Raw genomic sequence first — 48,635 nt, forward strand, 5'->3', positions numbered from 1 at the left:
TTGGCAAAAGAACTTATTTAGACCAATCATCAAAGACTTCATTGATGACTTTATTCTCGATAAAAATCATCTGCTACCACAGAGAATCTATAAATGATAGTGCGTAAGTCCTATTATGTTGAATTATGGACATGCATTTTACTAAATATTTCAACTATTCAATAGTGAACTGAATTGGCGAAAAACATCAAACTTACCAATGTTTATCATCATTGCACTGACACTTAAATTGAGTACACTCGAAGCACAATGAATTTTAATTTAAGGCAATACAAGGAACAGCTATGAGCGAGGCCTATATTATTGATGCCATTCGCACACCACGCGGAAAAGGAAAAAAAGACGGCTCATTACATGAAGTAAAACCAATTACTTTACTCACAACATTATTAAATGAATTACAACAACGCCATCAACTCGATACCTCTAAAGTCGATGATATCGTTCTCGGTTGTGTGACACCGATTGGTGATCAAGGTGGGGATATTGCCAAAACTGCTGCGATTGCCGCAGGATGGAATGATGATGTTGCAGGCGTACAAATCAACCGTTTCTGTGCTTCTGGTTTAGAAGCAGTAAACTTGGCGGCACAAAAAGTTCGCTCAGGCTGGGAAGATGTTGTGGTTGCTGGCGGTGTAGAGTCCATGTCACGTATACCTATGGGTTCAGATGGTGGTCCATGGGCACTTGATCCTGAAACCAATTTGAAATCCTCTTTTGTTCCACAAGGTGTGGGCGCTGACTTAATCGCAACTTTAGATGGTTATAGCCGCGCTGATGTGGATGCATTTGCGGTCGGTTCGCAACAAAAAGCTGCTGCTGCTCAAGCAAATGGTTATTTCGATAAATCAGTTGTGCCTGTGAAAGATCATTCAGGTGTAACAATCCTAGAAAAAGACGAATTTATTCGAGGTGCTACCACCGTTGAAGGTTTGGCAAAACTGAATGCTAGCTTTGAAATGATGGGTCAAATGGGCTTCGATGCTGTTGCTTTACAGAAGTATCCTGAAGCGCAAAAAATTAATCACGTTCATCATGCAGGTAACTCATCAGGTATCGTCGATGGCGCTGCGGTGGTGTTATTGGCTTCTGAAAAAGCAGTCAAAGAGCAAGGTTTAAAACCTCGCGCCAAGGTGCTTGCAACTGCATTAGTCGGTACAGATCCAACCATTATGTTGACTGGTCCTGCTCCTGCTGCACGTAAAGCATTAGAAAAAGCAGGCTTAAGCATCGACGATATTGATTTATTTGAAGTGAATGAAGCTTTCGCAGCTGTGGTGATGCGTTTTATTACAGAACTGAAAGTTCCTGCTGAGAAAGTCAACGTCAATGGTGGTGCAATTGCGATGGGACATCCATTGGGTGCAACAGGTGCCATGATTCTAGGAACTTTGCTAGATGAATTAGAGCGTCAAGGTAAAAAACGCGGTCTAGCAACATTATGTGTCGGTGGTGGTATGGGTATCGCTACCATTATCGAGTTGGTGTAAGGAGAACAACATGAGCGCTATTAAATACGAAAAAAACGCTGACAATATTGTAATTCTTACACTAGATTCATCTGGTCAATCTGCAAACACCATGAATGCAGAGTTCCGTGATGCTTTAGATGAAGTCAGTCAAAAGCTTAAAGCTGAAACTGATCTGAAAGGTATTATTTTCCGTTCAGCTAAGAAAACCTTCTTTGCTGGTGGTGACCTAGATGAGCTGATTCAGGTACAACCTGAACACGCTACTGAATTTTTCAAGATGATTGAAAAACTCAAAGGTGACTTACGCACAATCGAAACTTTAGGTGTGCCTGTTGTTGCAGCTTTAAACGGCACTGCGCTTGGTGGTGGCTGGGAAATCGCTTTAGGTTGTCATTATCGTATTGCCATTAATGATCCAAAAACTAAATTTGGTTTACCTGAAGTGACTTTAGGACTACTTCCTGGTGGTGGTGGTATCGTCCGTATGGTACGTTTGCTAGGCTTACAAAATGCATTCCCGTTCCTCATGGAAGGTAAGCAATTTGGTGTCGATAAAGCAAAATCTCTTGGTTTGGTACATGACACGGCTGAGAATGAACAAGAGCTGTTAGAAAAAGCGATTGCTTGGGTGAAAGCTAATCCAAAATCACAGCAACCATTTGATGTGAAAGGCTACAAAATCCCTGGTGGTGATCCTAAAACGCCTGCGGTTGCACAAGTGCTTGCAATTGCCCCTGCCATGCTACGTGACAAAACCAAAGGTTGCTACCCTGCTCCTGAAGCGATCATGGCGGCTGCAGTTGAAGGTGCACAAGTCGATGTAGATACCGCGCTTCGTATTGAATCACGTTACTTTACGCAACTGACTGTCGGTCAAGTGTCGAAGAACATGATCGGTACGTTTTGGCATGGTCTAAATGCAATTAAATCAGGTGCGAGTCGTCCTGCTGAAGTTGCTAAATGGCAAGCGAAAAAAGTCGGTGTTTTAGGTGCAGGTATGATGGGTGCAGGGATTGCCTATTCAACCGCAATCAAAGGAATTCCTGTCGTACTCAAAGATGTGTCTGTAGAAAATGCAGAGAAAGGCAAAGCTTATTCACAAAAGCTACTTGATAAACGTGTTTCACAAGGTCGTATGACCGCAGAAAAACGTGATCAAGTGTTAGCGCTTATTACAGCTACTGCTGATGCAGCTGATCTACAAGACTGTGATTTAATCATTGAAGCAGTATTTGAAAATCAAGAACTCAAAGCCAAGGTGACTCAAGAAGCTGAACAGTATTTAGCTGAAGATGGAATCTTTGCATCTAACACGTCTACCTTACCGATCACAGGCCTAGCAACAGCAAGTAAAGATGCTAAAAACTTTATTGGCTTACATTTCTTCAGCCCAGTCGACAAAATGCAATTGGTCGAAATCATCAAAGGCAAAGAAACTTCAGCTGAAACATTAGCTAAAGCCTATGACTTTGTACAACAAATTGCTAAAACACCAATCGTGGTCAATGACAGTCGTGGTTTCTTTACCAGTCGTGTGTTTGGTACGTTCATTCAAGAAGGTATGCGTCTTCTTGCTGAGGGCGTACATCCAGCGAAAATCGAAATGGCAGCACTCAAAGCGGGTATGCCTGTTGGTCCTCTTGCGATTCAGGATGAAGTATCTTTGACTCTGACTGAGCATGTAGCAAGCGAAACGCGTAAAGCATTGCAAGCTGAAGGGAAAGACTTACCGAAAACCCCTGTAGATGAAGTGGTTCACACCATGATTCACGAGCTAAATCGTAAAGGTAAAGCAGCAGGTGCTGGCTTCTATGAATATCCAGAAAATGGCAAAAAACATTTGTGGGATGGGCTCAGCCGTTGGACGAAAGCGAATGATATTTCTGAACAAGATATGATTGATCGCTTCTTGTTTGTTCAAGCACTAGATACCTTACGCTGCTATGAAGAAGGTGTTCTAGAATCAGTAATTGACGCCAATGTCGGTTCAATTTTTGGAATCGGTTTTGCTCCATGGACGGGTGGTGCAATTCAATTCCTAAATCAAAACGGGATTGAAAAATCACTACAACGTTCAGAAGAATTGGCTGCTAAATATGGTGAACGTTTCAATCCACCACAATTGTTAAAAGACAAAGTGCAGAAGAAAGAAATTATTCAATAATTTTTTCATTCTCTTCACTTTAGACTCATATCAGTTTCTTTAACTGGTATGAGTTTTTTTGTATTTATTGATAGAAAATCGAATTACGTCTAATCCATCACAAATTGTGCTATAAATATACCAATTCTGCTTTACTTTTTGTCCTTTGGAAATTTGTCTTATGTCTGAGAAATTATGTCCTGAAACCTCGCCGTGGGGTTGGAAAGCACTGATCATCACTTGCATTTTAAGCTTTATCTTTATGGTGATTTTTTATTTAGCCATAAATAATGAGCCTGACTATATGCCAATGAATCAAAAAAAAGCAGCGGCAGCAGCTGAAATGTCACAATCTCCAGCAAATGGCGAAGCTCAACATAGCGAGCATCAGCAACACAATCACTAAAGTATTCTTGTCGAAGATGATAAATCCTTGTTAAACAGGGATTTATCATCCTATTCGAGATATTGAATGCTTCACCAAAATCGTCAAGCACTGGTCGTTGAAGGTGGTGGAATGCGCGGCGCATTTACCAGCGGTGTCTTAGATGCATTTTTACTGCAACAATTTAATCCATTTGATCTTTGTGTTGGTGTTTCATCTGGTTCTACCAATGTCGCTAATTACCTCGCAGCTCAACAAGGTCGCACCCTACAAATCTATCTAGATCATTCTCTTCGATCCGAATTCATTCATTATGGACGCTTCCTCAAAGGTGGCGACTTACTTGATTTGAAATGGATGTGGGACGTGGTTGAAAAAGAAAATCCACTCAATCAAACTCAATTATTTGCCAATCATCCTGAGTTCTACATGGTATTGACCCATGCTATTTCAGGAGATGCAACATATATCAAAGCCTCCAAAGACAACATTCTCGATGGATTACGTGCATCAAGTTCTATTCCAGTGCTTACTCGTCAAGCTGTAGAGGTTTTTGGTGAACCCTACTTTGATGGTGGAGTCGCAGATGCTCTTCCCGTACTTTGGACGGCGAAACAAAGCAATGTATCTAAACTCATGGTACTGAGAACTCGCCCCAAAAATTACTACAAAGCCAGTAGTAAAGGTGATCAACTCCTTGCAAAGTTCGCATTTAAGCAACGACATGGTTTTGCCAAAAGTTTATTAGCCCGAACCCAACGCTATAATGAATCTGTTCAATTTGTTAGAACAGCATCTGAACAAAAAATATTGGAGGTTTGCCCACCCGACTTAAAACATATGGCGGGTCGACTCACCAAGAATAAAGCCAAGATTCGTTATAGTTATGATATTGGTCTAGAAACAGGCTTCAAAGCCATTGAAGATTGGAAAGCCCTATAATCATCACGCTTACCCAAGTCTTTGAATACTAAAATATTGAAGACTTGGAACCTTATTAAAATCATATCTTATTCTAAATAATCTCCTAGATTTGGCCCTAAATATTAATTTCAGACTATTCTTTTTTGCGAATCAACTTTCTCGTTTTAATCAATAATACAAATCATCAGACAGTCCCAAACAAACTATAAAACCATATAATGTTTAGGCTTTTATCAAATTGATTAAATGATGTTGTTCTAGCAAGTTTTTTATTTATTTTATTTTTGGAATTTTCTATGAGTAATCGCTCAAACTCTCACAACGATTCAAGTGAAACCGTATTAGGTTGGAAATTTGTCATTATCGTTGGGGTACTTAGTACAATTTTTCTCAGTTTCTTCTACTTAGCTATGAGCAATGAACCAGATTATATGCCTGGAGCACAGCGAGCAGCAGAACAACAAAAAGCAATCGCTCAAGAAAATGCTCAAGCAAGCTCAGAGGTTGAAACCCAACATCAGCAACACCAATAAAGAAATATAACTTGCTCGATCTGAGCATCGATCGAGCAAGTTATGATCTAAATCTTCGTTTCAGTGTTTTTTAGTTTCAATCACCAACTGCATTTTTATATGAGGAATTCCACACTCATCGTATGCATCCCCTTGTATCGAAAATCCTAATTTTTCATAGAATGAAATGGCGTGAACTTGTGAGGATAACTGAAGAAATTTTCGATCTTGTTGATGTGCTTGCTGAATAATCTCTAACATAATCATACGTCCAATTCCTTGTCCGCGATAAGCTTTGAGTACAGCCACACGCCCTACACTATTGTTTTGTAATAAACGCGCAGTCGCAATTGGTTGATCTTGATCATAGACAACAAAATGATCTGAAATCATGTCTTGATCATCCCACTCCTCTTCTTCAGGAATGTTCTGCTCAATTATAAAAACTTGTTTTCGAATGAACTTTACGTCTTGCTCTAACTTATTCCAGTGACCACTTTGGACTCTAAACATCTCGATCTCAGCTTAATTAGCACTTACAACCTAAATTTTCGATCGGCATTTGATCTTGTAACAGCAATTCCAAGCTTTGTTTTTGGATACCATACATCTGTTTTAAGGCTTGAATTTGCTGCATAATTTTCGGATCAGGCTGCTGAACATCTTTACGCTTGGTCGCTAAAATCATCTTATTTTTACTGGTATGTTCCAGTGAAACGAATTCAAAAACTTTAGTTTCATAGCCGTAAGCCTTAAGCAACAAAGCACGCAATGTATCTGTCAGCATTTCTGCCTGCTGCCCTGCATGAATGCCAAACTGAAGCATCGGTTGTAAAACCTCTGGGCTTTTTAATTGAGGTCGCAACTCTTTATGGCAGCATGGCGCACACATGATCATTGAGGCATTCAGACGAATTCCTGTATGAATTGCAAAGTCGGTTGCTACATCACAAGCATGTAGTGCAATCATGACATCTAGCTTTTCTGGGGCATAGCTCCGCACGTCACCTTCAAAGAAATCAAGATGATTAAATCCAACATCATCTGCAACTTTTTGGCAAAACTGTACAAGATTCGAACGCAGTTCAACACCTGTGATTAACGGAGTTTTATTTTGCTCCAATAAATAATCATACAAAGCAAAAGTTAAATAACCTTTTCCTGAACCAAAATCAACAATATTAAGTTCTTGTTGAGAAGCATCAATTTGCTCATAAGCATTTGAAAAAATTTCAATAAACTTATTAATCTGTTTCCACTTGCGCGCCATACTTGGAATGAGTTGTGCCTTTTCATCGGTAATTCCAAGATGTTTAAGAAATGGACTTTGTTGCTGAACAAATCGATGTTTTTCACGATCATGATGCTGTTGAACTTGGTTTACACTGATTTGCTTTTTCTGTGCATTCAACATGGCTTTCTTTTTGTTTTTTTTCAGTTGAATATCTTGATGCATTGTAAATAGATTGGCTTGTTTCGACTGAGCCAACAGCTCGGCTATTTTCTCTAATCCCTCTTCAATCGGATAATTCTTAGTAATATCTTGCGTTTTATAATGATATAAACAGGACAGCATACTTTGATTTTGCAGTTCAATAATGCGAAAATTCATTTTCTCTAAATCTGTCATTTCGCCCTTGTATTGACTCAAGATCAATCGATCAAAACTATTGTTTTCAATAGATTGCTGAATCTCCAAGAAAAATTGCTGTTCTTGTTCAAAGGAAAATTTGGGCGCAAACATAGTGAAAACCTGACAAATAGAAACTAAATTTTATAGCGTCTTACTTTAAAAGGGAAATTGCATTACGATACAGTTGTATTTTTATACTATTAGAAGCTCAATGAACGCTAATTTTCTAACCAATTATGATCCCAAAGAAGAATTAATTAATGCCTATAGTCATGGGATTGGTGCGGCTCTAGCGCTAATTGCATCGGTGTTTCTAATTATCAAAGGATATGGACTACCTTTCGGACAATGGATGAGTTTATGGGTATATGGGTTCAGTCTTGTATTACTCCTCAGCAGTTCTATGCTTTACCATTTCTCTCAAGATGGAATGAAACGCTACTGGTATAAAAAACTTGACCATACTGCGATTTATTATCTGATTGCAGGAACATATACCCCCTTTCTAAGTATCGCAATCCCAACAGCGAAAGCACATTATTTATTAATTGCGCTATGGATCATTGCCTTGATTGGTACCGTATTTAAACTGATCCTGATTCATCGTTTTCAAAAAGTATCTTTGGCTGCCTATATCATCATGGGGTGGTTAGCCGTGTTGGTTATGGATGATATGCAACGTTATCTATCAAAAGAAGCAATCCAGTTATTGATTGCGGGTGGGCTTGCTTATACTGTCGGCACATTGTTTTATGCTTTAAAAAAGGTAAGATATACCCACGCAATTTGGCATGTATTTGTGCTAATCGGGGCAGGTTTACACTTTCTTGCAATCTACTGTTATGTACTTTAACTCCTGTCGACAGGCCAAAAGAAATGACACTAGTTTCATGAGTAGACTTTGCATTCAAGGAATTCTCAAGTCCATATTTCTGTGTCTTGATCAAATAAAATAAGGTCTCGTATGTCGTCTAGCACTACGACTGTCACCCCCGAAGTGGCAAGCAATTCAAAAACAAGGGTATTATTTGCCAGTCTCGTGGGTACCACGATTGAGTTTTTTGACTTCTATATCTACGCAACTGCAGCCGTTTTAATTTTTCCTCATTTATTTTTCCCAGAAAGTAGTGATGGTGCCGCTGTACTAAAATCCCTCGCAACTTTTGCAATTGCATTTATTGCTCGCCCGATCGGAGCCGCAATTTTTGGACATTTGGGAGATCGAATTGGACGTAAAGCAACTTTAGTCGCAGCTTTACTGACAATGGGAATATCAACCGTTTGTATCGGTTTGCTGCCAACCTATGCACAAATTGGCCTTGCAGCTCCTTTACTACTAGCTTTATGCCGTTTAGGTCAAGGTCTCGGTCTTGGTGGTGAATGGAGTGGTGCTGTTCTACTGGCGACTGAAAATGCACCTGAAGGAAAACGTGCATGGTATGGCATGTTCCCTCAACTAGGCGCCCCGATTGGTTTTATCCTCGCAACAGGTTCTTTCCTATTATTGAATGCTTTTATGTCAGAACAAGATTTCATGACTTGGGGCTGGCGTATTCCATTCGTCTCAAGTGCGGTGTTAGTTCTGGTTGGTCTCTATATCCGTCTGAAATTGCATGAGACTCCTGCATTCCAAAAAGTTTTAGACAAACAAAAAGAAGTTAATGTCCCATTCAAAGAGGTTATGACGAAACATTTCCCAATGTTGGTCTTGGGTACTGTTGCTGCGATTTGTACTTTTGTCGTGTTCTATCTCACAACTGTTTTTGCACTCAACTGGGGTACAACAAAACTGGGATATGCTCGCGGTGATTTCCTTGAATTACAATTGATCGCAACACTTTGCTTTGCAGCCTTCATTCCTGTTTCAGCGATTCTTGCTGAAAAGTTTGGACGTAAAAATACATCGGTTGCTATCTGTATTTTATCAGCCTTATTTGGACTTTGTTTTGCGCCGTTTTTAGGGTCTGGTAGCCCATTACTTGTGTTCCTATTTTTATGTATTGGTCTCTCAATCATGGGACTCACTTACGGACCAATTGGAACTGTACTTTCTGAGATTTTTCCAACATCAGTCCGCTATACAGGTTCGGCATTAACCTTCAACTTAGCAGGTATATTTGGTGCATCCTTTGCCCCTTACATTGCAACCAAACTTGCTGAAAGCTATGGTTTAGATGCTGTTGGAATGTATTTAAGTCTAGCGTCAATTCTTTCATTAATCGCGTTTTTGTTCATCCGTGAAACTAAACACGATGATGTAAATAACCAAGTCTAATCTATATGTTCTTATTGAGTGAACGTCATGAGAGGTTCACTCAAACCATTTATCGGGCAACTCTACTCACCTGTTTGCAATCGCTACAACATCTCTCCCGCTAAATATTTTTTGTGTTAAAATACGCGACTCCCTTTTTTTTAGATGATTGTGCTCATGTACGCAGTGATTATCGTTGCCGTATTTTTGGTCAGTTTTTTATACACTTATTATCGTGGCAAAGAACGATTAAAAGCATCTCGACAATTATTCGACCATTCGACATTTCTAGCACCAGTTAATATGTTTATGACTGGTTTCTCTAAATTACCGAACCAACCATTCTTTGATGTGGCGCAGTTTCCTGAGCTCAAACCATTACAGGACAATTGGCAAGTAATCCGTGAAGAAGCAATCCAGCTACAAAATCAAATTAAAGCAGCTGAAAAGCATAACGATGCAGGTTTTAATACCTTCTTCAAACGTGGTTGGAAACGTTTTTATTTAAAATGGTATCAAGCTAGCCATCCATCAGCTCAACAACTTTGCCCTAAGACAGTTGCCTTGTTAGAAAGTATTCCTTCAGTAAAAGCAGCAATGTTTACTGAACTTCCATCTGGAAGTTATTTAGGTAAACATCGTGATCCTTATGCGGGTTCAGTTCGTTATCATTTAGGTTTAGTAACACCAAATAGCGATGACTGTTTTATTGAAGTTGATCAAGAACGCTATAGCTGGCGCGATGGTGAAGCAACTGTTTTTGATGAGACTTTTGTACATTGGGCTGAAAATAAAACGGATCAGACCCGTATTATTTTATTCTGTGACATCGAGCGTCCAATGAAATGGGGCTGGGCTCAGAAGATCAATCATTGGTTTGGTCGGAATGTTATGTCAGCTGCAAGTTCACCGAATGATGATCAAGATAAAACAGGTTTTATCAATCGAATTTTCAAGTATGGCTATGCCGTACATCATTATGGTCGTGGTTTAAAACAACGTAATCGTAAAGTTTACTATCTTGCAAAATGGCTGATGTTTGCAATCATTATTGGTCTGATTTTATTACCTAGCTTTCTTTAATTAGCTGTAAAAAAAAGGAGATGCATCTGCATCTCCTTTTTTGTTGAAACTTTTATTGATTGGTAGCTTGTGGGGCTTGAGCACTTGCTGTTTGAGCAGCAGCAGCTGCATCAGCGGCTTGTACTGCGGCTTCACCGATGAGTGCGATCTTCGCCTTTTCCTGACTCTTTGCAGATAATGCTGGGTTAGCAGCTACGATACGATTGATATTGGCAGAGTTAGCGGGTGCGATAGCCGCTGTTTGCAAAACAATTGGGCGATTCCCTGTATCTCCAAGTGTATATCGAATCCCTGTACGAGGACTGATTACTGTAGTTACTTCACGTTTAACTTGAGCTTCAGCTGTCGTCGCGCCTTTTGCTGCAAGTACTTTGTCTACTGTGGTTGTGGTCGTTGCTTGTGGTGCTTCATTAGCAAAGCCTACACTTGATACCGCAACACTCGCTAAAATTAAAAGTTGTAATGGTTTTTTCATTGTCTTCCCGCGTTTCATGCGAATTCAGTCAAAGTCATTCTATTGAATAATGAAACTATAAAGCACTTAACGACTCAAGTTACTTCTCGTAAAAAAGCAGGGATTAACCCTGCTTTTTTTATCAAACGATATCGAAGTTTAGATTTTACCGTGACACTGTTTGTATTTTAATCCTGAACCACAAGGACACGGTGCATTGCGGCTTTCTGGAACTGGGAATGGAGCATTATTCGCTAAATATTCAGGCTCTTCAGATGCAGTCACTTCACCCGTTAAACCATCTACATCATCATGTTCAAATGATAAACGCATTGATTCAGCTTGACGTTGTTGTTGTGCTTCAAGCTCAGCCAATTCTTCTGCTGTTGGTACATGAACACGAGATAAATCAGTCACAACGTCTGATTTGATAATACCCAACATGTTCACAAACAAATTAAATGCTTCTTTCTTATATTCCTGCTCTGGATTTTTCTGAGCATAGCCACGCAAGTGGATACCCTGACGTAAATAATCCATCGCAGCTAAATGATCTTTCCAATGGCGATCTAAAGAGTTCAGCATAAAGTGACGCTCTAACATCGCAGCAGATTCATCACCCATTTGAGTACGGCGTTGACGATAACGTGAAATCACTTCATCAGAAATACGTGCAATCAGACCTTCTTCATCCAAGCGGCGATCTTGATCTAACCACTGCTGTACAGGAAGCTCGATACCTAGATCCGTACGTAAAGCAGTTTCTAGACCAGGAATATCCCATTGGTCATGGATTGATTCAGGTGGAATGAAATTCGCGATAACGCCTTTCATCACCTCTTTATGCATCTCTTCGATATAATCTTGTAATGTACTTTCTGCCAAAATCTCATCACGTTGTGAGTAAATAATTTTACGTTGTTCATTATTTACATCATCATACTTCAATAAGTTTTTACGAATATCAAAGTTACGTGCTTCAACTTTACGCTGTGCATTTTCAATAGAACGACTCACCATTTTATGTTCAATGGCTTCATTTTCCTGTAAGCCCATTGCACGCATCATGGCAACAACACGATCACCCGCAAAGATACGCATCAAATCATCTTCAAGCGATAAGTAGAAGCGAGAAACACCAGGGTCACCCTGACGACCCGCACGACCACGTAGCTGGTTATCAATACGACGTGATTCATGGCGCTCTGAACCAATGATATGCAAACCACCTGAGTTCAATACATCTTCGTGATCTTTTTCCCACTGCGCTTGTAAACGAGCTTCGTCTTCTGGCGTAGGATTTTCAATTTTTGCGAGTTTGGCTTTCCAGTTACCACCAAGCAAGATATCGGTACCACGACCTGCCATGTTTGTTGCAATCGTTACAGCGTTTGGACTACCTGCTTGAGCAATAATGTCCGCCTCACGCTCATGTTGTTTGGCGTTGAGAACTTCATGTTGGATACCTGCTTGTAATAATTTTGCAGATAAAATTTCACTCGCCTCAATCGTTGCGGTACCGATCAAAATCGGCGCAACACCTTGTTTACGAATATTGGTAATTTCTTCGATAATTGCGTTGTATTTACCGTTACGATTTAAATAAATTAAGTCGTTGTGATCCTTACGCACCATCGGACGGTGAGTTGGGATAATAACAACATCTAAACCATAGATTTCTTTCATTTCAGCAGCTTCAGTATCAGCTGTACCTGTCATACCTGAAAGCTTTTTATATAAACGGAAATAGTTCTGGAACGTTGTGGTTGCCAAAGTTTGGTTTTCAGGCTGAATTTCCATATTTTCTTTGGCTTCAACCGCTTGGTGTAAACCTTCAGACCAACGACGACCAGGCATCGTACGACCCGTACTTTCATCAACAATAATCACTTCTTCTTTTTGAGTCTGAGGATTAATGCCAATAATGTAGTGAACGTTCTTTTGATAGAGATAATGCGCACGAATCGCAGCAGTGACATGATGAACCAGATTTAGGTTCGCAGCAGAATAAAGACTCTCACCCTCAGCAAGTAATCCCATACGGATTAACTCTTGCTCAACAGTCTCGTAACCAACCTCAGTCATTTCAACTGAGCGTTGTTTCTCATCAACCCAGAAGTGTCCGCCATCAGCCACTTTTTCTTCTTTCTGAGGTTTTAATGTTGGAGGAATACTATTGATTAGCTGATATAAATGCGATGAATCTTCACTTTGACCTGAAATAATCAATGGTGTACGTGCTTCATCAATTAAGATCGAGTCTACTTCATCGATGATCGCATAACTTAAACCACGTTGTTTTTTCTCTTGTAGAGAAAACACCATGTTGTCACGAAGATAATCAAAGCCAAATTCGTTGTTCGTACCGTAAGTAATGTCTGCTAAATAAGCTTGTGCTTTCTCAGCAGGCATTTGCATCGAATAAATCACACCGATGCTTAAACCCAAAAACTCAAATAATGGGCGGTTGAGTTCAGCATCACGTTGTGCAAGATAGTCATTGACGGTGATGACATGCACACCCTGACCACTCAATGCATTGAGGTAACACGCTAAAGTACCCATCAGGGTTTTACCTTCACCTGTACGCATCTCAGCAATTTTGCCTTCGTGCAGTGTGATACCACCAATCAACTGAACATCATAGTGACGCATTCCCATCACGCGTTTTGCAGCTTCACGACAAACTGCAAATGCTTCAGGTAATAATTTATTTAGGCTTTCACCGTTTTTAAATCTTTCTTTGAATTCTTGAGTTTTTGCAGAAAGGTCTGCATCGTTAAGAGCAGATATCGTCGGTTCAAGCGCATTGATTTGTTCAACAATTTTACGCATGCGTTTGAGCTCACGCTCATTTTTAGTACCGAAGATACCTCCGATCAGACTTGCCAACATGAATAAACTCTCTAATCCTGTTTGTTTAAATAGGTAATTTTTTCTTAGCTGTTATTATGGAGTCAGAAATAAGAACTACAAGGGCTTTGCATCCAAACAGGTAAAAAAATCTGCGAGGCAATTCTGACCACAAGCAACCAAAGTCAGTTAATGTAGCAAATTTGACTATAAGTTACATCGACTAAAATGTGAATTTCCGATCAATTTTCTAACCAAACCCAGCTCTATATCTTTTAAACTCATAAAAACATCAAAAAACAATATTTTTACTTCTAAGCCTTCTGGCGCATATTAATCCAACACACATAAGATTAGAAATGTTCTGAGGACGAAGTATGACATTACGTTTAGGTGATATTGCTCCAAATTTCCAACAAGAATCGAGCGAAGGAAAAATTGATTTTTATGAGTTTCTAGGCAATCACTGGGGGATTTTATTTTCACATCCTGCTGATTTTACACCTGTTTGTACGACAGAACTGGGGTTCACCGCAAAGCTCAAAGATGAATTCACAAAACGAGGCGTGAAAGCAATCGCTTTATCTGTGGATGATGTGGAATCACATAAAAGCTGGATTCTGGATATCAATGAAACTCAAAACACAACGGTGAATTTCCCAATTATTGCAGACAAAGATCGTAAAGTTTCAGAGCTATATGATTTTATCCATCCTAATGCCAGTGAAACTCTAACCGTGCGCTCATTGATTATTATTGATCCCAATAAAAAGGTTCGTTTGATTATTACCTACCCTGCATCAACAGGTCGAAACTTTAATGAGGTATTACGTGTAATTGACTCATTACAGTTGACAGATCATCACAAAGTGGCGACTCCAGCAAACTGGCAGCACGGTGAAGATGTGGTTATCGTCCCATCACTAAAAGATGAGGAGGAAATTAAACAACGTTTTCCAAAGGGTTACACTGCTGTAAAACCTTATTTACGTCTCACGCCTCAGCCTGAGTAAGATTGAAGCTAATTCAAGGTTTTGAGCGAAGTGCAAGACTGATGAGATACATCGTATAGAAATACTCAACGTACCTTACCAAACCACTTATTAAAACAAAATTCTATTTTTCTAACTCCAGCGCCTATCATATCGATAGGCATTTTTTTTAAGCTTATAAAAATTCATTTTAGTTTTCTTATTTGATACGTTATAAGAGAAATCTTAAACTTTAATAAAATAAGAACGCTATGATTTATAACATTCATCATTTGCACTGTGGAAGTTTCTGTCCAGTTTGCGCCCCGCTGTTTGGTCAAAAAGGTTGGAAAGCACATCTAGTCTGTCATTGTCTCCTCATTGAAACTGATCGCGGTCTAGTCTTAATTGATACAGGCTTAGGACTTCAAGATTATCTGCATACTGAACAGCGATTAGGGAGTTTACTCAAACAATTTGGCTCAATTGTACCGAACCTAAAACTAACTGCCATTCAACAGATACAGCGACTTGGTTTTAACCCGAGTGATGTAAAACATATTTTTGTGACCCATCTAGATTTTGATCATGCTGGTGGAATTTCTGATTTTCCAAATGCAACAGTGCATCTCTTAGCGGCGGAGTTTAATGCCACTCAATCACTTACAACCAAAGGCAAACTTCGTTATAAGACTGAACAGTTTAAACAGCATCGCTATTGGAACTTTGCTGAACATAATGATGGCGAGCCATGGTTTAACTTGCAAAAAGTTAAAGGGCTTCCGTTATTTCACGATGAAATTTTAATGATTCCCTTGATTGGGCATACCGCTGGGCACTGTGGAATTGCGATTAAAAAGGCCGATGGCTGGATGTTGTTCTGTGGCGATGCCTATTACACCCATCTTGAGCTAAACCCAAAAAACAAACTCAGAGCTTTAGATTTCACTGAACGGTTATTGGCTGAAGATAACCAACTACGTTTGCAAAACCTTAAACAGTTACAATATCTCGCTCAACATGAACCCAGCATTGAGTTAATTTGTGCCCACGACCCTTATGAATTTAATCGCTATCAATAAAATGAAAAGAATATTTATTACTGTTTTTGTTGTTTCAACATTAAGTCTACATGGATGTATGACACATCCGAGTCTAGAGCAATCTCAACGCCCTCAAAATTGGGGGGCTTTAATCTCGGATACGCATAATTTTTATCAGATCAGTCAAGATGTTTATCGCAGTGAACAACCCAATTCCGAATTAATACCTTTACTAAAAAAATATCAGATTGAAACGGTGATAAATTTAAGAGCTCGAAATGAAGATGCAAAAGTACTCCAAAATCAATCGCTAAATTTAGTACATATACCAATTCAAACATGGGCAATTAATCGCCAAGACTTACTTCAAGCGATGCAAACTATTCAGATTGCAAAAAACAATAATCAAAAAGTCCTTGTTCATTGTTATCACGGATCAGATCGAACAGGTGCAACCATTGCGATGTATCGTATTATTTTTGAAAATTGGTCAATTGAAAATGCAGTCAAAGAAATGAAACAAGGAGGATATGGCTACCATATCATTTGGAAAAACATTGAAAATCTATTTACCTCAGAAAATGTACAATGGATTCAGCAGCAATTATCCAACCCTTCAAGTTAAAACTTAAACACTCACTTGAGAGGTGGATTTTCTTGGCAAAAACCTCTCACTGTTATTAGAATAATTAAGACTCTATAAATACATCTTTTTTCAGATTGTGAGATCACCAATAAAACCTAATCTCTAAGTATCTAGTTTGGTAAAAACCGAATTCTTGAGCAAAACCGTGATCACTTCGGAAAGACCGCCATCACTATCGGTGACTAATAAGAAGACCTCTCCATCAGCATTTGACTCAAGCCAAGTTATTCCTTCAACCTTAATGGCTAAAGTGTTTCCCTCAGCATCTTGGATCAAAAAGGAATTTAGGACCTCCCCTTTCGGTGAGAGCACTAAAATATAACTTCCTAACACTGCACCATCATCGTAGGTATTTAAGGTTTGCTCGACGGCAGCGGTTGCAACGATCACATTCTTATCTGCTAAAAAACAAGCATCTGAAATACCACTTACTGAACCATTAATCTCAGGTAATGTGAGATTAAATCAACGTATAAGAGCATTTTCTAAAGATTTATGTGCTTGAATTTTTTCTAGATCAAATACTAAAACACCATGAAAGTGATTAATGTTGCCACGTTGAAAGATATAAAGATGATGATTATCTGAGCATACTGCTTCTATATTTAAATCTGCTCCGCCTGTGAGTGCAACGCTGTTCTGCAAATAATCATAATCCAACTTATCGAGCAAAGTCTGAACTTGATGATTAGATGGATTATACAAGAGAGCTTGCTTTCTCTTTTCAGTCGAACCTGAGCCCATAACCAATAAATGAAGTTGTTCATTAAAAATGATACAACTTAATGCTTCAAAATCAGGCTTTTCTGCTTTGCTTAATACGGTGAGAGCTTCTTGCTCAGATGACTCCAATAAAGGGACTTTTTCAAAAGTTGTTGTTGCAGTAATTTTATTTTTTAGGCTAGTTTTTAATAAGTAACGAACATCATCCCCAACGAAATATAAGTAGTCGCCTAAGTAAGCAACGCCAGACAATGCTCCAATTGCTGAGTCTGGCGAAAAACTAAATTTTTCAAGTATCTTTAAATCCGTTTGTTCCATTACTTCATCTCCTATTCGATGAAAAACGCACAATCAGCTCAACTTCAAAGACACTTAGCTTACTTAAACAACTATTTATCTTTGATCTAGTGGAACCCAGTCAATTACCCAAGCTGATTTCATATTCAGACTTTCATCAGAAGAAATCTTTTTCCGAGTTGCATCAGCAACATCACGATCTTTGGCAGGTCCAACCATAATACGAATACCTTTCGAGGTAGAACTGGTTGTGACTTTATAGCCTTTAGCACGTAGCTTGGATACGACAGCATCTGCATTTGCTTGGTTTGCAGCCAATGCCACTTGAACCATCCACTTCTTATCGCCATTTTCCATAAGATCGCGTGCTTTTTCAGCCTCAGCTTTCTTTTTGGCGTCTTCTTCAGCTTTACGTTTTTTATCATCAGCCGCTTTTTTGTCAGCTTCAGCTTTTCGCTTGTCTTCTGCTGCCTTTTTCTCAGCTTCAGCTTTGCGTTTTTCTTCAGCAGCCTTTTTATCTGCTTCAGCCTTACGTTTATCTTCTGCTGCTTTTTTCTCAGCTTCAGCTTTACGTTTCTCTTCCGCTAACTTCTTTTCAGCATCTGACTTAAGTTGATCTTGCTTTTGTTGTTCAGCTTTCTTTTTTTCATCTAACTTTCGCTTTTCCTCAGCAAGACGCTGAGCTTTTGCTTTGTCATCTTCTGCAAGTTCAGGAGGAATATTATCTGAACTTTCTTGCTCTGAACTACGACGTGCATTTAAAGCTGCATATTCTTCAGCAGCTTTACGCGCAGCAGCAGCTTCAGCTTCTTGTTGCATTTTCAAGAACTCAGCGGCTCTGGCTTCTTGCTCTGCAACAGCTTTTTCACGAGCGAGGCGCTGCTCTTCAAGTAATCGCTTTTCAGTTTCAACATCCACAGCAAGTGGTTGGAGTGAAACGATTTCACCATCTTGTAAAGGTTGTGCGGTATTTGAGTTTGATTGAGTTTTGGGAATCGGATGAGAGATTGTTGCTTGTGCTTTGTCTTGCTCTATTTCTTCATTGCCCTTGAGAAGTAAGGCTGCCAATAAAACACCTCCTCCAAGTAGAACAACGCCGCCCATCCAACGTTGTTTGTTATTCATTGACATTCTTCTAAATACTCCCAGACCGCTTCTAAAGTATGAAACGAACCACAGACTAAAATCAGTTGATTGTTATTACATTGTTTCAACACGATTTCAAACGCTTGCTGGATACTGCTAAATTCGTGCACCTGTTGACCTGCCAATGCTTCATTTAATTGTTGCATTGGTGCAGCTCGAGGCACATCTAAAGTAGCAATAAACCAATTTTTTACTGTTGTTTTTAGTAAATCAGTTACAGATGCAATATCTTTATCTGCCAACATTGAGAATACAGCCACAACTTCTGTGTACTGTTTATTGTATTTTAAGAATTTTCGCAACTGGTTCAACAAAAATTCGACACCATGAGGGTTATGCCCAGCATCAAAAATGACGGTTTTGTTTTGAATTTGACGAATTTCAAATCGTCCTTGCAATGAAGCATGCTGAATACCTTGAGCAATTGTGGATTGAGAAATAGGCAAACCACTTACTAAGATTGCAGCTACAGCAGTTGAAATATTTTCAATTGCCAAATGTCCTGTCGGCAACTTTAATGTTGTACCTGAAGAAGCAAAACACCATGACAGACCGTCATCATTTAATTGATAAAAATAATCTCGGTTTAATGCGTATAGATTAGCGTTAGATTCAAGCGCTTTATCTTGTATCGCTTGCGGTAAAGGTTGATTACCACCAAAAATCACGGGAATATTCGGACGAATAATTCCAGCTTTTTCAAAAGCGATTTTTTCAATTGTATCGCCCAACCAATCCACATGATCCAAACCAATATTGGTAATCACGGCAATATCAGGATCGATCACATTGACCACGTCTAGGCGACCACCGAGTCCTACTTCGAGTACCCATACATCACATTGCTTTTGTTTAAAAATCAAAAAAGCAGCCAAAGTGGTTGCTTCAAAGAAAGATAAACTTAATCCACACTCACGACGTGCTTGATCTACGAGTACGAAAGCATCGATAAGACTTTGATCATCAACCTCTTGCCCCGCTAACTTTACCCGCTCATTAAAACGGTAAATATGCGGCGATTGATAAAGCCCCACGTTATAACCTTGCGCATTTAAAATCGCAGCAAGCGTTGTTGTAGTTGAGCCTTTGCCATTGGTCCCTGCAACCGTAAAAACTTTTGCATTGGGTTTCATTACTCCAAGCTTTTCAGCAACTGGAATAACGCGTTCCAATCCCAAATCAATGCCCGTAACGTGAACATGGCTCCAATAATCGAGCCATGTTGTTAATGTATCATCAGAATGTGGTGTTTGCTGTGTCAAGGTAAGTTCATCAATTTAGCAACAAGTCTATATACAGTATCACGTAATGCATGACGATGAACAATTTGATCGACCACACCATGATCAAGCAAATATTCAGCACGTTGGAATGGTTCTTCTAACTTTTCACGAACTGTTTGCTCAATTACGCGCTTTCCTGCAAATCCAATCATCGCTTTAGGTTCAGCAATATGTACATCGCCTAACATCGCGAGTGAAGCGGTTACACCACCATAGACAGGATGTGTCAACACAACCAGATACGGAAGACGTGCATCTTTCATTCGCTGAATCGCGGCTGAAGTACGTGCCATTTGCATCAAAGACAACATACCCTCTTGCATACGAGCACCACCCGATGCAGCAAAACAGATTAAAGGTTGACGTAATTCAATTGCTCGTTCAGCCGCTTGGACAAAACGATCACCTACGACTGTCCCCATTGAGCCACCCATGAAGTCAAACTCAAAAGCACAAGCGATTAGGTCTAAACCTTTGAGTGAACCTTGCATCACAACCAAAGCTTCTGTTTCACCTGTTTTATCTTGAGCTTCGCGCATACGCTCAGGATAAGGTTTACTGTCCACAAATTTTAATGGGTCTTTAGCCGCAAACTCTTGTCCCAACTCTGAATTAACTTGATCAAAAAACCAGTTTAAGCGATCACGAGCACGCATACGTAAGTGTTCGTCACACTGAGGACAAACATAAGCATTGAAAGACATTGCTGTACGTGTCACCAATGCATGACACTCTGGGCATTCAATCGTAGGCTCAGTAAAAGTTGCTTTGAATGTCTGCTGCTCAGTAGCAACTTGAATACCAGGGACTTGACGCTCAATCCAAGGCGTTGAAGGGCTAAGAACCTTCCCTGTTGTTAACTCTTGACTCATACTAACTCATCGAGCGCAGCTCGAAGCTCCTTCACTTTATTTACCGTCTCTTGCACAGCATCATCTGCTGGCAATGTCGCAAAAGATTTAACGAAAGCACTACCGACGATCACGGCATCAGCAACTTGACCCATTGCTTTTGCAGATGCAGCATCGCTAATACCAAATCCAACACCAACAGGTACGTTGGTCATGGTTTTGATTTTCGCAATACGAGCTGCAGCTTCTGAGGTATCTAATGTTGCTGCACCTGTCACACCTTTTAATGACACATAGTAAACAAAACCACTCGCATGATTCACCACATGCTGAATACGCTTATCAGTTGATGTTGGTGCTAACAAGAAAATTTGATCCATCTCATTTTGTTTTAAGACTTCACCAAACTGCTTAGATTCCTCAGGTGGAAGATCCACAAGAAGTACACCATCAACACCACAATCTTTTGCATATGCAACAAATTTTTCATAACCAATCACTTCAACAGGATTCAAATATCCCATTAAAACAACAGGTGTGGTTTGATCTTTTTCACGAAAGGCTTTGACCATATCCAACGCATCTAGTGTATTGGTTCCACCTGCCAATGCACGCTCAGCAGCTAGTGCAATGACTGGACCATCGGCCATCGGATCTGAGAATGGTAAACCTAACTCAATAACGTCGACGCCAGCTTCAACCATTTGGTGAAGTAATGGAACAGTTACCTGTGGATGCGGGTCACCTGCCATAACATAAGAAACAAGCGCTTTACGTTGCTGAGATTTAAGCTGTTCAAAACGAGTGGCAAGACGTGACATAGGATTATGCTTTCCTTGATTTATATAAATTGAGGAGTTGTTTGTAGACATACAAAAACACTGCATTGTAACGCTATTTTTTGCTCATTGAACAGGTTTTGACGTGATTGCAACGTGAATATTGCTACTTACAACAGCCCTGACACATTTATCTATATTTTGGCTGAATTCTCAATGATCAAAGATTCCTAATTTTCAAGAAAACCACCTGCATTTTAGAAATCACCCAAGCTCCTTTATACTAGGCGCAATTTTTAAATATTCTTTTATTTTTTATGTCTGCCTACTCTCAGGAAAAAGTGCAAAGCAATGCGCTTGCTTTGTTACCTTTATTGGTATTTTTGATCATCTTTCTCGGGAGTGGTCTCTATCATTCAATGATTGGGACAGAATTTGCCTTTTATCAAGTAAAAGCGCCAGTCGCAGCAATCCCTGCCATCATTTTAGCTTTACTGCTATACAAACAGAAACTCAACACAGCCATCGAAGAGTTTCTTCAAGGCGCAAGTCATCCGAACCTTATTTTAATGTTCATGGTATTCATGTTGGCTGGAGCTTTTGCAAGTGTATCAAGTGCCATTGGAAGCGTTGATGCCACAGTTCAATTAGGTTTGTCATTGATTTCAGCTGAATTTGTGTTACCCATGCTGTTTATCATTTCAGCCTTTATTGCTACTGCTATGGGTACTTCTATGGGTACCATTGCTGCTTGTGCACCGATTGCTTTTGGTTTTACTCAAGCGACTGACATTTTACCAATTTATGCGATTGGGGCTGTCGTTGGTGGTGCAATGTTTGGTGACAATCTGTCCATGATCTCTGATACAACGATTGCTGCCACAAGAAGTCAAAACGTCGAACTTCGAGATAAATTTAAAGTCAACGTTTGGATTGCTTTGCCTGCTGCCATCATGACCTTGATTGCTTATGTGCTACTCAGCCAACAAGCGGAATCAATTCAATCAAAAGTTTATGATTTATGGTTAATTTTGCCTTATCTAGCGGTCTTTTTTCTAGCATTCAGCCGATTACATGTACTTGCAGTTTTAATGATTGGAGTGGTGCTATCTGGAATCATCGGTCTGATTGAAAAGCCTGAATTTGATTTATTGAAATTAAATTCTTCTATTTATGATGGCTTCGTGGGAATGTTTGAAGTTGCACTACTATCAATGTTACTTGGCGGTCTGTCTGCTTTGATGCAAAAAGAAGGTGGTTTACAGTGGTTAATCGAAAAAATTTATCGTATCACCCGTCTATTTAAATTTGGTCGTCAGCGTGCTGGGGAATTGGGCATTAGTTTTCTTGTGGTCTTCTCCAATTTGTTTGTTGCGAATAATACAGTTGCGATCATTTTATCAGGCGATATGGCTCGTGAAGTGGCTAAAGAATATGGCGTTGATCCGAAACGTAGCGCCGCACTGTTAGATATTTTTTCTTGCGTGATTCAAGGCATTATTCCCTACGGTGCTCAATTGCTTTTGGCTTGCTCAATTGCAAAGCTCTCGCCAGTCGAGTTAATTGGACATATTTACTATTGTTGGATTCTTGCCGTATTTGCGATTTTAGCGATCTTGTTTAATTATCCACGATTAAAAACATCTTAAACATTTGCAAATGTCTCTTTAGTTTTGATTTTAAAATTAAAGAGACTTTAAAAACTGTTTTGGTGTCACGCCAGTCCACCGTTTAAAAGCACGTCCAAATGCACTTTGATCAGCATAATTTAGTCGTTCAGCAATTTCAGAAAGGGATTTTCCTTGCTGCAAATACAACTTACTTTGTTCTAAACGATATTGATCTAAAACATCCTGAAAGTTAAGTTGATAAGCTTTTAGTTGACGTTGCAAAGTTCGCTCAGAACAATGCAAACGTTTAGCTACATAGCTTTGCAAGACCTCTTCTTGTTGAGCCAATCCCTGCTCGATATAAGTTTGTATTTTTTGTCTAAATTGTTGTTGCTGTAACTCAGAAGAAGTCACACTATTTAAAGATTGTTGTGCCTGTGTGGATAGCACATTATTAAGCTGTTGATCTCCTGCAATACTTTTCGCTTTTAAAATTTGATTTGAAAATCGAATGGCATATTGCCCTGCTTGCACATGAATAGGACATCCATAAAACTTTTCATAATGATACAACGCCGTATGAGGAAGATAACCAAACTGTATTTTTTGAGGTGGAACAAGTGCATCTTGTACGATGGATTGCGCAATTTTAAAGATTAATGCCAAATTCAGTTCATACATCTCACGATAGTCACTATACGATGCTCCCCAAACAATTTGGATGTACTCGGCAAACTGTTGCACGCTCAATTGTTCTAGATTTGTTTGCTTAAAGACCAAAGAATAATATCGTTGTAAGAGTTGCAATGCTTGTTGTAAGTCTAAACTGGTTGAAGCCAAATATCCCATTAGCCCTAAATCTTGCAAGTTAGCATGTTCAGCCAAAACAAGTGTAATGGGCCGCGAAAAATAACTTTGTGCTGCTTGTAGAAGTACAACATATCGTTCTACATCAAAATCTTGCTCATCAGGATGTTCTAAACAATTTTGAAATGTTAACCATAATTCTTGTTCCACAACTTTAGACAAATCGACTTGCTCTTGTTGAAGAACACGATTAAACAATCGCAAATATCCAATTATAATTTTAACTGACATATGCCAATCTCATCCTGATATGTCGTTATTTGTATAAAACTTGGCTGTAACTGTCAAAACATTTCATCGGACTTTTTCCATACTGAGTGCATGAAAAAGAAAAAGGAAGAGCAAAGATGAATGCACATGTTTCCTATCAAGTTGATCCAATTGTAAGAACAAAACTAGATTTTCACCTTAATGAAGCACCACGCTTCTGGTTTGGTGGTGATCCATTCCGTACTCGTATGTTCGATGCATTGAGTCTGACATTCCCAGATGGGGAGCGCTATTTCATCGAGTCTGTTCGTTTGTTTCGTAACAAAATCACAGATCCTGACTTGCAAGCACGTGTGGCTGACTTTATTCGTCAAGAAGCACAACACGGTATTGCCCATGACAAAATGAATGAGGTCATGAAAGAGCAAGGTATGCCTGTTGATCAGTTCACTGATCGTTTGAAGAAAATTTTTAAATTTGAACTCAAATATCGTTCGCCACAGTACAACATTGCGATGACTGCTGCAGCGGAACATTTGACGGCGCTCATGGCAGATACTTTCTACAGTAAAAAGGAAACTCTTGCGGATGCTGATCCCTTTGTTCGAGCGCTATTTGCTTGGCATGCGATCGAGGAAATGGAGCACCGTGATGTTGCCTTTGATGTCATGAAAGAAGTGGGCGATGTATCTGAATTTACCCGACGCTCAGCATTAGTACTCACTACAGTTCTGATGTTTGGTTTTACGATGTATCGTACCGATGTCATGCTGAAAAAAGATGGTTTTAATTTAAAACAACGCTTAGATTTAGCACGTAAAGGTTTACCTTGGTTCTTTGGTCGCAAAGGTATTTTGACTTCTAAACGTGAACAATACAGCGATTGGTTTAAAAAAGACTTCCATCCCAATCAGCATCCGATTATTCGTCAATATGATGTTTGGATCGATACCTTAGCAAAAACTAACGATCCGATTGCTGCGGGCGATGCCTTTTGGCAGGCTGGATTATAAACCATAAAAAACCTCCCTTTACGGGAGGTTTTTTTAGAACTTACCACTTCGCGTAATGCTGCTCTAATAAACCATATTGTTCATTTAGAACAACGGATTCAACCGCTTCCAAATCAATCGTCCCTGTTACTTTCGCTTGCCATTGATTAAACTGACTGCCAATCAAACGCAAATTAATATTTTCAAAACGACACCACCCTGTTTCAACAAGTAGGTTGAGACGTTGATCTAAAGAACGAATTGTCCATGTTGTTTCGTTTTGCTGTTCAAATAAAACATCATTGAGCGGATAGAGACGACCATTGACCCACAAAGCATTTTCATTGCCAAAACTTTCGTTCACACCTGAGGCTAAATTTAAACCGATCCGTCGCTCTTGTTGATCTCTAAATTGACACGACAACCAAAACCAAGCAGTTTCTGGGCGAAGAAAACCACAAGTATCATCTAAAGCTGCTAGGCTTTGTTCACTAAAGTCGATGCGTTGCTGATCAGGACTAATAAAAAAACCTTCAACAGCTAAAGTGGTTTGCTTCTGTGTATACGTCCATCCATTAATACCTGTCGGTGAACACATACTCAAAGCATCAGTTCCTGCACAAAAAATCCGTGCTTTCAACTGTGTTTCGCCATGTTTTGTCACTTGAATATAACGCACACCATTCGCATGTTGCATATCAAATTGGTAGGCAGACTTTTTAAAAAAACTTTGACTAAACAAAGGCTGTTCGTCTAGTTGTGTTTTTAAAGCCAAAGGCTGTATCGCATTCCACTCAATGACTTTTTGCGCAAGATGATCATACACATAATAAAAAGCATGCCCTGCCCATGACAAATCAACAATCGCAATCCCGATGCTAAAATGCTCATGTTGTAATCCACAGAATTTAAACTTCTTATATTTAAGCTGTTTTCGCCAACCTTTTAATACCTGACCATAAGGGGTTTTATAAATATAGTCATCTAAATTAATACGTGATGGAACGTGTTCGAAACGTCCATAACGAGGTTGACCATTTGTTTGTATCAAATCCATTGTCGATTTCCATGATTGCGTCATTGCATCTATTACCGTCATAAAGTCCAATCTCTATGATTTCTCAAGCATTATCTCGAACCATCAAAATTACTCAAATAAGTTCAGACTAATGCGAGTGAGCAGCAAGATGTATTTTAGCTTAATATTTCATCAAATATTCATACTCAAGTTTTATTTTAAAAAACAATCTTATACCACTCGATCAAAAAACATGACTCTACATCCATTATTAAAAGTCAACGCGTTGGGATTCATAGTATTAGCACTGACAGCATGTAACGACAACGATGATCAAAATAGTTCTGCAACCCAACCAGAACGACAAAATCAAAGTATTAATATTTTAGCTTTCAATGATTTTCACGGTAATTTGGAACCACCAAAACGTTTTATTGAGGCTGAAGACCCCACTGACACGAATAAATCGGTACGAATTCCTGTAGGGGGTGTCAGTTATTTTGCAGATGCAATCAATAAACTCCGTGCTCAATATCCTAACAATGCCGTGGTATCTGCGGGTGATTTAATTAGTGCCTCGCCACTTACCTCATCCCTATTCTTGGATGAACCGACCATTGAAACCATGAATGAAATCAAAATTGATTTTAACGCGGTTGGTAATCATGAATTTGATCGTGGAACTGATGAATTACGTCGTTTGCAAAATGGTGGTTGTCAGCAATATACCACCACTAAACCTTGCCAAATTAACAAAGATTTCGCTGGTGCAAAATTTAACTTTTTAGCAGCAAATGTCTCTTTGAAAGCTGATCCCAAAAGAACACTATTTCCTGCATATAAAATTAAGCGCTATGGCAATATCCCTGTTGCATTTATTGGTTTGACCTTAGAAGCAACACCAACAATTGTCTCAGCGGCAGGTATCAAAGATGTTGATTTTCATGATGAAGCCGAGACTGTCAATTCACTTATACCTGAGTTAAAAAAGCAAGGGGTTGAAGCAATTGTTGTAGTGGTACATGAGGGTGTAGCACCAAGTACTAAATTTAATGCGAAAACCTGCGCAGGTTTAAGTGGACCTTTGACTGGAATATTAGATCGTTTAGATACTGCGGTTGATGTCGTAGTTTCAGGACACACCCACCAGTCTTATATCTGTGACTATTCAACCTTAAACCCACAAAAGCCATTTCTATTGACCTCAGCAGGACAATACGGCACAGCAATTACCAACATTAAACTTGAGCTCGATGGTAAAACTGGGGATGTCATCAAGAAAGATGCTCAACAAGTACCAATTCAAAGCGAAGCATATACGTCTGGAACGACTACGGTTAACTTGACTAACTTATATGAAAAATTTAACAAGACACCAAGTATCGAAGCGATTCTGGATAAATATCGTCAAGCTGTAACTACAATTTCTGCACGTATCGTAGGCACTGCGACCACAGTCATTAATCGAAATGCAGCTGAAAGTGGTGAAACCGCTTTAGGTAATTTAATTGCAGATGCCCAACAGGCAGCAGCTTTAACTGCAAGCAATCAAGGCTCTGATTTCACATTAATGAATCCAGGTGGGGTACGTGCTGACCTTCAAACCAACAGTAATAATCAAATTACTTTTGGAGATGTATTTGCAGTACAACCTTTTGGTAATTCGATTGTCACTTTAAGTCTGACAGGCCAACAAATCCGTGAACTATTAGAACAACAATGGTCTGGGGCAAATGCCAATCGACCGCGTATATTACAACCATCTAAAGAGCTGAGTTATGCTTATAAAAAAGATGCAACTGCTGTCCCACGTGCTACTCAAATTATGATTTCTGGGCAGGCTTTAATGGATAGCAAATCTTATCGAGTCACCGTAAATAGTTTTATTGCAGATGGTGGCGATAACTTTACTGTACTCACAAAAGGAACCAATCGTGTAGGTGGTGGACAAGACGTTGATGCATTAGAAAAATACATCAACCAAAATTCACCTGTTCAAGCACCTGAAACCAACCGTATTAAAGTTATTCAGTAGTTCACATAAAAAATGGGGAAGCTTTCGCCTCCCCATTTTTTTTATGATATTTAATCAATTGGAAGATAAGTATTTTGCCAAGTTATCGGCTTAAACAGACCTTTCACTAAATGCACATAACGCCCTGCAACATGATCGATTGGGATACAATCATCCACCTCAATAACACGGTCAGTATGTGGTTTACCCCACTCTGGTGGAATCAACTGCTTCGCAATCTGTTTAGCTTGAGTAGTATTTGTAGCAACCACCAAGTGATAACGATGTAACTCGCCAAATTGATTTGCTGAATATCCGCCGAGATTGATCAAATATAACTTTTGCTCGTCTACTGCTGGGGCAGCAAGCGCGAAGTGAATTTGATAATCTACACCTTGCGTCTGAACTCCAGAAAACTGAGCCCAAGCGTCAATATGTAAACCCTTCAACTCACCAAACCAAGCTTGCTTCAGTTGAGGAATGATCTCCTGCACATCATCACCGATTGCCATAACCACATCATGGACTTCGGTAATGGCTTTAGCATGTCGACCACCCAACATCACCATAAACAAACTTGGCATGAGGTTGACTTACATTTCAACCATTTCGACGCCATCAATACGGGCTACCGTCATTAAATCTTTATCACCACGACCTGAAACAGTCGCAATGATGATTTGATCTTTTGACATTGTTGGTGCCAGTTTAGTGACATACGCCATCGCATGTGAACTTTCCAAAGCAGGAATAATTCCTTCAATTTTGGTGAGATCACGGAAACCTTGCAGAGCTTCATCATCCTTAATCGGAACATATTCAACGCGTTTCATATCTTTCAAGAAACTGTGTTCTGGTCCAACACCAGGATAATCCAAACCTGCGGAAATACTGTGTGTTTCAATGATCTGACCTTGTGCATCAGACATGAGGTAAGTACGGTTACCATGCAATACACCAACATGACCTGCATTCAATGGAGCAGAATGTTTGCCTGTTTCAATACCGTAACCAGCAGCTTCAACGCCATACATTTTGACATCTTGATCATTCAGGAATGGATAGAACAAGCCCATCGCATTTGAACCACCACCGACACAAGCAACTAATGCGTCAGGAAGACGACCCGCTTGCTCAAGGATTTGGCGACGTGCTTCGCGTCCAATAATCGACTGGAAATCACGTACAAGTTGTGGATAAGGGTGTGGCCCAGCAACTGTACCAATTACGTAATAAGTCGTATCGACATTGGTTACCCAATCACGCATCGCTTCATTCAATGCATCTTTTAAAGTTTTGGATCCGCTTTGCACTGGTACAACTTTTGCGCCAAGCAAACGCATGCGATATACATTCATCGCTTGACGCTTTACGTCTTCAGCACCCATGTACACCACGCACTCCATACCCAAGCGAGCAGCGATTGTTGCGGTTGCTACACCATGTTGACCAGCACCTGTTTCAGCAATGATTCGTTTTTTGCCCGAAAGTTTTGCCAATAATGCCTGACCAATCGTGTTATTTACTTTGTGAGAGCCAGTATGGTTTAGGTCTTCACGTTTTAAGTAAATTTGCGCACCGCCGAGGTGCTGAGACCATCGCTCAGCATGATAAAGAGGACTAGGACGACCAACATAGTACGCAAGATCACGATCAAACTCAGCCAAAAACGTTTCATCATTTTTCATGCGATTATAAAGATTTTCTAAATCTTCAAGCGCAGCCATCAGCGTTTCTGACACAAAACGTCCACCATGAATACCGAAATGCCCTTGAGCATCTGGAAACTGGGTGTAGTCAATCACATTATTTTGCTGATCCACGTTGGACTCCTTGCATAAATTTTTCAATGAGTTGTTGGTCTTTTATACCTTTTGCGGACTCTACGCCTCCGCTCACATCTACAGCAAAAGCAGCCGTAGTGTGTATAGCTTCACTCACATTTTCAGGGGTTAGACCGCCTGCCAAAATCAGTGGGATATCAAGTTGAGGAAATTGATTCCAATCGAAACAATGCCCCGTCCCACCTTTTAACTGAGGATGCCATGCATCTAAAAGTACTGCACTGGCTCCCGCAGCTTCATAACGTTGAATTTCAGTCACAACATCTAAATCAGGCTTAACTTGAATCGCTTTGTACCAACGGCGCTTACATTGCGCAGCAATTTGTTGGCATTGATCAGGGGGTTCATCGCCATGTAGTTGTAATACATCCAAAGGAACTGAATCAAGCACCGTTTGGATTTCTTGTGCACTTGCATTGACAAATAAACCCACCAATTGCACATAGGGAGGAACGAGATTCGCAAGTTCCTGTGCATTTTCAATAGTGACATGCCTTGGACTCGGAGGGAAAAAAACCAAACCAATTGCATCTGCGCCAGCACTTATTGCGGCTTGAATATCTTGTGCACGTGTGATGCCACAAATCTTGGCGCGAGTTCGGCTTTGAATTTGGCGCATAATAAGTCCAATTTTAGCATTAAAATTTGATTGCACCGCATTGTAATCCAATTTAACCAGCTTGGGGCAAAGTTCAGTCTGAAATGCGATTGTTTAAAAAACGTGAACACTTTATACTGCGCTCAATCTCGCAACAAGTCTAAAGCAAATTCTTTTGCTTATAGGGAAGTTGGTGCAAATCCAACACTGCCCTCGCAACGGTAACACCGAATTATTAATCTCAGCTCTAAGCCAAATCACTGCATCTGAATGATGTGGGAAGATGATTAATAGCATCACGATTGTGATGATATAGTGAAGTCCGGAGACCTGCTTGTTGTTTACTTCCACATTAACATTCACGATGGGTGAATGTATGGAGCGACATCATGTCTACACATTTAAAACCGGCACATTTGGCTGGGGCTATCGCTATTGCGATGGGGTTAAGTTCAGCTGCTTTTGCTCAAACCGTATCAACCAATAAAACTGCATCACTCGATACGATCGTGGTCACAGCAACACGTACAGAACAAAAAATTAGTGATGTTCCTGCACGTATCAACATCATAGAACCGAAAATCCTTGAGCAGTCTCCGATTGCATCTTTACCACAACTATTACAAACAGATGCTTCGATCAATATGGTCCAAAGCGGTGGTTACGGACAAGCAGCCTCAATCTTTCTACGAGGCACTAATTCAAATCACACACTATTATTAAGAGATGGTGTTCGCCTTAACTCAAATACATCTGGTGCCGCTTCTCTTCCATTTATTGATACCACTGATATCAAACAAATTGAAGTATTAAAAGGTCCAGCATCTGTTCTATACGGTGCGGATGCTATTGGCGGTGTAGTACAACTCATCTCAAAAACACCTGAAAAAACTTCAGCTTTTGTAACAGGTGAGATCGGCGAAAATAATACTTATAAATCTGTAATTGGTGCAGACCTAGCAGAAAATGGTTTTTATGCACAACTGCGTGGTCAACGTTTAGAAACTGATGGTACGCCTGTCACTGATGCTAAAAACTCGAAGAAAGCGAGTTTTGATCAAAAAGGCTATAGTGCAAAAATTGGTGTAGAACAAGAAAACTATGCTGCTTCTGTTGATTATAGTGAAAATGAAGGCTACAGCGACTACGACAATTACGGCAATTTAGTTTCTCAAGACTTTAAAAATGAAGCGATTAACCTAAAAGCGCGTGCCAATATTCTAGAGAACTTAGCTGTACATGCACGACTATCACAGTATAAAGACGACCTGAATCAAAATAATTCTCCTGACTACGTATATAGCACGACTCAAGAGGCAGAACTCTATACCAAATGGCAATTCACACCTGCACAAAACATTTTATTGGGTTCAACCTTTAAAGACATTAAAGGTGATGTGTACTCTAAAAATCTTTGGGGTGGAGAAGACGTAAAATACAAAGAATCTATCGATACCGTTGGTTATTTTCTTCAGCATCAATATCAACAAGATGGCATAGAAACTCAAGTTGGTGTTCGTGTTGAGGATAACGATAAGTTTGGTACACATACTGTAGGTCAAGGTGCGATCAGATACCAAGTATTACCACTAACAAGTGTTTATGCGAATATTGGCTCTGCATTCCGCGCGCCAACTACAAATGATCTGTATGCGATGTCTTGGGGCGCCAATCCTGACCTAAAACCAGAAGAAAGTTTTTCTTATGAAATTGGTGTAGACCAAAAGCTAAACTATGGTATTGATTTGGGGTTATCGGTTTACCGTAACAAAGTGGATAATTTAATTAGCTTCCAAGCAGGCAAACTGATTAATGTTAACAAAGCAACGTTTACAGGTGGCGAAGCATCATTTAAGTGGCAACAAGATGAGTTGTTTTTAAATACAACATATGCCTATGTTCAAGCCAAAGATGATGAAACAAATAAAGAGTTAAATCGTCGTCCGAAACAAAGCTTAACTTTAACCACTGGTTGGGATGATGGAATCTACGGTATTTCAGCATCTATCGTTGCGAAATCTAAATCTAAAGATTTTGCCGACTGGCCTTCAACCACCCCAACCACAACACCAGGTTACGTAACTACTAATGTCAATGCATATTGGCAAGCAACGCCAATGATCAAAATCTTCACTAATCTCGAAAACATCGGTGATGTGAACTACAAAACCGCTTATAACGGTGGTGGTGTTTACTACGTTAATGGTGGTCGTCTAGCTTCAGTGGGCGTTACGTTCCGTTATTAATCGCGCAATAATATCCTAAAAATATTTTATTAACTCCATTTTCGGGGTAATGTTTTGACCGACATTATCCCCTTTTTATTGGTAGGACAGTTTGATGGGACATCGTTTAAGTAAGATCTACACTCGCACTGGCGACTCAGGTACAACAGGGCTTGGAGATGGTTCACGAGTAGCCAAAGATGATTTGCGTATTACAGCCTTGGGTGATGTTGACGAACTGAATGCAACGATTGGTGTACTTCGTGCTCAGATCACAGCTAGCCAAATAGAAAGCAAAACCCAATGGGACAAAAGCTTAAGTCTTATTCAACACTGGCTATTCGATTTAGGCGGTGAGGTTTGTATTCCAAACTATCATTTACTCCAACCGATTTGTATTGAATTCCTTGAAAAAGAAATTGATCAAATGAACGAATCGCTGCCGATGCTCAAAGAGTTTATTTTACCTTCAGGTAGTCTGGCATGTAGCTATGCACATCAGGCACGTGCTGTATGTCGTCGTGCTGAACGTGCATTAATGTCGGTACACAGTCGTGATCAAAATATTCAAGCAACGGCTTTACAGCTATTGAATCGTCTATCAGACTGGTTATTTGTTGCTTCCCGTGCTTTACAACGTGCAGAAGGCGGTAGCGAAGTACTCTGGCAAAAGAACATTAATGACAGCATTGAATAAGCATAATTATTTCTAAGGTGAGTCGAAATGCGAATCATTGGTCATCGTGGTGCACGTGGTGAAGCCCCTGAAAATACACTAGGTGGATTTCGCTATCTACATGGACTGGGGATACGTGCAGTCGAGTTTGACGTACGTCAACTCAAAGATGGGCAACTGGTAGTTATTCATGATGATGATTTTGTGCGTACCACAGGTCGAGCACAACATGTTGAAAGCTGCGATTTATCTGAAGCTCAACAATTTGATCATCGCCATCAATGGCAGCATTGGACATTTGAAGAATACACCCCAAGTTTGCCGCATGTATTAGAATGCCTAACAGATTTTGACCACATCGAAGTGGAAATCAAAGCAGTCGCAGATGAAGCTGCTGCCGAACGCCTGATCGAGCAATTACATCAAGATTTAAAAGGTTTTGAGACTTCAGCAACGATCACTAGCTTTGATGTCAAAATTTTAGCTGCCTTACAACACATTCGTAGTCACTATAAACGCGGTTTGTTGGTTGAAATCCCGATTGGTGAATATGCCATTGAACTTGCTCAACAATATGAATGTCAGCAAATAGGTTGGAAAGACCAGCTTGCCACTGATGAGATCATCAAACTCACCCAACATGCGAATTTAAAAACCAGTGTTTGGACTGTGAATGACATTGATCGAGCAAAACATCTTCAACAACTCGGTATAGAGGGGTTGATTACAGATGTTCCTCAACTCATGCTGCAACACCTCAAACTGTAAAAAAAGACGACTTAAGTCGTCTTTATCTTTGGCGTTGGGCTTGAATTAGACGCTGACCTTTTTCATCTAACAAATATAAATTCGTCCCATCAAACTGAAACTTTTTCACACGCTGCATGGAGTCCATTAAATCAGCTTCTTGGGCCAAAGCCTTGTCACAACTATTGTGTCCAGCCATCACATCAAAATCTAATGTGCGTTGCGCAAAGTTATACGTATAACGACCATATAGGTTATTACACCCTGTATGACCAGAGACCAGATTTGTTGCAGAATTAAGAGCGAAATTTGGATATTGATTAAAGAATAATGCCCTTTTGTTATGAATGTGAGTAATTTGCCACGTTACATCTTGCACGCCATCTGTACTCTTGCGAACTTGTAGCGTTGGAAGTTGATTCACACGTTTTGGCTGCAAGGTTTTAGACTGGGTCGTTTGTGGTTGGCTTTGACAAGCCGAAATCACAAGAGCTGTCGATATGATTAAACTTTTGTTAAAAAATGCCTTCAAATAAGAAATGATATTTTTCACGGTAATTTGCTCAGACATTGATTTAGTTCACCTTTTAATTCATTGACCATATTAACAAATGAATTCTGTTACTGTTCTTTCGATACAACTGTACAATAATACTAGTGCTTATGAATCTGGGCATGCTAATATCTGTGATAAAATAGCAATATATCGTCATGATTGGTTTTGCTATCTCGTTTAGTTTTATTATCTTGTGCAAACAAGATTATTAGGAGCGCTGACGGATATGAATTCCGCCCCACTCAAGAAAGCACCCATTAATTGGATTGCAATTTTTGCATTGGTATTTTTACCAATCGTTGCGCTAATTACGGTTCCAATCTATAGCTACCATCATGACTTCAGTATGGGCGCATGGATTAGCATGTTCTTTTTACTGGCTGTAAGCAGTTTAGGTATTACCGCTGGCTACCACCGTTTATGGGCACACCGTGCTTATGAAGCAGCTTTACCTCTTAAAATCTTACTTATGATTGCTGGTACTTTTGCAGTTCAAAACAGTATTTTGTTTTGGGCTTCAGGTCACCGTACTCATCACCGCCATGTTGATGATGTCGATCAAGATCCTTATTCGATTAATAACGGTTTTTGGTATGCACACATGGGTTGGATGTTACGCAACTACCCTGCGGCTGAACCAAACTATAAAAATGCACCTGACTTGTTAAATGACAAGCTCGTCATGTTCCAACATAAATATTATGTTCCATTAGTAATCGCAGTGCATGCAGGTCTTCTATTACCAATCGGTTGGCTTGTTGGCGATGTTTGGGGCGTATTACTACTTGGTGGTTTAATTCGTTTATTCATTAGCCATCACGTTACCTTCTTCATCAACTCTCTTTGTCATATGTGGGGCAAACGTCCATATACTGACGAAAACACAGCACGTGACAATTTCATTTTAGCGATTCTCACTTGGGGTGAGGGTTACCATAATTATCACCATATCTTCCAATACGATTACCGTAATGGCGTGAAATGGTGGCAATATGATCCTACTAAATGGTTAATTTGGACAAGCTCTAAACTTGGTTTAGCCAAAAACTTACGTCGCATTCCTAGCTTCAATATCCAAAAAGCCGAACTTGCGATGAAGTTTAAGTATGCTGAACAAGACCTTGCGATTTATGGTCATGATGTCAATACAGATATTGCTCAGATGAAACAACGTATTGCTCAAGAATATGAAGCATTTACCAATACCTTAAATGATTGGGCTAAGTTGAAAGAGCAAGAACTTCAAACTAAAAAAGCAGCTATGGCTGAAAAGATTCATCAAATGGATCATAAGCTTAAAGTTGATTTCCAACTGCTTGAGCATCGTCTTGCTCATCACCGCGAATGCTTAGAAACTTTAGTTCGAAATATCAAAAAAGCACCTGTTTCAGAGTAATCAATTTACTCAATCAAAATGGTCTCTCAATGAGGCCATTTTTTATGCCTATAAGCATTCGCCTATTCAAACCTATATTTGATATAGTGATTACTCAGCCCATCTCTTGACCTTATTTTTATGCAATTTAATCCCCGTTACAATTCACTGAATCCTAAGCTCTATCACCAGCAACAACCAAGCCCTTTACGTGGTGCAAAGGCAGGTCACTTTAACGAAGCGTTAGCTGATGAATTGCAATGGAATGAAGAGGATAAAGCCAACTGGGTTGAGATTTGTAGCGGGCAAAAAACCTTTGCCGAATTTTCCCCTTTGGCCATGGTCTATGCAGGACATCAGTTTGGTCAATGGGCAGGACAATTAGGGGATGGGCGTGGTTTATTGATTGGACAAATTCTAAATCAACATGGACAAACCATTGATCTACACCTCAAGGGTGCTGGTTCCACCCCCTACTCTCGTATGGGTGACGGCCGTGCGGTACTGCGCTCAGTGATTCGTGAATATCTAGCAGGTCATGCACTGAATGCGCTTGGCGTGGCTTCAAGTCATGCCGTTGGTTTCACCACATCGACACAAGGTGTACAACGTGAAACTCTTGAACTTGGTGCAATGTTGTTACGCACCTCAGACTGTCATATCCGTTTCGGTCATTTTGAGTGGATCAATCAATATGCACCTGAACTTTTAACTGAATTTACGCAAAAGTGTATCGAATGGCATTATCCAGAATGCCTAGAAGCTGAGAACCCTGTTCTGGGTTTCGCTAAAGCTGTCATTGAACGTACAGCAATCATGATCGCCAAATGGCAATTAGTTGGTTTTGCGCATGGTGTAATGAATACCGATAATCTTAATATTACAGGCTCAACCTTAGATTTTGGTCCTTATGGATTTATGGAACGCTTTCGACCAAACTGGATTAACAACCACTCTGACTATCAGGGTCGTTATACCTATCAAAACCAACCAAGTATTGGACATTGGAATTTGTGGACATGGTTGAACAATCTTATTCCTTTAGCTAAGCCTGAGCATAAAGAACAATTCAAACAAGATTTAGCGACTTGCTTAGAACAATTTGAACCAATCTTTTTACATCATTATGGTCAAGGACTCTGCGAGAAGATGGGACTCCCCCATTTTCATAAAGACAGTTTAGATTGTAGTTTTGCATTCTTGCGAATTTTACAAACGGAACAACTCGACTATACGCAAAGTTTTATTCGCCTACAGAACAAGGAATATAAAACACTCCGTGATGATTGCTTAGATCTACGTCAGTTTGATGCTTTTCTCCATCAATATCAGGAAATTCGCAAAACTCAAGATACAGACAAGTTAGATCGAGTTATGCAAAGCGCTAATCCTCATTATATTTTACGCAATCACATGGCACAAAAAGCGATTGAACAAGCTGAACGTGGTGATTTCAGTGAAGTTGATCGTTTATTTAAGCTACTCAATCAGCCTTATCAAAAACAGCCTGATTTGGAAACTGAACAAGATACTGCACCTTTACCAAGTGATGTGCCTGAGGTGATGGTAAGTTGTTCATCTTAATTCCGAATAATTTTGATTTACTTAGTGCCGCTATCGCGGTTCAGGCGTGTTGTTTATCTAAAATAGATCGATAAAGCACATCGCCCTTGCTCAGAATTCATCAGAAATTATCCACAATTTCTGTGGATAATGTTGTGGTTATCCACAAGATAAAGTAAAACTACTTACTCATCAGGATATTCAAAACGATAGCCAACTCCATACACTGCCTGAATCCATTCATGGCGATTGCCTGTATCAGCCGCCTCAGTGATCTTGCGACGCAGGTTTTTAATATGGCTGTCTATCACCCGATCAGCCACATCAAAGCTGTCTGGGTTGATATGATCCAGTAGCTGTGCACGTGAATAGACTTGACCCACATGCTCTAAAAACAACTCCAGTAAACGAAACTCGGTCGGCGTTAAGTTTAAAGGCTTTTGTTGATACCAAATGCGTTGTTGCGCTTTATCCATACGGAATAAAGACTGATCTTCAGGCTCAGCTTTACGCTCTAAACGACGTAACACGGCTTGGACACGCGCTACCAATTCTTTTGGGCTAAAGGGTTTACACACATAGTCGTCTGCCCCCATGTTCAAGCCAAGCACACGGTGGATTTCTTCCGTACGTGCAGTGACCATAATAATCGGCAAATCCGACTGTTCACGGACTTTACGGCAAATGGTCAAGCCATCCATACGAGGCACCATTAAGTCTAAAATCATCAGACTCGGTTTACGCTGCGTAAAGCTATCGTAAGCTTCCTGACCATCATGAAACATACTGACTTCAAAGCCCGCTGCTTCAAGATAATCGCGGACCAATTGTGCAAGTTCTACTTCATCTTCAACCAGCATAATATGTTTCATACATACTTCCTTTTGTGTTTCATTTTTTTGGGAACGTTAACTTGCAACGTAAACCACCCAAAGGCGAATGATCAAAACTCAATTCGCCGCCCAAAGCTTTGGCAATTTTGACCGATAAAGCCAGACCTAAACCTGTACCACCGGTGCTCCGCGTACGCGAGTCGTCGACTCGATAGAAACGCTCACCGAGTCTTGTTAGTTGCTCATCAGTTAAACCATATGGACTGTCATCGACATAGACTGTCCAATCTGTTGCAGACTGTTCCGTATGAACTCGAACCTGACCACCTGCTTCGGTATAACGAATGCTATTACCCAACAAATTGACCATGATTTGCTTAAAGCGGTCAATATCAAGTTGTAACTCAGCGCCCTCACCTTCGACACTAATGCTTAAATGGGCCTGTTCAAATTTAGGCTTAAAGTTTTCCACTTCTTGCTCAATCACCGCCCACGGGTTCACGGTTGCAAAGTAACAGTTTAATTGCTGTGCTTCCGCTTGTGCCAAATCGGCCAAGTCATGCGTGAGTTTTTTCAAACTGGTGACTTGGCGTAACATCGATTCAAAATGCTCAGGCGTTGGTTTTCGAATTCCGTCTTGCATCGCTTCGATCTGCGCTTGTAACACTGCCAGCGGTGTTTTCAACTCGTGCGAAGTATCTGACACCCACTGACGACGCGAAATTTCATGCTGATCTAAAATCACAGCCAGTTGGTTCAGTTCATTGGATAAATCACCCAGCTCATCGTTTCGATTCACTTTAACTTGATGCTGAAAATTACCCTTTGTTAATTCACGCGTACCATTCAACAAGCGTTGAATCGGTGTCTTAAAATAAGTCGCAAGCAACAACGCAGCAATTAAACTAGCAAAAACGGTTAAACCATAGACCAGCAATAAATAACGTTTTTGGTTACTAAAGAAGTTGATACTCAATGCATCATCTTGATCAAGGACTGGTTTCAGCCCCAAATACCCCACCACTTGGTTATTCACCACAATAGGACGGAAAGAAACTTGATCATCCGAGGGTTCACCGACCACAAACTGACGCTGCGTATCGTATAAAGACAAACGCGAGCTCAGACCCAAACGGTCAGGCGTGGAAATAAACTGTTTTTTGCCTGTGTTTTGTTTGCTCTCTTGTTCAATCTCTTCTTTTTTACGATCTGGGCGGAACACATTTTGATTGGCGCTGAGTGGAAACTTTAAACCTTCGAAGGGTTGAAACTCCGAAGGTAAGTTTTCCTCCAAAGCTTGCAATTCTTGTTCGGTTAAAATCTGTTTTTCATGTTTGACTTCAGTGGTAGAGACATCACTGAGTAAGGTTTTGGTATTTTCTTTAAAATAACGCTGTTGCAGAGCAATATCGTACTGGCGGCGCAACCACCAACGAGAGAGACGGTCATAATCATCTGGCGCGGCATGTCCTTCAATCTGCAAAATTTGCGCTTGAATGGCATTGCCCCAGTCATGATAGGTACTATAAACGCCAGCCAAGTTATCAATCAGATGATCGAGCTTTTGCATTTCCACGTCCGCCACATATTTGGCAAAATTCTTTTGCATCGTCCAATGCAGCACACCTAAACTCACCGTGGTAATCACCAAAGTGGTCAGCAATACAGTGAGGAATAAGCGTAAAGCAATCGGTACGCGGCGAATCTTCAAAAGCAGTCTCTCGGTCATTCTTTTGCCTTGTTATTGTATAGAACACTGCATCAAAAAACTCTCCATTGTTTCTACATCTTTATGATTTAATCTTTAATCATCCAAAATCACATGCTCTTGTATGGGGGAGTTGTAGAATGAATAAGATGACAAAAATTGCTTTAGCCACTGCCAGCGTTTTATCTGTAGGTGCGTTGACTGCCTGTCAATCCACCCAAGCATCGAAAGATATGGAGCAGTCGCAACATATGCATGGTCATTATCAAAAAGACCGTCACATGACACCTGAACAACGCGAACAGTTTGAAAAAATGCGTACTGAACGTAAACAAGTCATGCAAGACATTAAAAAAGCCTGCGATGGCAAAGCGGTGGGTTCAGCAGTCCAAGTCAAAGCAGGTGAGCAAACACTAGAAGGCACATGTGCGATTTCGTTTAAACCGAACCGTGATGAAATGAAACGTGGTGAACATCGCCCAATGCGTGGTGATCAAGCCGGTCGTGGTGAATTCCGTGGCATGCATATGCAACGCGGCGAACCACTAACCGATGCGAAACGTGCTGAGTTAACCCAGCAATACGATCAACGTTTAGCTGAACGTCAAGCACGCCAACAAGCCGCAACCAAAGCCTGCCAAGGTCAAACCGATGGTAAAGCCGTTCAAATAAAAGTGGGTACGCAGACGATGGATGGTAAATGTATCGTTCACTTCCAGCCTAAAGCACCTGTTTCAGCACCAGATAAGGCTGCTTAAGCCACTCTAAAAAGCATAAATAGATAAAAAAGGCGCAAATGGCGCCTTTTTATTGGACATATCTCTTTACGGTTTTGACTATTTGTATCATTTCAAATTCAGCAAAACTATTTACACTCAAGCAACTTAGCCATTTCAAGGTAAAAATCTTTGACTTTGCAGTCACTAAGAAATGACCTGTAAAAGCTTGTACCGAACGATGACTTGCTGCACGATTAGCGGTACAAAATGCTGCCATTAGGCACATTTATCATTGACTAAGATTATAACTCTGGTTTAACCAGTATTGAGGAAAATGCTATGCCACAATACAAAGCACCCTTACGTGATATGCAGTTCGTATTGCACGAATTATTAAATGCTGAAGCACATTACGCAAAACTTCCTGCATTTCAAGGCACCGTAAGCCGCGAATTGGTTGATCAATATTTAGAAGCAGCAGCTGATTTCTGTGAGAATGAACTTTCTCCTATCAACCAATCAGGCGATCGTGAAGGTTGTACTTGGAATGATGGTGTTGTTACAACACCTACAGGCTTTAAAGAAGCGTATCAAAAATATATCGAACTTGGTTTCCCATCTCTTTCTGCTGATGAAGAATTTGGCGGTCAAGCATTACCAAACTCTCTAGGAATCACAATTTCTGAGATGGTTGGTACAGCAAACTGGTCTTGGGGTATGTACCCAGGTCTTTCTCATGGTGCTGTTCGTACAATTGAACACCATGGTTCTGATGAACAAAAAGCGACGTATATGCCAAACCTTGTATCAGGTGTTTGGACAGGTACAATGTGCTTAACTGAATCTCATGCAGGTTCAGACTTAGGTATTATTCGTACTAAAGCAGAACCAAATGATGATGGTAGCTATGCAATTTCTGGCGAGAAAATCTTTATCTCTGCTGGTGAACATGACATGGCTGACAACATCGTTCACATCGTTCTTGCACGTTTACCTGGAGCACCTAAAGGCACTAAAGGTATTTCGCTGTTCATCGTACCGAAATTCCTTGTAAATGCTGATGGTTCAGTTGGCGAGCGTAACGCTGTACGTTGTGCTTCAATCGAACACAAAATGGGTATCCATGGTAACGCAACTTGTGTGATCAACTTTGATAAAGCAAAAGGTTACTTGATCGGACCAGAAAACCGCGGCCTAAACTGCATGTTCACATTCATGAACACTGCACGTATTGGTACAGCCGTTCAAGGTCTTGCTGCATCTGAAGGTTCTTTCCAAGGTGCTTTAGCATATGCGAAAGATCGTTTAGCAATGCGTGCACTTTCAGGTCCTAAAGCGCCTGAAAAAGAAGCAGATCCAATTATTGTTCACCCTGCTGTTCGTAATATGCTTTTAACTCAAAAAGCATTTGCTGAAGGTGGTCGTGCACTTGTTTACTTATTGGCTCAGTATGCAGATATCGTTGAAAAAGGCGAAACTGAAGAAGAGCGTAAATTTGCTGACAACATCTTGTCTCTGTTAACACCTATCGCTAAAGCATTCTTAACTGAAACTGGTTCTGAATCTGCAAAACATGGTGTTCAGGTATTTGGTGGTCACGGATTTATTTCTGAATACGGTATGGAGCAAATTGTACGTGATACACGTATTGCTTGCATATACGAAGGAACAACTGAAATTCAAGCACTTGATCTTTTAGGTCGTAAAGTATTGCAAACTCAAGGTGCAATGTTGAAAGACTTCACCAAGATCATCCATAAATTTGTTGAAGCAAACAAAGACAATGCTGCAATGCAAGAATTCCTTGCACCATTGGCTGCTGCAAACAAAGAATGGGGCGATATCACGATGCAAATCGGTATGCGTGCAATGCAAAACCCTGATGAAGTGGGCGCAGCTGCGGTTGACTACATGTACTTCTCTGGTTATGTCACACTTGCTTACCTATGGGCACGTATGGCACTTGTTGCTCAGGAGAAACTGGCTGAAGGCTCAACTGATGTTGACTTCTACAATGCGAAAGTAGCGACTGCTCGCTTCTACTTCAAGAAGATCTTGCCACGTGTTCGCTCGCATGTAGATGTACTTTCAACTGGTGTTGCGCCATTGTTTGAACTTGATGCGGAACACTTCGCGTTCTAATCATAGATTAGAGTGAGATGCAACGTTCATCACAAAAAAAGGACTGGTCAGTTTTGACCGTCCTTTTTTTGTTTAATCAATGCTAAATTTAGATTATTCATTTATTTGTTCGTTTTATTTGATCACTTTGCACAGAGCCTGTGCCTAGAAGGGAACGATTATGCCAATTTACAATGCTCCTTTAGCAGACATGAAATTCATCTTAAATGATGTATTTAACGCAGAACAATTTTGGCAAGCTAATGAAAAACTTGCTCATGTAGATGCGGCAACGGCTGAAGCTATTTTAGAAGAAATGGCTAAATTTGCGCAGAATGTAACTCATCCTCTTAACCGTACTGGTGATGAAGAAGGCGCTCGTTGGGAAAATGGTGAAGTATTCACTCCAGCTGGTTTCAAAGATGCTTTCCGTCAATATGCCGAAGGTGGTTGGATTGGCTTAGGTGCTGATGAAGAATGGGGCGGTCAGGCAATGCCAAAAATGCTGACTGTTCTTGCTGATGAGATGTTATTCGCAACCAATCCATCATTCTTGCTCTACCCGCTTCTTTCTGTGGGTGCAGGTATGGCATTAAACAGCTATGCATCTCAAGAGCAAAAAGAAACTTATTTACCTAAAATCTACTCTGGCGAATGGTCAGGTACGATGTGCTTAACTGAACCGCATGCAGGTACAGATTTAGGTATTATTAAAACTAAAGCTGAACGTAATGAAGATGGTACTTACAACATCACAGGTACAAAAATCTTTATTACAGGCGGTGACAACGATTTAGCTGAAAACATCATTCACTTAGTTCTTGCAAAGACACCTGATGCTCCTGCTGGTTCACGTGGTATCTCTTTATTTATCGTACCTAAGTATCTTGTAAATGAAGATGGTTCTTTAGGCGAACGTAACTTAGTTGGTGCCGGTTCAATCGAACACAAAATGGGGATCAAAGCGTCTGCGACTTGTGTCATGAACTTTGACGGTGCTAAAGGTTTCATCGTTGGTAAAGAAAATGAAGGTCTTGCAGCGATGTTCGTCATGATGAACTATGAACGTTTATCGATGGGTATCCAAGGTCTAGGTGCTTCTGAATTTGCTTATCAAAATGCTGCACAATACGCGACTGATCGTTTACAAGGTCGTAGCGCTTCAGGTGTTCAGTCACCAAGCAAACCTGCAGACAGCATTTTAGTTCACGGTGACGTTCGTCGTATGTTACTAAACGTACGTGCTAACAATGAAGCATCACGTGCATTTGCTGTTTATGTCGGTCAACAGCTCGATATTACGAAGTTCTCAACCGATGCTGAAGCTGTTAAAAAAGCCAATGACCGTGTTGCGCTTTTAACACCTATTGCTAAAGCTTATCTAACAGATACAGCATTCCAAGCAACGCTAGATGCACAAATGGTATTTGGCGGTCATGGTTTTATCCGTGAATGGGGTATGGAACAATGTATCCGCGATCTTCGTATTGCTCAAATCTATGAAGGAACGAACGGTGTTCAATCACAAGACTTAATCGGTCGTAAAGTGATTAAGAATGGTGGTGCTTTCATCGCTGAATACATCGCTGAAATTCGTGACTTTGCAAATACATTAGATGCAGATTTGAACTTCATTAAAGATGCAACTTTAGATGCAGCAACTGAAGTAGAAGCAGTTACTCAATTCATCATTGAGCAAGCAGCTGAAAATGTAGAGTTCCCTAACTCTGCTGCTGTAGATTACTTACATGCGGTTGGCTTACTCAGCTTCAGCTACATGTTTGCAAAAATTGCTGCTGCTGCTAAAGATAAGTCAGGTGACTTCTATCAAAACAAACTTGCATTAGCTCAATACTTTGTGACTCGTATCTTGCCTGAGTTAGAGGCTCGCATTAAGAAAGTTGAAGCTGGTTCTGATCTCATTATGAACTTCAGTGAAGACTATTTTACAAACCAATCTTAATTGAATTAAGAAATAAAAAACGCCTGAAAATTCAGGCGTTTTTTATTGGATTCTTTAATTAAAGAAGATCAACCCACGATAAGATTGATGTTTTTGATGAATAACTTGGATTGGCTGAATCATCCATTAAACTAGAGTCATATGTAATTGTCATATTACCACCACCCTTGAATTGGGTAGGACTCGTAGAAAACTGATAGCCGCCGCTGCCATTTGATTCAATATTAGCAACATACAATGCACCGACATAATCTCCACCATTACCTCGCACATCATAATTCCCCCCCAAGACCAACAATATTCCTTGGAATGAGCATTGATTACCATTAGTTCTTAAACTACCTGTAATAATCACGATCCCAGAACATGCGGGTAAGGAACCGCTAACATCACCTTCCACATAAGTAACGCCAGCAGCATTTTTAATCGAGTTAACAAAATCCATAACCCGATTAGCATCTCCCCACAAACCAAGATCAGTGTTTTTTACACATGCCCCCGATGAAGGACAACCACTACCACCAGGATAATGAGCTGAGTCTCTACGATTGCTAGGAATACCATTTACAACAGTACTGTTTGAAGAAGCATCCATAGTGGCAATCGCGAGCTTATGCCCACCGTCAATCCTGAATACGTTACTGTTTGCGCCAGAAAATGAGCTTACTTCACCAGCTAAAGTTAATGCGGCTGGTAACTCTGGTAATCTTACTGCTTGCGGTGCAGCAAATTTAACTTGATAAACACTTTCTCCAAGAATCTTCGTATCAGTTCCAGTCCCCTTGATTAAATTCCCTGTAATCTGTACGGTTACTTGCTTATGCGTATCATCCCAACAAGGATTAGTGTTCGCAACTGCACAACCTGCAATATTTGCATCGGTTTTAATCCAATAGTAACGACCACTTTGAACATTAGATGCACTCACACCTCCAACGGGACTTGTATAGGGAATTAAGCTATCTGCTAAATTCCCTTTCCATGAGTTTTTATCAGTACTACTGGTTGGCCAACCCAATGATTTAAATCGATTGTCAGCCCAATTAAAAAATTGAGTTGCACCATCTTCAGCTGCATTGCTTGTCGTGACTTTATTATTGATATTTGCAGTCATCTTGTCCTGCATAATAGTTCCACGCATCGCATACAAACTAATCATTGTTGCAACAAATAGAATAACTACTGTTATGATCAAAACTGAACCTTGTTGTTTTTTCATAGTTAATCTCCTTAGGAACTCACGGTAATGGTTCGAGTAGGTGAAGAACCACAAGTCAAAGTCAAAGTCATACTCTTGTTATTACCATTTGGTAGCTGATAGCTTTGACTACTGCCCAGTGCTTGAGGCGTATTTCCATCTCTAGAAATTCTCCAGCTAGAAGAGATACTTCCACTTACAACGACTGAAACCGTACCCGCTTTACCTATACCAGATATGCTATGAGTCGTTCGATCTGGCCAAGCAGTATTGTTAATTTTAATCTGACCTAACTCTGATGCAGAGCAATCAGCTGGTGGAGGAGTTTCATTTTCATTGTCTCCTCCTTCATTTTGATCACTACCGCCCCCCACGGTAGATCCACCACCACTCTGATTGCCCCCACCTGTAGACGGATTACCAGAGTTATTACTTGGAGGATTAGCGTGACTAGTACCACCACTTGAAGCCAACTTGGTTAAGGCCAACAAATGCGAAGTTGCGATAAAATCAATCGTCGGTTGCTTACCATTACCCTCCGAAACTGTCATTTGCGTTAGAACACTCGTCACCGTATTCCAAGCATTTACCACTAAACTATTCTCTGCATTACTACTGCCGCTAAATCGTGGTTGGTAAACTAATGAATTAGTACTAGCTCCATTTTGAATACCATATGAAAATTTAATTTCAGAAATATCTTTAGCGAGGACATAAGTTAAATTTGCATCATTGTTAAGAACACAAACCAATTCATTGTTTGTGTTCACTTTGAAAGTATTGATCCACGAGTTGTTAACTTGCCCTAAACAATCGCGCTGTGTTCGATCAAAAGTTACAATTAACTCATTATTATTTGTTGGAATACCTAACTCATTTGCTTGTCTAACTAAACGTGTAATTGTCGTAGAAGCAAAGCGGAAATTCTCTTGAGAACGATCCATTACATCTTTTTCAAGAATCAATTTTTGGTTAGAAAAAAGGATGGTTAGTGCCCCACCTGTGATAATAAGCCCGATGGTCAACCCCACCATTAATTCAACAAGAGAAACACCAGCTTGCGAATGTCGATAATTAACTATTGTTCTTTTCATACGATATTCCTCTATTACACTTCACATTTAGGCACTGAAAAATAATAGATAAAAGTTTCTTTTTGAGCAGGATCTGCGGCATACCATTTTGCCTTTTTGTTTTCCCATTCAATTGTGATTTTGTATCGTCTCTTCGTGGCATTCTCGACTTCGAGATTTCCAGACCAACCATTCATTCGACCATGCAAGGCTTTTTGATTGGAAGTAAGACCCTGAACAAAACTACTGTTATTCCCTGTTACTTTCCAACGATTTTGCCACTGTACTTTTAATGCTGTAATTTTTGTGGATGAAACCTGACCTGAGCTATCATCCAAAGAACAAACACTTGCCCACATGCGGTCTACTAAATCATTCGCTTGAATAGTTGCTATCGTTCGTTGCGTTGTTAATGCACTTTGCTGCATAGATTTTAAATGCAGTATGCCAAGCCCCAATAACACACCAGCAGTGATAAACATTGCGATTAGTGCTTCAAATAATGCAAATCCTTGTTGTGAGTTCATTTTATTCATGATTAGCACCCTGTCTTACTTTTGAATGCTCTACCGATAATCTCGACACAAACGTAATAAGTGTCGGCACCCGTGATTGCCACGGTAATCTCATGTTCAGCTGTAGTGGATCCCACAGGATTAAAAGAAATTGTTTCAGGTGCTGTAATCGAAAGTTGCGAGTTTCCAAAGCTTAATTTTTGTATTGGTGTAGTTGAAGCAGATGATTTTGCAATTAGACCTGTTGACCAATTGGTTTTATTTGCACTCAAGCAATTTGTCCCATCTGAACTACCACAGACTGTCACTGTTTTCCCAAGTCTTACCGCCTCAGTTCGAGATTGTTGAAGAAAGTTGAAAATATCTCCACTGCTCGTTTTTACTTTTGAGTTGTTTAACATATTACTTAGATTTGGGAGTGCGAAAGCTGAAATAATTGCCAAAACAGCAATCGTGACCAATAGTTCTACTAAAGTGAATGCTTTTATTTTTTTCATTTCCAGCATCCTGAGGTCGTTGGTGTTTTCGCACCATCTTCTTTTAAAGTCAAAGTCCCACATTGACTATCAGATTGCGCAGTTGTTGGTGTTGCAGTAATCGTATAAGTCTGCGATGCAGTACCGATACTAATTGAGAATGTATAATGGCTTTGTTGCATAAATAAATTTCATCCCCATACATGTTAGATGAATACAGAATCAAAAAGCCGATACAAAACAACGAACTGGTCTGAGTACAATCAGGCTTTACGTCAACGG

At 40.1% G+C, this 48,635-nt stretch carries 43 protein-coding genes, 1 pseudogene and 1 riboswitch; of the genes and pseudogenes, 22 read left to right on the forward strand and 22 right to left on the reverse strand.

The annotated features are described in order from the left end of the window. Positions 1-284: 284 nt before the first annotated feature. The 5 genes from ACSC97_RS07625 to ACSC97_RS07645 all read left to right on the forward strand — a co-directional run bounded on the left by ACSC97_RS07625 (position 285) and on the right by ACSC97_RS07645 (position 5,457). A complete protein-coding gene (locus ACSC97_RS07625) occupies positions 285-1,490 on the forward strand; it encodes an acetyl-CoA C-acetyltransferase (RefSeq protein WP_005061540.1) in 1,206 nt (401 codons plus the stop codon). A gap of 10 nt (positions 1,491-1,500) precedes the next feature. Next, positions 1,501-3,636, forward strand: a complete 2,136-nt coding sequence (locus ACSC97_RS07630) for a 3-hydroxyacyl-CoA dehydrogenase NAD-binding domain-containing protein (RefSeq protein WP_436660203.1) — start codon at positions 1,501-1,503, stop codon at positions 3,634-3,636. Between the two features lie 160 nt (positions 3,637-3,796). After that, a complete protein-coding gene (locus ACSC97_RS07635; protein WP_004908835.1) occupies positions 3,797-4,021 on the forward strand; it encodes a hypothetical protein in 225 nt (74 codons plus the stop codon). A 66-nt stretch (positions 4,022-4,087) separates the two neighbouring features. Next, positions 4,088-4,942 (forward strand): patatin-like phospholipase family protein, encoded by an 855-nt coding sequence (locus ACSC97_RS07640; protein WP_126131727.1) that lies wholly within the window; start codon positions 4,088-4,090, stop codon positions 4,940-4,942. 278 nt (positions 4,943-5,220) lie between these two features. Continuing rightward, positions 5,221-5,457, forward strand: a complete 237-nt coding sequence (locus ACSC97_RS07645) for a hypothetical protein (protein ID WP_004963976.1) — start codon at positions 5,221-5,223, stop codon at positions 5,455-5,457. 60 nt (positions 5,458-5,517) lie between these two features. On the opposite strand, the gene ACSC97_RS07650 is transcribed toward ACSC97_RS07645, so the two are convergent. Together ACSC97_RS07650 and ACSC97_RS07655 are read right to left on the reverse strand one after the other, a co-directional pair. After that, positions 5,518-5,949, reverse strand: coding sequence for a GNAT family N-acetyltransferase (locus tag ACSC97_RS07650; RefSeq protein WP_436660206.1), 432 nt, complete (start codon positions 5,947-5,949; stop codon positions 5,518-5,520). 16 nt (positions 5,950-5,965) lie between these two features. Continuing rightward, complete coding sequence (locus ACSC97_RS07655; protein ID WP_201897740.1) at positions 5,966-7,180, reverse strand: class I SAM-dependent methyltransferase; 1,215 nt, start codon at positions 7,178-7,180, stop codon at positions 5,966-5,968. 100 nt (positions 7,181-7,280) lie between these two features. Between ACSC97_RS07655 and trhA the strand changes: the two genes are divergently transcribed. The 3 genes from trhA to lpxO all read left to right on the forward strand — a co-directional run bounded on the left by trhA (position 7,281) and on the right by lpxO (position 10,406). Continuing rightward, the gene (gene trhA / locus ACSC97_RS07660) at positions 7,281-7,922 is read left to right on the forward strand and encodes a PAQR family membrane homeostasis protein TrhA (protein WP_004950465.1); all 642 of its coding nucleotides are present in this window, start codon (positions 7,281-7,283) and stop codon (positions 7,920-7,922) included. A gap of 111 nt (positions 7,923-8,033) precedes the next feature. Further along, complete coding sequence (locus ACSC97_RS07665) at positions 8,034-9,344, forward strand: MFS transporter (protein WP_436660209.1); 1,311 nt, start codon at positions 8,034-8,036, stop codon at positions 9,342-9,344. Between the two features lie 156 nt (positions 9,345-9,500). Next, a complete protein-coding gene (gene lpxO, locus ACSC97_RS07670; RefSeq protein WP_436660211.1) occupies positions 9,501-10,406 on the forward strand; it encodes a lipid A hydroxylase LpxO in 906 nt (301 codons plus the stop codon). A gap of 52 nt (positions 10,407-10,458) precedes the next feature. On the opposite strand, the gene ACSC97_RS07675 is transcribed toward lpxO, so the two are convergent. Together ACSC97_RS07675 and secA are read right to left on the reverse strand one after the other, a co-directional pair. Beyond that, on the reverse strand, positions 10,459-10,881 hold the full coding sequence (locus tag ACSC97_RS07675) for a hypothetical protein (RefSeq protein ID WP_042891785.1): 423 nt from the start codon (positions 10,879-10,881) through the stop codon (positions 10,459-10,461). Between the two features lie 138 nt (positions 10,882-11,019). Further along, positions 11,020-13,755 (reverse strand): preprotein translocase subunit SecA, encoded by a 2,736-nt coding sequence (secA, locus tag ACSC97_RS07680; RefSeq protein WP_436660214.1) that lies wholly within the window; start codon positions 13,753-13,755, stop codon positions 11,020-11,022. A 335-nt stretch (positions 13,756-14,090) separates the two neighbouring features. On the opposite strand from secA, the gene ACSC97_RS07685 reads away from it, so the two are divergent. The 3 genes from ACSC97_RS07685 to ACSC97_RS07695 all read left to right on the forward strand — a co-directional run bounded on the left by ACSC97_RS07685 (position 14,091) and on the right by ACSC97_RS07695 (position 16,352). Continuing rightward, complete coding sequence (locus ACSC97_RS07685; RefSeq protein ID WP_404489195.1) at positions 14,091-14,726, forward strand: peroxiredoxin; 636 nt, start codon at positions 14,091-14,093, stop codon at positions 14,724-14,726. 230 nt (positions 14,727-14,956) lie between these two features. Further along, entirely contained in the window at positions 14,957-15,766 is an 810-nt protein-coding gene (locus ACSC97_RS07690) for an MBL fold metallo-hydrolase (protein ID WP_004908856.1), read from the forward strand. A 1-nt stretch (position 15,767) separates the two neighbouring features. Continuing rightward, positions 15,768-16,352, forward strand: a complete 585-nt coding sequence (locus ACSC97_RS07695; RefSeq protein WP_234856908.1) for a dual specificity protein phosphatase family protein — start codon at positions 15,768-15,770, stop codon at positions 16,350-16,352. A 123-nt stretch (positions 16,353-16,475) separates the two neighbouring features. Here ACSC97_RS07695 and ACSC97_RS07700 read toward each other — a convergent pair. The 5 genes and pseudogenes from ACSC97_RS07700 to trpA all read right to left on the reverse strand — a co-directional run bounded on the left by ACSC97_RS07700 (position 16,476) and on the right by trpA (position 21,494). Further along, positions 16,476-17,414 (reverse strand): annotated as a pseudogene (locus ACSC97_RS07700) (DUF6929 family protein). Positions 17,415-17,489: 75 nt separating this feature from the next. Beyond that, a complete protein-coding gene (locus ACSC97_RS07705; protein ID WP_436660217.1) occupies positions 17,490-18,524 on the reverse strand; it encodes an SPOR domain-containing protein in 1,035 nt (344 codons plus the stop codon). After that, positions 18,515-19,801, reverse strand: coding sequence for a bifunctional tetrahydrofolate synthase/dihydrofolate synthase (gene folC, locus ACSC97_RS07710; RefSeq protein ID WP_039047031.1), 1,287 nt, complete (start codon positions 19,799-19,801; stop codon positions 18,515-18,517). The genes ACSC97_RS07705 and folC overlap by 10 nt, the downstream gene beginning before the upstream one ends. Next, the gene (accD, locus tag ACSC97_RS07715) at positions 19,798-20,694 is read right to left on the reverse strand and encodes an acetyl-CoA carboxylase, carboxyltransferase subunit beta (RefSeq protein ID WP_436660219.1); all 897 of its coding nucleotides are present in this window, start codon (positions 20,692-20,694) and stop codon (positions 19,798-19,800) included. Before accD ends, folC begins: the two co-directional genes overlap by 4 nt. Continuing rightward, positions 20,691-21,494: a tryptophan synthase subunit alpha gene (gene trpA, locus ACSC97_RS07720; RefSeq protein WP_004908864.1), complete on the reverse strand. Its 804-nt coding sequence runs from the start codon at positions 21,492-21,494 to the stop codon at positions 20,691-20,693. Before trpA ends, accD begins: the two co-directional genes overlap by 4 nt. A 275-nt stretch (positions 21,495-21,769) precedes the next feature. Between trpA and ACSC97_RS07725 the strand changes: the two genes are divergently transcribed. Continuing rightward, positions 21,770-23,101, forward strand: coding sequence for a Na+/H+ antiporter NhaC family protein (locus ACSC97_RS07725; protein ID WP_262579325.1), 1,332 nt, complete (start codon positions 21,770-21,772; stop codon positions 23,099-23,101). A 36-nt stretch (positions 23,102-23,137) separates the two neighbouring features. On the opposite strand, the gene ACSC97_RS07730 is transcribed toward ACSC97_RS07725, so the two are convergent. Continuing rightward, the gene (locus tag ACSC97_RS07730) at positions 23,138-24,160 is read right to left on the reverse strand and encodes a helix-turn-helix domain-containing protein (protein WP_436660222.1); all 1,023 of its coding nucleotides are present in this window, start codon (positions 24,158-24,160) and stop codon (positions 23,138-23,140) included. Positions 24,161-24,276: 116 nt separating this feature from the next. Between ACSC97_RS07730 and ACSC97_RS07735 the strand changes: the two genes are divergently transcribed. Further along, positions 24,277-25,152 carry a metal-dependent hydrolase gene (locus ACSC97_RS07735; RefSeq protein WP_436660224.1) on the forward strand — a complete coding sequence of 292 codons (876 nt, stop codon included), beginning with the start codon at positions 24,277-24,279 and terminating at the stop codon, positions 25,150-25,152. 40 nt (positions 25,153-25,192) lie between these two features. On the opposite strand, the gene ACSC97_RS07740 is transcribed toward ACSC97_RS07735, so the two are convergent. After that, positions 25,193-26,188 (reverse strand): DUF2804 domain-containing protein, encoded by a 996-nt coding sequence (locus ACSC97_RS07740; protein ID WP_436660226.1) that lies wholly within the window; start codon positions 26,186-26,188, stop codon positions 25,193-25,195. Positions 26,189-26,402: 214 nt separating this feature from the next. On the opposite strand from ACSC97_RS07740, the gene ACSC97_RS07745 reads away from it, so the two are divergent. Beyond that, the gene (locus ACSC97_RS07745; protein WP_436660228.1) at positions 26,403-28,184 is read left to right on the forward strand and encodes a bifunctional metallophosphatase/5'-nucleotidase; all 1,782 of its coding nucleotides are present in this window, start codon (positions 26,403-26,405) and stop codon (positions 28,182-28,184) included. A 50-nt stretch (positions 28,185-28,234) separates the two neighbouring features. Here the strand turns inward: ACSC97_RS07745 and ACSC97_RS07750 are convergent, their stop codons facing one another. Genes ACSC97_RS07750 through ACSC97_RS07760 form a run of 3 tightly spaced genes read right to left on the reverse strand, consistent with a single transcriptional unit; the run spans position 28,235 to position 30,626 of the window. Continuing rightward, entirely contained in the window at positions 28,235-28,747 is a 513-nt protein-coding gene (locus ACSC97_RS07750) for a DUF1543 domain-containing protein (protein ID WP_004950425.1), read from the reverse strand. 9 nt (positions 28,748-28,756) lie between these two features. Then, entirely contained in the window at positions 28,757-29,986 is a 1,230-nt protein-coding gene (trpB, locus tag ACSC97_RS07755) for a tryptophan synthase subunit beta (RefSeq protein ID WP_004908869.1), read from the reverse strand. Beyond that, on the reverse strand, positions 29,970-30,626 hold the full coding sequence (locus ACSC97_RS07760; protein ID WP_436660231.1) for a phosphoribosylanthranilate isomerase: 657 nt from the start codon (positions 30,624-30,626) through the stop codon (positions 29,970-29,972). The genes trpB and ACSC97_RS07760 overlap by 17 nt, the downstream gene beginning before the upstream one ends. A 118-nt stretch (positions 30,627-30,744) precedes the next feature. Beyond that, positions 30,745-30,957: riboswitch (cobalamin riboswitch) on the forward strand. Positions 30,958-30,994: 37 nt separating this feature from the next. On the opposite strand from ACSC97_RS07760, the gene ACSC97_RS07765 reads away from it, so the two are divergent. The 3 genes from ACSC97_RS07765 to ACSC97_RS07775 all read left to right on the forward strand — a co-directional run bounded on the left by ACSC97_RS07765 (position 30,995) and on the right by ACSC97_RS07775 (position 34,274). Next, on the forward strand, positions 30,995-32,851 hold the full coding sequence (locus ACSC97_RS07765; RefSeq protein WP_436660233.1) for a TonB-dependent receptor plug domain-containing protein: 1,857 nt from the start codon (positions 30,995-30,997) through the stop codon (positions 32,849-32,851). A 94-nt stretch (positions 32,852-32,945) separates the two neighbouring features. Then, positions 32,946-33,527: a cob(I)yrinic acid a,c-diamide adenosyltransferase gene (locus tag ACSC97_RS07770; RefSeq protein ID WP_125298572.1), complete on the forward strand. Its 582-nt coding sequence runs from the start codon at positions 32,946-32,948 to the stop codon at positions 33,525-33,527. A gap of 27 nt (positions 33,528-33,554) precedes the next feature. Further along, the gene (locus ACSC97_RS07775) at positions 33,555-34,274 is read left to right on the forward strand and encodes a glycerophosphodiester phosphodiesterase (RefSeq protein ID WP_042891266.1); all 720 of its coding nucleotides are present in this window, start codon (positions 33,555-33,557) and stop codon (positions 34,272-34,274) included. 22 nt (positions 34,275-34,296) lie between these two features. On the opposite strand, the gene ACSC97_RS07780 is transcribed toward ACSC97_RS07775, so the two are convergent. Then, complete coding sequence (locus ACSC97_RS07780; RefSeq protein ID WP_039047040.1) at positions 34,297-34,824, reverse strand: META domain-containing protein; 528 nt, start codon at positions 34,822-34,824, stop codon at positions 34,297-34,299. Between the two features lie 211 nt (positions 34,825-35,035). Here ACSC97_RS07780 and ACSC97_RS07785 point away from each other — a divergent pair, with 211 nt between their 5' ends. Both ACSC97_RS07785 and ACSC97_RS07790 read left to right on the forward strand, forming a co-directional pair. Further along, positions 35,036-36,205, forward strand: coding sequence for an acyl-CoA desaturase (locus tag ACSC97_RS07785; RefSeq protein WP_004908876.1), 1,170 nt, complete (start codon positions 35,036-35,038; stop codon positions 36,203-36,205). Positions 36,206-36,325: 120 nt separating this feature from the next. After that, positions 36,326-37,768, forward strand: a complete 1,443-nt coding sequence (locus tag ACSC97_RS07790) for a protein adenylyltransferase SelO (RefSeq protein WP_436660236.1) — start codon at positions 36,326-36,328, stop codon at positions 37,766-37,768. 164 nt (positions 37,769-37,932) lie between these two features. Here the strand turns inward: ACSC97_RS07790 and ACSC97_RS07795 are convergent, their stop codons facing one another. Together ACSC97_RS07795 and baeS are read right to left on the reverse strand one after the other, a co-directional pair. Further along, entirely contained in the window at positions 37,933-38,619 is a 687-nt protein-coding gene (locus ACSC97_RS07795) for a response regulator (protein WP_436660238.1), read from the reverse strand. Positions 38,620-38,638: 19 nt separating this feature from the next. Beyond that, positions 38,639-40,291 carry a sensor histidine kinase efflux regulator BaeS gene (baeS, locus tag ACSC97_RS07800; protein WP_436660248.1) on the reverse strand — a complete coding sequence of 551 codons (1,653 nt, stop codon included), beginning with the start codon at positions 40,289-40,291 and terminating at the stop codon, positions 38,639-38,641. A gap of 137 nt (positions 40,292-40,428) precedes the next feature. Here baeS and ACSC97_RS07805 point away from each other — a divergent pair, with 137 nt between their 5' ends. The 3 genes from ACSC97_RS07805 to ACSC97_RS07815 all read left to right on the forward strand — a co-directional run bounded on the left by ACSC97_RS07805 (position 40,429) and on the right by ACSC97_RS07815 (position 45,091). Continuing rightward, positions 40,429-41,046 (forward strand): hypothetical protein, encoded by a 618-nt coding sequence (locus ACSC97_RS07805; RefSeq protein ID WP_039047044.1) that lies wholly within the window; start codon positions 40,429-40,431, stop codon positions 41,044-41,046. 300 nt (positions 41,047-41,346) lie between these two features. Then, the gene (locus tag ACSC97_RS07810; protein WP_039047046.1) at positions 41,347-43,149 is read left to right on the forward strand and encodes an acyl-CoA dehydrogenase C-terminal domain-containing protein; all 1,803 of its coding nucleotides are present in this window, start codon (positions 41,347-41,349) and stop codon (positions 43,147-43,149) included. A gap of 160 nt (positions 43,150-43,309) precedes the next feature. Next, positions 43,310-45,091: an acyl-CoA dehydrogenase C-terminal domain-containing protein gene (locus tag ACSC97_RS07815; RefSeq protein ID WP_436660241.1), complete on the forward strand. Its 1,782-nt coding sequence runs from the start codon at positions 43,310-43,312 to the stop codon at positions 45,089-45,091. 58 nt (positions 45,092-45,149) lie between these two features. Here ACSC97_RS07815 and ACSC97_RS07820 read toward each other — a convergent pair whose 3' ends face one another. The 5 genes from ACSC97_RS07820 to ACSC97_RS07840 are packed head-to-tail and all read right to left on the reverse strand — an operon-like array spanning position 45,150 to position 48,535. Beyond that, the gene (locus ACSC97_RS07820) at positions 45,150-46,310 is read right to left on the reverse strand and encodes a pilus assembly PilX family protein (protein WP_436660243.1); all 1,161 of its coding nucleotides are present in this window, start codon (positions 46,308-46,310) and stop codon (positions 45,150-45,152) included. Between the two features lie 11 nt (positions 46,311-46,321). After that, positions 46,322-47,383, reverse strand: a complete 1,062-nt coding sequence (locus ACSC97_RS07825; RefSeq protein WP_416689595.1) for a PilW family protein — start codon at positions 47,381-47,383, stop codon at positions 46,322-46,324. Between the two features lie 14 nt (positions 47,384-47,397). Further along, positions 47,398-47,898, reverse strand: a complete 501-nt coding sequence (locus tag ACSC97_RS07830; RefSeq protein ID WP_004950390.1) for a type IV pilus modification PilV family protein — start codon at positions 47,896-47,898, stop codon at positions 47,398-47,400. 2 nt (positions 47,899-47,900) lie between these two features. Continuing rightward, positions 47,901-48,374 (reverse strand): GspH/FimT family pseudopilin, encoded by a 474-nt coding sequence (locus tag ACSC97_RS07835; RefSeq protein WP_099949129.1) that lies wholly within the window; start codon positions 48,372-48,374, stop codon positions 47,901-47,903. After that, on the reverse strand, positions 48,371-48,535 hold the full coding sequence (locus ACSC97_RS07840; protein ID WP_436660246.1) for a type IV pilin protein: 165 nt from the start codon (positions 48,533-48,535) through the stop codon (positions 48,371-48,373). Before ACSC97_RS07840 ends, ACSC97_RS07835 begins: the two co-directional genes overlap by 4 nt. Positions 48,536-48,635: the final 100 nt, after the last annotated feature.

Source organism: Acinetobacter sp. P1(2025), assembly GCF_051390655.1.
Taxonomy (GTDB): Bacteria; Pseudomonadota; Gammaproteobacteria; order Pseudomonadales; family Moraxellaceae; genus Acinetobacter; species Acinetobacter junii.

What these genes read in the sequence shown, in the direction of transcription:
- ACSC97_RS07625 (WP_005061540.1), top strand. Translation starts at nt 285, where the DNA reads ATGAGCGAGGCCTATATTATTGATGCCATTCGCACACCACGCGGAAAA.
- ACSC97_RS07630 (WP_436660203.1), top strand. Translation starts at nt 1,501, where the DNA reads ATGAGCGCTATTAAATACGAAAAAAACGCTGACAATATTGTAATTCTT.
- ACSC97_RS07635 (WP_004908835.1), top strand. Translation starts at nt 3,797, where the DNA reads ATGTCTGAGAAATTATGTCCTGAAACCTCGCCGTGGGGTTGGAAAGCA.
- ACSC97_RS07640 (WP_126131727.1), top strand. Translation starts at nt 4,088, where the DNA reads ATGCTTCACCAAAATCGTCAAGCACTGGTCGTTGAAGGTGGTGGAATG.
- ACSC97_RS07645 (WP_004963976.1), top strand. Translation starts at nt 5,221, where the DNA reads ATGAGTAATCGCTCAAACTCTCACAACGATTCAAGTGAAACCGTATTA.
- ACSC97_RS07650 (WP_436660206.1), bottom strand. Translation starts at nt 5,949, where the DNA reads ATGTTTAGAGTCCAAAGTGGTCACTGGAATAAGTTAGAGCAAGACGTA.
- ACSC97_RS07655 (WP_201897740.1), bottom strand. Translation starts at nt 7,180, where the DNA reads ATGTTTGCGCCCAAATTTTCCTTTGAACAAGAACAGCAATTTTTCTTG.
- trhA (WP_004950465.1), top strand. Translation starts at nt 7,281, where the DNA reads ATGAACGCTAATTTTCTAACCAATTATGATCCCAAAGAAGAATTAATT.
- ACSC97_RS07665 (WP_436660209.1), top strand. Translation starts at nt 8,034, where the DNA reads ATGTCGTCTAGCACTACGACTGTCACCCCCGAAGTGGCAAGCAATTCA.
- lpxO (WP_436660211.1), top strand. Translation starts at nt 9,501, where the DNA reads ATGTACGCAGTGATTATCGTTGCCGTATTTTTGGTCAGTTTTTTATAC.
- ACSC97_RS07675 (WP_042891785.1), bottom strand. Translation starts at nt 10,881, where the DNA reads ATGAAAAAACCATTACAACTTTTAATTTTAGCGAGTGTTGCGGTATCA.
- secA (WP_436660214.1), bottom strand. Translation starts at nt 13,755, where the DNA reads ATGTTGGCAAGTCTGATCGGAGGTATCTTCGGTACTAAAAATGAGCGT.
- ACSC97_RS07685 (WP_404489195.1), top strand. Translation starts at nt 14,091, where the DNA reads ATGACATTACGTTTAGGTGATATTGCTCCAAATTTCCAACAAGAATCG.
- ACSC97_RS07690 (WP_004908856.1), top strand. Translation starts at nt 14,957, where the DNA reads ATGATTTATAACATTCATCATTTGCACTGTGGAAGTTTCTGTCCAGTT.
- ACSC97_RS07695 (WP_234856908.1), top strand. Translation starts at nt 15,768, where the DNA reads ATGAAAAGAATATTTATTACTGTTTTTGTTGTTTCAACATTAAGTCTA.
- ACSC97_RS07705 (WP_436660217.1), bottom strand. Translation starts at nt 18,524, where the DNA reads ATGTCAATGAATAACAAACAACGTTGGATGGGCGGCGTTGTTCTACTT.
- accD (WP_436660219.1), bottom strand. Translation starts at nt 20,694, where the DNA reads ATGAGTCAAGAGTTAACAACAGGGAAGGTTCTTAGCCCTTCAACGCCT.
- trpA (WP_004908864.1), bottom strand. Translation starts at nt 21,494, where the DNA reads ATGTCACGTCTTGCCACTCGTTTTGAACAGCTTAAATCTCAGCAACGT.
- ACSC97_RS07725 (WP_262579325.1), top strand. Translation starts at nt 21,770, where the DNA reads ATGTCTGCCTACTCTCAGGAAAAAGTGCAAAGCAATGCGCTTGCTTTG.
- ACSC97_RS07730 (WP_436660222.1), bottom strand. Translation starts at nt 24,160, where the DNA reads ATGTCAGTTAAAATTATAATTGGATATTTGCGATTGTTTAATCGTGTT.
- ACSC97_RS07735 (WP_436660224.1), top strand. Translation starts at nt 24,277, where the DNA reads ATGAATGCACATGTTTCCTATCAAGTTGATCCAATTGTAAGAACAAAA.
- ACSC97_RS07740 (WP_436660226.1), bottom strand. Translation starts at nt 26,188, where the DNA reads ATGGATTTGATACAAACAAATGGTCAACCTCGTTATGGACGTTTCGAA.
- ACSC97_RS07745 (WP_436660228.1), top strand. Translation starts at nt 26,403, where the DNA reads ATGACTCTACATCCATTATTAAAAGTCAACGCGTTGGGATTCATAGTA.
- ACSC97_RS07750 (WP_004950425.1), bottom strand. Translation starts at nt 28,747, where the DNA reads ATGCCAAGTTTGTTTATGGTGATGTTGGGTGGTCGACATGCTAAAGCC.
- ACSC97_RS07760 (WP_436660231.1), bottom strand. Translation starts at nt 30,626, where the DNA reads ATGCGCCAAATTCAAAGCCGAACTCGCGCCAAGATTTGTGGCATCACA.
- ACSC97_RS07765 (WP_436660233.1), top strand. Translation starts at nt 30,995, where the DNA reads ATGTCTACACATTTAAAACCGGCACATTTGGCTGGGGCTATCGCTATT.
- ACSC97_RS07770 (WP_125298572.1), top strand. Translation starts at nt 32,946, where the DNA reads ATGGGACATCGTTTAAGTAAGATCTACACTCGCACTGGCGACTCAGGT.
- ACSC97_RS07775 (WP_042891266.1), top strand. Translation starts at nt 33,555, where the DNA reads ATGCGAATCATTGGTCATCGTGGTGCACGTGGTGAAGCCCCTGAAAAT.
- ACSC97_RS07780 (WP_039047040.1), bottom strand. Translation starts at nt 34,824, where the DNA reads ATGTCTGAGCAAATTACCGTGAAAAATATCATTTCTTATTTGAAGGCA.
- ACSC97_RS07785 (WP_004908876.1), top strand. Translation starts at nt 35,036, where the DNA reads ATGAATTCCGCCCCACTCAAGAAAGCACCCATTAATTGGATTGCAATT.
- ACSC97_RS07790 (WP_436660236.1), top strand. Translation starts at nt 36,326, where the DNA reads ATGCAATTTAATCCCCGTTACAATTCACTGAATCCTAAGCTCTATCAC.
- ACSC97_RS07795 (WP_436660238.1), bottom strand. Translation starts at nt 38,619, where the DNA reads ATGAAACATATTATGCTGGTTGAAGATGAAGTAGAACTTGCACAATTG.
- ACSC97_RS07805 (WP_039047044.1), top strand. Translation starts at nt 40,429, where the DNA reads ATGAATAAGATGACAAAAATTGCTTTAGCCACTGCCAGCGTTTTATCT.
- ACSC97_RS07810 (WP_039047046.1), top strand. Translation starts at nt 41,347, where the DNA reads ATGCCACAATACAAAGCACCCTTACGTGATATGCAGTTCGTATTGCAC.
- ACSC97_RS07815 (WP_436660241.1), top strand. Translation starts at nt 43,310, where the DNA reads ATGCCAATTTACAATGCTCCTTTAGCAGACATGAAATTCATCTTAAAT.
- ACSC97_RS07820 (WP_436660243.1), bottom strand. Translation starts at nt 46,310, where the DNA reads ATGAAAAAACAACAAGGTTCAGTTTTGATCATAACAGTAGTTATTCTA.
- ACSC97_RS07825 (WP_416689595.1), bottom strand. Translation starts at nt 47,383, where the DNA reads ATGAAAAGAACAATAGTTAATTATCGACATTCGCAAGCTGGTGTTTCT.
- ACSC97_RS07830 (WP_004950390.1), bottom strand. Translation starts at nt 47,898, where the DNA reads ATGAATAAAATGAACTCACAACAAGGATTTGCATTATTTGAAGCACTA.
- ACSC97_RS07835 (WP_099949129.1), bottom strand. Translation starts at nt 48,374, where the DNA reads ATGAAAAAAATAAAAGCATTCACTTTAGTAGAACTATTGGTCACGATT.
- ACSC97_RS07840 (WP_436660246.1), bottom strand. Translation starts at nt 48,535, where the DNA reads ATGCAACAAAGCCATTATACATTCTCAATTAGTATCGGTACTGCATCG.